This is a genomic window from Sphingomonas sp. CFBP 8765 (genome assembly GCF_014841445.1).
GTDB lineage: Bacteria > Pseudomonadota > Alphaproteobacteria > Sphingomonadales > Sphingomonadaceae > Sphingomonas > Sphingomonas aerolata.
In genome coordinates, this window is the sequence record NZ_JACYTY010000012.1 from 1 (window position 1) to 57671 (window position 57671).

General features: G+C 63.0%; 49 protein-coding genes (1 of these 49 running past the window's edge). 26 read left to right on the forward strand and 23 right to left on the reverse strand.

Features of this window, described 5'->3' with window-relative positions:
• Positions 1–466: 466 nt before the first annotated feature.
• From IFT87_RS18850 to IFT87_RS18860, 3 genes are read right to left on the reverse strand one after another with little or no spacing between them, the layout of a single operon-like run.
• Positions 467–1864: a Gfo/Idh/MocA family oxidoreductase gene (locus IFT87_RS18850; protein ID WP_206757239.1), complete on the reverse strand. Its 1398-nt coding sequence runs from the start codon at positions 1862–1864 to the stop codon at positions 467–469.
• A gap of 34 nt (positions 1865–1898) precedes the next feature.
• Positions 1899–3971 (reverse strand): glutaminase family protein, encoded by a 2073-nt coding sequence (locus tag IFT87_RS18855; protein ID WP_192191610.1) that lies wholly within the window; start codon positions 3969–3971, stop codon positions 1899–1901.
• A 53-nt stretch (positions 3972–4024) separates the two neighbouring features.
• Positions 4025–5434 carry a glycoside hydrolase family 125 protein gene (locus tag IFT87_RS18860; protein WP_244650434.1) on the reverse strand — a complete coding sequence of 470 codons (1410 nt, stop codon included), beginning with the start codon at positions 5432–5434 and terminating at the stop codon, positions 4025–4027.
• Between the two features lie 302 nt (positions 5435–5736).
• On the opposite strand from IFT87_RS18860, the gene IFT87_RS18865 reads away from it, so the two are divergent.
• Positions 5737–7170, forward strand: a complete 1434-nt coding sequence (locus IFT87_RS18865) for a glycoside hydrolase family 125 protein (RefSeq protein WP_192191611.1) — start codon at positions 5737–5739, stop codon at positions 7168–7170.
• Between the two features lie 8 nt (positions 7171–7178).
• On the opposite strand, the gene IFT87_RS18870 is transcribed toward IFT87_RS18865, so the two are convergent.
• On the reverse strand, positions 7179–8366 hold the full coding sequence (locus IFT87_RS18870; RefSeq protein WP_192191612.1) for an ROK family transcriptional regulator: 1188 nt from the start codon (positions 8364–8366) through the stop codon (positions 7179–7181).
• 303 nt (positions 8367–8669) lie between these two features.
• On the opposite strand from IFT87_RS18870, the gene IFT87_RS18875 reads away from it, so the two are divergent.
• From IFT87_RS18875 to IFT87_RS18895, 5 genes are read left to right on the forward strand one after another with little or no spacing between them, the layout of a single operon-like run.
• Complete coding sequence (locus tag IFT87_RS18875) at positions 8670–10016, forward strand: sugar porter family MFS transporter (RefSeq protein ID WP_249403460.1); 1347 nt, start codon at positions 8670–8672, stop codon at positions 10014–10016.
• Positions 10013–10942, forward strand: coding sequence for an ROK family protein (locus IFT87_RS18880; protein WP_192099590.1), 930 nt, complete (start codon positions 10013–10015; stop codon positions 10940–10942). The genes IFT87_RS18875 and IFT87_RS18880 overlap by 4 nt, the downstream gene beginning before the upstream one ends.
• Positions 10848–12674 (forward strand): class I mannose-6-phosphate isomerase, encoded by a 1827-nt coding sequence (locus IFT87_RS18885; protein WP_197975366.1) that lies wholly within the window; start codon positions 10848–10850, stop codon positions 12672–12674. The genes IFT87_RS18880 and IFT87_RS18885 overlap by 95 nt, the downstream gene beginning before the upstream one ends.
• Before the next feature lie 19 nt (positions 12675–12693).
• Positions 12694–15495, forward strand: a complete 2802-nt coding sequence (locus tag IFT87_RS18890; protein WP_192191613.1) for a TonB-dependent receptor — start codon at positions 12694–12696, stop codon at positions 15493–15495.
• Positions 15495–16673, forward strand: a complete 1179-nt coding sequence (locus IFT87_RS18895; protein WP_192191614.1) for a glycoside hydrolase family 76 protein — start codon at positions 15495–15497, stop codon at positions 16671–16673. The genes IFT87_RS18890 and IFT87_RS18895 overlap by 1 nt, the downstream gene beginning before the upstream one ends.
• A 267-nt stretch (positions 16674–16940) precedes the next feature.
• Here IFT87_RS18895 and IFT87_RS18900 read toward each other — a convergent pair whose 3' ends face one another.
• Entirely contained in the window at positions 16941–17357 is a 417-nt protein-coding gene (locus IFT87_RS18900) for an HNH endonuclease (protein WP_192191615.1), read from the reverse strand.
• Between the two features lie 476 nt (positions 17358–17833).
• Between IFT87_RS18900 and IFT87_RS18905 the strand changes: the two genes are divergently transcribed.
• Positions 17834–18205, forward strand: a complete 372-nt coding sequence (locus IFT87_RS18905) for a hypothetical protein (protein ID WP_192191616.1) — start codon at positions 17834–17836, stop codon at positions 18203–18205.
• Positions 18206–18406: 201 nt separating this feature from the next.
• On the opposite strand, the gene IFT87_RS18910 is transcribed toward IFT87_RS18905, so the two are convergent.
• The 5 genes from IFT87_RS18910 to IFT87_RS18930 all read right to left on the reverse strand — a co-directional run bounded on the left by IFT87_RS18910 (position 18407) and on the right by IFT87_RS18930 (position 24027).
• Complete coding sequence (locus tag IFT87_RS18910) at positions 18407–18766, reverse strand: DUF3325 domain-containing protein (RefSeq protein WP_051916716.1); 360 nt, start codon at positions 18764–18766, stop codon at positions 18407–18409.
• Positions 18763–20367 (reverse strand): PepSY-associated TM helix domain-containing protein, encoded by a 1605-nt coding sequence (locus IFT87_RS18915; protein WP_192191617.1) that lies wholly within the window; start codon positions 20365–20367, stop codon positions 18763–18765. Before IFT87_RS18915 ends, IFT87_RS18910 begins: the two co-directional genes overlap by 4 nt.
• Complete coding sequence (locus IFT87_RS18920) at positions 20364–20678, reverse strand: hypothetical protein (RefSeq protein WP_192191618.1); 315 nt, start codon at positions 20676–20678, stop codon at positions 20364–20366. Before IFT87_RS18920 ends, IFT87_RS18915 begins: the two co-directional genes overlap by 4 nt.
• Positions 20675–22831 (reverse strand): TonB-dependent siderophore receptor, encoded by a 2157-nt coding sequence (locus IFT87_RS18925; RefSeq protein ID WP_249403461.1) that lies wholly within the window; start codon positions 22829–22831, stop codon positions 20675–20677. The genes IFT87_RS18920 and IFT87_RS18925 overlap by 4 nt, the downstream gene beginning before the upstream one ends.
• 470 nt (positions 22832–23301) lie before the next feature.
• A complete protein-coding gene (locus IFT87_RS18930) occupies positions 23302–24027 on the reverse strand; it encodes an SDR family oxidoreductase (protein WP_192191619.1) in 726 nt (241 codons plus the stop codon).
• Positions 24028–24176: 149 nt separating this feature from the next.
• Here IFT87_RS18930 and IFT87_RS18935 point away from each other — a divergent pair, with 149 nt between their 5' ends.
• The gene (locus tag IFT87_RS18935) at positions 24177–25073 is read left to right on the forward strand and encodes an AraC family transcriptional regulator (RefSeq protein WP_192191620.1); all 897 of its coding nucleotides are present in this window, start codon (positions 24177–24179) and stop codon (positions 25071–25073) included.
• A gap of 294 nt (positions 25074–25367) precedes the next feature.
• Here the strand turns inward: IFT87_RS18935 and IFT87_RS18940 are convergent, their stop codons facing one another.
• Complete coding sequence (locus IFT87_RS18940) at positions 25368–25820, reverse strand: response regulator (RefSeq protein ID WP_056678011.1); 453 nt, start codon at positions 25818–25820, stop codon at positions 25368–25370.
• Complete coding sequence (locus tag IFT87_RS18945) at positions 25817–26923, reverse strand: histidine kinase dimerization/phosphoacceptor domain -containing protein (RefSeq protein WP_192191621.1); 1107 nt, start codon at positions 26921–26923, stop codon at positions 25817–25819. Before IFT87_RS18945 ends, IFT87_RS18940 begins: the two co-directional genes overlap by 4 nt.
• 125 nt (positions 26924–27048) lie before the next feature.
• Here IFT87_RS18945 and IFT87_RS18950 point away from each other — a divergent pair, with 125 nt between their 5' ends.
• Positions 27049–29151 (forward strand): PAS domain-containing protein, encoded by a 2103-nt coding sequence (locus IFT87_RS18950; RefSeq protein WP_197975368.1) that lies wholly within the window; start codon positions 27049–27051, stop codon positions 29149–29151.
• Positions 29152–29167: 16 nt separating this feature from the next.
• On the opposite strand, the gene IFT87_RS18955 is transcribed toward IFT87_RS18950, so the two are convergent.
• Positions 29168–29925 (reverse strand): IS5 family transposase gene (locus IFT87_RS18955; RefSeq protein ID WP_192191623.1). Its coding sequence is split into 2 segments (ribosomal slippage): positions 29168–29604 and positions 29604–29925, totalling 759 coding nucleotides; the frame shifts between segments, so codons are not numbered across the junction.
• Between the two features lie 114 nt (positions 29926–30039).
• Here IFT87_RS18955 and IFT87_RS18960 point away from each other — a divergent pair.
• The 3 genes from IFT87_RS18960 (at position 30040) to IFT87_RS18970 (ending at position 34565) form a co-directional block, all read left to right on the forward strand.
• Positions 30040–31317 (forward strand): sensor histidine kinase, encoded by a 1278-nt coding sequence (locus IFT87_RS18960; RefSeq protein ID WP_192191624.1) that lies wholly within the window; start codon positions 30040–30042, stop codon positions 31315–31317.
• Positions 31314–31994, forward strand: coding sequence for a response regulator transcription factor (locus IFT87_RS18965; RefSeq protein WP_031441036.1), 681 nt, complete (start codon positions 31314–31316; stop codon positions 31992–31994). Before IFT87_RS18960 ends, IFT87_RS18965 begins: the two co-directional genes overlap by 4 nt.
• Positions 31995–32084: 90 nt before the next feature.
• Positions 32085–34565 carry a TonB-dependent receptor gene (locus IFT87_RS18970; RefSeq protein ID WP_192191625.1) on the forward strand — a complete coding sequence of 827 codons (2481 nt, stop codon included), beginning with the start codon at positions 32085–32087 and terminating at the stop codon, positions 34563–34565.
• 134 nt (positions 34566–34699) lie between these two features.
• Here IFT87_RS18970 and IFT87_RS18975 read toward each other — a convergent pair whose 3' ends face one another.
• Together IFT87_RS18975 and IFT87_RS18980 are read right to left on the reverse strand one after the other, a co-directional pair.
• Entirely contained in the window at positions 34700–35599 is a 900-nt protein-coding gene (locus IFT87_RS18975) for a quinoprotein relay system zinc metallohydrolase 1 (protein ID WP_192191626.1), read from the reverse strand.
• A gap of 47 nt (positions 35600–35646) precedes the next feature.
• Positions 35647–36444: a quinoprotein dehydrogenase-associated SoxYZ-like carrier gene (locus tag IFT87_RS18980; protein WP_042467285.1), complete on the reverse strand. Its 798-nt coding sequence runs from the start codon at positions 36442–36444 to the stop codon at positions 35647–35649.
• 64 nt (positions 36445–36508) lie between these two features.
• Between IFT87_RS18980 and IFT87_RS18985 the strand changes: the two genes are divergently transcribed.
• Positions 36509–37051, forward strand: a complete 543-nt coding sequence (locus IFT87_RS18985; protein WP_082446289.1) for a hypothetical protein — start codon at positions 36509–36511, stop codon at positions 37049–37051.
• A 102-nt stretch (positions 37052–37153) separates the two neighbouring features.
• Here the strand turns inward: IFT87_RS18985 and IFT87_RS18990 are convergent, their stop codons facing one another.
• The gene (locus tag IFT87_RS18990) at positions 37154–37453 is read right to left on the reverse strand and encodes an EthD family reductase (protein WP_031441032.1); all 300 of its coding nucleotides are present in this window, start codon (positions 37451–37453) and stop codon (positions 37154–37156) included.
• A gap of 1 nt (position 37454) precedes the next feature.
• Entirely contained in the window at positions 37455–37892 is a 438-nt protein-coding gene (locus IFT87_RS18995) for a pseudoazurin (protein WP_031441031.1), read from the reverse strand.
• Positions 37893–38081: 189 nt separating this feature from the next.
• On the opposite strand from IFT87_RS18995, the gene adh reads away from it, so the two are divergent.
• From adh to IFT87_RS19015, 4 genes are all read left to right on the forward strand, one after another.
• Complete coding sequence (gene adh / locus IFT87_RS19000) at positions 38082–39602, forward strand: aldehyde dehydrogenase (protein ID WP_056025322.1); 1521 nt, start codon at positions 38082–38084, stop codon at positions 39600–39602.
• 112 nt (positions 39603–39714) lie between these two features.
• Entirely contained in the window at positions 39715–40131 is a 417-nt protein-coding gene (locus IFT87_RS19005) for a DUF779 domain-containing protein (protein ID WP_031441028.1), read from the forward strand.
• Positions 40132–40171: 40 nt separating this feature from the next.
• Positions 40172–41347: an FIST N-terminal domain-containing protein gene (locus IFT87_RS19010; RefSeq protein ID WP_151992476.1), complete on the forward strand. Its 1176-nt coding sequence runs from the start codon at positions 40172–40174 to the stop codon at positions 41345–41347.
• A complete protein-coding gene (locus IFT87_RS19015; protein WP_031441026.1) occupies positions 41344–43596 on the forward strand; it encodes a hybrid sensor histidine kinase/response regulator in 2253 nt (750 codons plus the stop codon). Before IFT87_RS19010 ends, IFT87_RS19015 begins: the two co-directional genes overlap by 4 nt.
• A 164-nt stretch (positions 43597–43760) precedes the next feature.
• Here IFT87_RS19015 and IFT87_RS19020 read toward each other — a convergent pair whose 3' ends face one another.
• From IFT87_RS19020 to pedF, 4 genes are all read right to left on the reverse strand, one after another.
• Positions 43761–44417 carry a response regulator gene (locus IFT87_RS19020; RefSeq protein ID WP_042467292.1) on the reverse strand — a complete coding sequence of 219 codons (657 nt, stop codon included), beginning with the start codon at positions 44415–44417 and terminating at the stop codon, positions 43761–43763.
• An 86-nt stretch (positions 44418–44503) separates the two neighbouring features.
• A complete protein-coding gene (locus tag IFT87_RS19025) occupies positions 44504–46177 on the reverse strand; it encodes a methanol/ethanol family PQQ-dependent dehydrogenase (RefSeq protein ID WP_234422911.1) in 1674 nt (557 codons plus the stop codon).
• Between the two features lie 256 nt (positions 46178–46433).
• Entirely contained in the window at positions 46434–47285 is an 852-nt protein-coding gene (locus IFT87_RS19030) for a substrate-binding periplasmic protein (RefSeq protein ID WP_056025361.1), read from the reverse strand.
• A gap of 2 nt (positions 47286–47287) precedes the next feature.
• Positions 47288–47680 (reverse strand): cytochrome c-550 PedF, encoded by a 393-nt coding sequence (gene pedF, locus IFT87_RS19035; protein WP_407818298.1) that lies wholly within the window; start codon positions 47678–47680, stop codon positions 47288–47290.
• A gap of 172 nt (positions 47681–47852) precedes the next feature.
• On the opposite strand from pedF, the gene IFT87_RS19040 reads away from it, so the two are divergent.
• The 8 genes from IFT87_RS19040 (at position 47853) to pqqE (ending at position 55513) form a co-directional block, all read left to right on the forward strand.
• Entirely contained in the window at positions 47853–48815 is a 963-nt protein-coding gene (locus IFT87_RS19040) for a PQQ-dependent catabolism-associated beta-propeller protein (RefSeq protein ID WP_192191627.1), read from the forward strand.
• Between the two features lie 104 nt (positions 48816–48919).
• A complete protein-coding gene (locus IFT87_RS19045) occupies positions 48920–50341 on the forward strand; it encodes a porin (RefSeq protein ID WP_056025310.1) in 1422 nt (473 codons plus the stop codon).
• Between the two features lie 57 nt (positions 50342–50398).
• Complete coding sequence (gene acs, locus IFT87_RS19050) at positions 50399–52336, forward strand: acetate--CoA ligase (protein ID WP_031439391.1); 1938 nt, start codon at positions 50399–50401, stop codon at positions 52334–52336.
• Positions 52337–52447: 111 nt separating this feature from the next.
• Positions 52448–52528, forward strand: coding sequence for a pyrroloquinoline quinone precursor peptide PqqA (pqqA, locus tag IFT87_RS19055; RefSeq protein ID WP_042466497.1), 81 nt, complete (start codon positions 52448–52450; stop codon positions 52526–52528).
• A 6-nt stretch (positions 52529–52534) separates the two neighbouring features.
• Positions 52535–53437, forward strand: coding sequence for a pyrroloquinoline quinone biosynthesis protein PqqB (pqqB, locus tag IFT87_RS19060; RefSeq protein WP_031439392.1), 903 nt, complete (start codon positions 52535–52537; stop codon positions 53435–53437).
• Entirely contained in the window at positions 53434–54171 is a 738-nt protein-coding gene (gene pqqC, locus IFT87_RS19065) for a pyrroloquinoline-quinone synthase PqqC (RefSeq protein ID WP_031439393.1), read from the forward strand. Before pqqB ends, pqqC begins: the two co-directional genes overlap by 4 nt.
• Complete coding sequence (pqqD, locus tag IFT87_RS19070) at positions 54168–54431, forward strand: pyrroloquinoline quinone biosynthesis peptide chaperone PqqD (protein ID WP_031439394.1); 264 nt, start codon at positions 54168–54170, stop codon at positions 54429–54431. The genes pqqC and pqqD overlap by 4 nt, the downstream gene beginning before the upstream one ends.
• 11 nt (positions 54432–54442) lie before the next feature.
• Complete coding sequence (pqqE, locus tag IFT87_RS19075) at positions 54443–55513, forward strand: pyrroloquinoline quinone biosynthesis protein PqqE (protein ID WP_031439395.1); 1071 nt, start codon at positions 54443–54445, stop codon at positions 55511–55513.
• Here the strand turns inward: pqqE and pip are convergent.
• Together pip and IFT87_RS19085 are read right to left on the reverse strand one after the other, a co-directional pair.
• Complete coding sequence (gene pip / locus IFT87_RS19080) at positions 55510–56454, reverse strand: prolyl aminopeptidase (protein ID WP_197975369.1); 945 nt, start codon at positions 56452–56454, stop codon at positions 55510–55512. The two genes, pqqE and pip, sit on opposite strands and share 4 nt — an antisense overlap.
• Before the next feature lie 433 nt (positions 56455–56887).
• Positions 56888–57469: a helix-turn-helix domain-containing protein gene (locus IFT87_RS19085; protein WP_192191628.1), complete on the reverse strand. Its 582-nt coding sequence runs from the start codon at positions 57467–57469 to the stop codon at positions 56888–56890.
• Positions 57470–57539: 70 nt separating this feature from the next.
• Between IFT87_RS19085 and IFT87_RS19090 the strand changes: the two genes are divergently transcribed.
• Positions 57540–57671, forward strand: partial view of a hypothetical protein gene (locus tag IFT87_RS19090; protein WP_192191629.1) — the 5' portion only. 15 nt of this gene lie beyond the right edge of the window; only the first 132 of its 147 coding nucleotides appear in the window; it begins with the start codon at positions 57540–57542; the stop codon falls past the right edge of the window.

The following is a 57671-nucleotide window of genomic DNA, read 5'->3' on the forward strand; positions in this document are numbered from 1 at the left end:
TTTGGAGGATATCGTACACCTGCCGGTGCCCAATTTCCTTCACATAAGTGGACATTAAAGGGCCCTTCCCCGCCTCCCACTTTCGGCCATTCGTTCATTTGGTTGGACGGCAGTTTGTCGGTCCGGCCTTCTCGAACCTCCATTCCCAACCGGCAATACTGCCTTGCTGTAGTGTTGGAAGTTTCTGGTGATCGCATCAGCACGAACGCAGTCTTCCACCTGGCGAGATCAGGCAATCGGTGCACGGTGTGCCGGTAATACGCAGCGAGGGACAGGCTCGAAAGTCAACGTAAGGTTCACTTTCGATGCCCCCCGGCGAAGCCGGTTCCCGACTTGAATATGTCATGGCCACGGTACTTGGCAGGCCAGACGTGTGACTCTCTATCCGTCTAATACCCTACCGCGCTAGTTTAGGCGTCCTGATCAGTCTGAATATAGGTACTTCCAAGACATAGAGTTCGCCTAATCATAGCGTCCAACCGTCCCGGTATTGGCGGTCAAGAAATTGATTAGCCTCGGGAAGGTTGGTTATCCGTCCCGTCTGTCCGTTGTAGCGGATAGGCTGGCCAGCACGCATCGCGACCATGCCAAGCAGCATTGTCTCATTCAGCGTTACTGCGTCGCCAAAGGGAGAGGACGGCTTCACCTCGCCCTGAATGGCAGCGATCCAGTTCATCTCGTGTCCGTCGCGGCCACCGGCGATACGCGGCAGCGATTGCGGGATTACTGCGGCGCGCTCGGCGGCACCGTCGCCAAACACGATGGGCTTCTCGCCGTAAGTTTCGTGCATCAGCATGCCCTTCTCACCGATGTACAGGACACCGCCCCCAGGGGTCATCGTGACGCCCGTTGGCAATCCCGGCGGCGTTGGAGGCATCAGCCCGCCGTCATACCAAGTCAAGCGAAGCGGCCCGCCGGGCGCATCCCCAAAATCGAAATAGGTCACCCCCGCCAGCGGATAGCTGCCAAGCTCGACCGGCGGCTTGTCGTCCCACAGATCGTTGTCGCCGCCCCAGATCGAATGCCGGCTTTCTACCGCCGTCGGCACGCCCAGCGAGAGCGCCCAGACCGGAAAGTCGAGGAGGTGCGCCCCCATGTCGCCCAGCGCACCGATGCCGAACGGCACCCAGCCACGCCAGTTAAAATGGGCATAGTCGGGGTTGTAGCCCCATCCGACGGTCGCTGGCCCTAACCAGACGTCCCAGTCGAGACTTGCCGGCTTTGCGACGGGCGCAGGGCGGGCGATGCCTTGCGGCCAGACGGGCCGATTGGTCCAGGCATGAACCTCGCGTACGCGCCCGATCGCCTGTCCGCGGATCAGCTCGACCACGCGGCGGCCGTCGTCGCTCGAATGACCCTGGTTGCCCATCTGCGTCACCAACTTGGGCTTGGACGCGGCGAGATCGCGCAACACGCGCCCCTCGCGAACGGTGTAGGTCAACGGCTTCTGCACGTAGACGTGCATGCCGCGCTCCATCGCCATCTTCGCGGCGACGGCATGATGATGGTCCGGGGTCGCGATGAGAACCGCGTCGATATCGCGCTGTCGATCGAACATTTGCCGGTAGTCGCTGTAATGGGTCGCCCGGTCATAGGCGGCGCGCAGTGGCACCATCGTCGGCTTGGTCGCGCCGGTCGCCGTCACAAACGAACGGGCGACGTAATCGAAATCGACGTCGGCAACCGCCACGATGTTCTGGCTGGTGAGCTGACGCATGTTGTTCGCGCCCATGCCGCCCCCGCCGATCACGGCGATGTTGACCCGGTCGCTCGGTTTCAGTCGTCTTGCCCCGGCAACCGCCGGAAGAGTGAGTGCCGCGGCAGCGCCCAACATCGTGCGCCTCGAGACCGTTGTGAGTTTCACATTGCGCTCCTGTTTTGAATTGGCGCGCGACCCGTCATCCGCCCCTCTGCGCCCGCGACGCCCATTTGGACCAGACCGCCGGTGTCGCGAGCATCTTCATGTACACGCCGCCCACGACCGCGCGCGCCTGGAATCCAACCTGCGCGCCATCGATCGTTGCGTACCAATCGCCCAACGGCACCCGGCTAGGGGTTTCGAGCATATAACGATGCACCGGCGCGATCAGCTGCTCAAACCCCGATTGGTCGTCGGACAACGTCGCGCTCCATGTTATCCAGTCAAGCTTGGTATATGTCTTGCGACTGTCGAGTGGCACGCCGTACTTTTGCTGATGCTTAAGATAGAAGGCGACTTCCTGGCGCAGCAGTCCCTTAGGGAATACGTTACGGCCAAGCACCTTGTCCCATACCAAATTATACTTCTGGCTCCACGTACCCGGCCGATCGAAGGCGAGCTTGGTATGGTCGCCGTCCTGCGCCATCGCGACCCACCTTACTGCCATTTGCCGCGACAACGTGCGATACTGGGTTGCTTCGTCCTTCTTCCCCAGCAGGCGGGCAAGTTCGGCATAGCTGTCTAACGCGCTGATCGCCTTAATCGAAAGGTTGGTGTTGTGCGCGAGATGGCCGGCGAAGTCGTCGGTGCTCAGCTGGTTCTCGGGGTCTAGCCCCTTTTCGCGCAAGTACGTCGCCCAGCGTGTCAAAAGCGGCCAATAGTGTGCTGCGAAATCGGCATTGCCCCGGATCTTCGCCAGTGCGCCGATCATCAGTAGCATGTTGCCGCTTTCCTCGACCGGCATCTGGTCGTCCTCAGTCCGCTCCCCGCCCCCGTAGACCTGGCCGTTCGCTTGCGGATACGTCCCGATGTCATGCGGCGCGAACGAAAACCTCCACCGGGGCATCGACGCATAGTCGAGGATTGGGCGAAGCTGCGCCTCCAGCAGCGTGGGGTTGAACAGCAGGAAGAACGGCGACGTGGGATAGGTGATGTCGACCGTGGCGATGCAGCCATTGCTGAAATTCTCCTTGGAGAAATACAGCGGGCGGCCATCAATGTCGGCGACCAGTTTGTGCGCGGCCAGCGTCTGGCGATAGGCGACCACCGCGATTTCGGCATAGGCGCGACCACCAACCCGTTCCAGATCGGCGATGAGATCGCGATCAAACGCCTCGCCGCGCTTGCGCAATGCAGGCTCCTCCGCCTCCGCCCTGAGCAAAAGGTCCGCCATCGTCATCCCGTTGCGACGCCAGTAGGCGGGCATCCGGCGCTTGAAAAACTCGATCGCGTCGATGTCGTCATAGGCGAGCATCGCCCGCCGCATGTCCGCCGCCGCTCCGACATCGCCGAAATCCGCCAACATCGCCATTGCGGGACGATCCTGATGCGCGAGGCGCGGCATCGCAATGTCGTCCGCGACCGGCATCTTGCCGGTCTTAAGCAAAATGTCCCGCGCCCGCTCGCCGAGCGTCGCGGTGGTGGTCCCGGCCTGGCGCGGCACAGCCAGTTGCGCCCAGCCCCAGTCGATGCGCAGATTGTCGCCGACCTTCTGCAACACCTGCTGCGTGTTCGTGCCGATGTGCTGCACGGTCATGTCGCCGACCCGGCTGCTGCCCCAAACGACACTTTGCTGGTCGTTGTCCACCGCCAGTTGCGCACCTGCGTCAAAGTACAACTGGACCGCGTGGCGGCCACCGTCGGTCGCGCGGACTGTCCAGCTCAGATAAGTGACCGGCCGCGACAGCACGTCGAGATCGTCGGGTAGCGCGGGGGTGAAGAACGTCGCGGTCAACCGCACGCCGCCGCCGTCATATTCATAGGTGGTCCGCGTCGGCGTCAGCGCGCGCGACGTCTGCCGCATCGCATCGTCAGCCCCACCCCGCCCCATGAAGCGGAGCGCCTTGCCATCGACGCGGAGCCAGCCGGTCATCGGCTGGTCGGTCCCCGTCCAGTGTCGGGTCGATTGTTCGGTCGTTGTGTCGGCGAAGCTCCAGATGCTGAAATAGGGGTCGTGCGCAATCAACGGCGTTGCGGGGGTACGGGTCGTGACGGGTTCCTGCGCGCCGAGCGGTAGCGTGAACACCGCGCCGCCCAGCAGGGAAACTGTCATAGCGCGGAGCGCGATCGACTGAACTACGGACGTTTTCGGTATGGCGACCTTCATCAGATCACGGCGCGGAGCAGATGGGGTTTCGTACTTGCCAGATGCACCATCAGTTCGCCGAACAAACCGTTCGCCCACGCAAACCAGGGTCGCGTGAATTTGCTCGGATCGTCCTTATGGAAGGTTTCATGGATGAACCCGGTCCCGGCATCGGTGTCGCGGATCACCTTCAAGCATGCGCGGATCTGGGTGTCGTCGTTGCTCGAGAAGGCGCGGACGATCGTCGCCATCGGCCAGATCAGGTCGAAGCCTGCATGCGGCCCGCCAAGCCCTTCGCCCGCCTTGCCGCGGACAAACCACGGATTGCGCTCGCTCCACGCAGCCGCCTCGGTCCGCCGCCAGAGCGGATCGTCCGCGGGGGCGCACCCCAGGAACGACAGGCCGGACAGCGAAAGCTCGCAGCAATCGTCGAGGAAGAGTGCGTTGCCGAAGCCGTCGACCTCGAACGCCCAGACTTCGCTCCCGTCCGCCAGCCGCATCCTGCCATGCGCCGCGAGCGCCGCCTCGATCTCGGCGGCCAGCGTTGCCGCTTCCCGGGCAAGCTCTGCGTCACCGCGCGCGCCCTGCGCCACTTCGGCGAGTTCGCGCAGGGTCTTGGCAGCAAAGATGTTGGCGGGGATCAGGAAGGGAAGGATCGTGGCATCGTCCGATGGGCGAAAGCTCGAATGGATCAGACCGACCTTGCGAGTGGGATTGCCGACGCCCCACAATTGCGTCTCGGTCGGCTGGATATCACGACGCTGGAAACGGTATGGCCCGGCATCGGTCGTGCGCTGCTGCTCGCGAAAGGTGCGGATGATCGCGCGGGCGGACTGCGCCCATTCGGCGGTGAAGGGCGTACGATCACCGGTCGCCCGCCAATAGCTCGAGGCAAGCCGGAGGACGTAACACAGCGAGTCCACCTCCCATTTCCGCTCCGCCACGCCTGGCTTCATCGTCGTCTGGTCGTTCGCCGACGACGGCAGGTCGGACCGGCCTGCCGGGTCCTGCAAGAACGCGTTCGCATATGGATCGATAAGCACGCATCGGGCCTGACGAGCGATCAGACCGCGAAACAGCGCGGTGAGCGGCACGTCGCGCTTTGCCAGGTGGAGGAACGGCCTGAGCTGGGCGGAGGAATCGCGCAGCCAGAGACACGGTATGTCCCCCGTGATGACGAAGGCATCGTCCGCAGTCACCGACAGCACGGTAGTGTCCAGCGTGTTGGGATAACAATTCTCGAACATCCAAGCGAGTTTGGGGTCCGCTATCATTCGTCTGACCCGGCTAATCTCGCGCTCGACTGCGGGGCTGTGATATTTCCGATCCGCAGGCTTGGGACGTTGGGAGACGTGCATCGGACCGGCCGCTGCGGCAGGTTGCACTGCCAGCGCGGCGGTGGCGAGCAGCATCGTTCTGCGATCGATCAGCACGTCAGATCGCCTTCCGACGCGATTGTCCGAAAGAATGCGCGCATATCCCCTCCATTTCCGGTCGACCAAGCCAACCGTCTCGTTCGAGGCTGCGACTGTTGTAGGCTGCAGCCAAAGACCAACCAATGCGACCAGATAGGCAGCATCTGACCATACTCTGTCGCCCCGGATCCCAACCGTCAAGCAATCTTACACTTACTTGTTTTTTAATTGCAGGTTCATGTCCCCGGTGTCACATGAGGTGCGTAGCGAGAAGACTATGGGCGGGCGGGAGCGCTTGCCGAAACAGGGAGAGTTCCATGCCCATCAACCGACGCGATGTGCTGGCCGCCGCTGGCGCCGTGACAATTTCGACGATAGCCCCGCGACCTGCGCTTGCGGCGACCTTCGTCAGCAAACGACCGCCCGTGCGGAATCGGAAGTTCCTCAGCCGAGCCGTGGAGAGCGAATTGTCCCGGATCAAGGCGCGCATCGCCGACCCGGAAATCGCTTGGATGTTCGAGAATTGTTATCCCAACACGCTCGACACGACGGTGTTCGCAGGGTCAATCGAGGGCAGGCCGGACACCTTCGTCATCACCGGAGACATCGACGCAATGTGGCTGCGCGACAGTTCGGTACAGGTCGAGCCGTATACGCATCTGATGCGCGATGACCCCGCACTCCGCACGATGGTGCATGGCCTGATCCAGCGGCAGGCACGCTGCATCCTGATAGACCCCTACGCCAATGCCTTCGTCCGTGACCCCAATGCCAAATCGAACCTGGATTCCGCGACACTTGACGCGACCGAGATGAAGCCTGGCGTTGCACAGCGCAAATGGGAAATCGACTCGCTCTGCTACCCGATGCGGCTCGCGCATGATTACTGGCAGGTCACGCGGGACAAGACACCGTTCGACGCCATCTGGGCTAAGTCCGCCAAGCTGATCGTCAGCACCTTTCGCGAGCAGCAACGCAAGACCGGACCTGGCCCGTACACCTATCAACGGCTGACCAAGATCCCGACCGACAGCCTAATGCTCGACGGATATGGCCCCCCTTCCCGCAAGGTCGGGCTGATCCATTCGATGTTCCGACCGTCTGACGACGCCTGCGTGTACCCGTTCCTCGTACCCGCCAACCTGTTCGCCGTATCAAGCCTCCGCCAAATCGCCCGCGTCCATCGCGAGGCGCGCGGCGACAGTGCGGCGGCGAGCGATGCAGAGGCGCTGGCGAACGAAGTCGAGGCTGCCCTGCGCGCACATGCGATCGTACCCGATGGACAGGGCGGAAAGGTCTGGGCGTATGAGGTGGATGGGTTCGGCAATTGGCTGTTCGCCGACGATGCCGGGATCCCCAGTCTGTACGGACTGCCGCTGATCGAGGCCGCTGATGCGCGGGATCCACTGTATCGGCGAACCGCTGCGCTCGCCTGGAGTCCGCGCAATCCGTTTTTCGTGCAAGGCAAGGCAGCTAGTGGCATTGGCAGTCCGCACATGGGATTGGACAAGGTCTGGCCAATGGCGATCATTGCGCGCGCAATGGTGTCGACGGATGAAGGCGTGATCCGCGCGTGCCTGCGCGACCTTAAAGCGACACATGCGGGTACGGGCTTCATGCACGAATCTTTCGACAAGGACGATCCGGCCAAATTTACCCGTCCCTGGTTCGCCTGGGTCAACGGCATGTTCGGGATGATGATCGCCGAACTAGCGAAGAAGCATCCGAAACTGCTGGAGGAGCAGTATTAGACCCGGGGTCACTCGGCCGGCGACTGAAAGACGAGATCGTTGAACGGCAGGATCGAAGCGCCGATCGCGGGAGCGTCGGCTGCGAGTTGCGCGGTCAAGACCGGAACCGACGGCACGATTTGATCGTCGATGCTGCTGACCCTCAGCGCAACCGCCTCCGCCAGCTCGTCGATGAGCGGCCGCGGCAGCCTGCCCCCGATCACAATCGCGCCGGGATCGATCAGGCAGTTTATAGTGCCGATCGGTTGCGCCAGCGCGTCGGCGGCCCGTTCGATCCACGCCCTTACAAGTTCAAGGACAACGGGCCCGCTAGTCATCAGGTCGGTTGGCGCGATGTTCGTGAAGTCCTGCGTGACGAGGTCCGCACGCAAGGCGGAGAGCGACGCGATCGACTGTAGCGAATTTCCATCGCCGTCGTTTAGAAAGCCGATGCGTCCGGCGCGGCCAGTCGCGCCCTGGTAATAGCTTCCATCCACCACCATCCCGCCGCCAAGGCCTGCGGAAAGCAGGATGTAGAAGAAGCTGCGGTGAATCAGGCCGCTGCCAAATCGCGCCTCGCCGATCGCAGCCGCCGCCGCATCGTTTTCGATCAGGATTGGCCACGGCCCCAGTCCGCCAAATAATGCGGTGAGATCCACCGTGTCCCATTGCGCATATTCCGCAGGGCGCCCGGGCAAGTCGACGCGGCCCAACCCGCCGGGAAGCGCCACGCCGAGCCCGATTATGCGATCTGGCAACACCAGTTTCTGCGCAAGCAGCTCGTCAACCCTGTCGCGGAGAAACGCTAGAACCTCTTGGGGAGACGCGTAGTCGATTTCCTGCGTGTAGCCAGCGCGTACCGCACCGGTCAGGTCCAGCGCGACGACGCTCACGTGATCACGATCGATGTTCACGCCCAAGCTGAAGCAGCCGTCCGGATCAACAGCCAGCCGGATCGCGGGCATTCCCCGAACGCCCGTACGCCGCCCCTTTTCGAAGATGAAGTTCCGGTCGAAGAGCCTCTGCGTGATGTTGGCGATCGCAGCGGCAGAGAGTCCAGTCTGCTTGGCGAGTTCCAGCCTTGTGCATTCGCCCGCGCGCTGGATCGCCTCCAGCACAACTCGTTCGTTTCTTGCACCCGCACGAGACGGATTGGTCCCGTGCAGCGCCGGTCCCTGCTGTCGAATGCCATCGTCAATCATCAGCGGGCGTCGCATGCCATGGTCTATCCTTCAATGCCGGCGGAAACGGCGAGAGCCTCGCTTGGTTACTCCACCTGTCTGTAATGGAGAAGCGCCAGCGGGCCGGCTGCTCAGCGTCTGGGGCGTACCAGACGCTAGTCCTCTTTAATTATCTACCTAGTTTCTTTTTAATTGACTGTGGCATCCGGTTGTTCGAAAGTTGCCTGCAATAGATGCCAACCGTCGCAACTCAGAGCGGTGACGGGATCGGTACGAGGACGCACGAGTAGGGAGGAGGTTCGTCGACGCAGACGCCCCCCCGTTTGAGAGGAGAGGCTGATGGGCACAGGACCAGTACGTACGACGTTGATGTCTGTCGTCGTCGCCGTTTCCCTTTCCGGCCTGCTGTTCGGCTTCGATACCGCGGTCATCTCGGGCGTGACGGATGCGCTTCGCCTCCATTATGATCTATCGGCCGCCGCGCTTGGCATAACGGTTTCCTCCGCGCTGGTGGGCACGATGCTCGGCGCAGCCACAGCCGGTATTCTAGGCGATCGGCGCGGCGCGCGGTCCGGCCTGCGTTGGGCCGCGGCCCTGTACCTGATCTCCGGGCTCGGCTGTGCGCTGGCATGGGGATGGTTTTCGCTGCTCGCCTTCCGGATTATGGCTGGTATCGCGATCGGAGTGTCATCGGTGCTCGCGCCGATCTATCTCGCCGAGATTGCGCCTGCCGCGCGTCGGGGTGCGATCGTCGGTGGCTTTCAAGTCAGCATCGTGATCGGCATCTTGCTCGCGTATGTCTGCAATGCCGCGGTCGATGCCTTAATTTCAAACCCCACGATAGCGTGGCGGTGGAAGCTGGGCTGCACCGCACTGCCGGCAGCGATCTTCCAGTTTCTGATGGTCCGGGTGCCGGACAGCCCGCGCTGGCTGACGATGCGCGGTCGTACGGACGAAGCCACGGCTGCTTCGCTGAGCCTCTATGGTCACGCGCCGATCCAAGAGGAGATCGTTTCCGCCGTTTCGCATGGCACGGTTTCGCTTGCCTCTCTGTGGACGGAAGCGCGCCGCCCCATGATCCTCGCGATCGTCATCGGCGCGCTCAATCAGCTGACCGGAATCAACGCTATCCTTTACTATCTGAACGACATCTTCGCCGCAGCCGGCTTCGCGCAAGTGTCTGCGAACCTGCAGGCGATTGCGGTCGGAGTGGCGAACCTGATCTTTACCATCGTCGGCATGACGCTGATCGACCGGGTCGGGCGCCGACCGCTGCTCCTTGTCGGCGGCGCTGCTATGGCAGTCCTGTTGACGGTCGCGACCGCGATCATGCTCGGGATGTTGCCGAAATTTTTGATGGTTGGTGTCCTTGTCTGCTTCATCGCGGCGTTTGCGACGTCGCAGGGTGCGGTGATCTGGGTCTATATGAGCGAAATCTTCCCCGCGCGCTTTCGTGCCGCAGGACAGGCGCTCGGTGCCGGAACGGTCTGGCTGTTCGATGCGCTGGTATCGGCGGTGTTCCCGGTCGCCGCCGCCATGTCACCCGCGATCCCATTCGCCCTCTTCGCGGTCTGCATGGTGGTGCAGTGCATCCTCGTCTTCCAGCTGTTCCCCGAGACCAAAAAAGCGTCGCTCGAAGAGATCGAACGTCGAATGCTGGGCGCGCGCCAAGGCCCGGCCCAATGAACCGCTATCTTGCGATCGACGTCGGCGGCTCGCACATTGCGTGTGCGCGAGTCCGTAGCGGCGTGGTGGAACGGCGGGCACAGCTGGCGGTCTCCGAAGCGCCCACCCTGCAGACGGTACTGCCCGAGCTCGAAACCATTCTCGTCGATCTGCGCCGCGGGGAAGACGTGACGGGCGTCACTGTAGCCTTCCCCGGTCTCATCGACCCTCGGTCGGGCGCGGTCGTCTCGACGCCAGCGGGAAAATATGAGGATGCGGTCGGCTTCGACTTCGTCGGCTGGGCGAAGGCAGCCCTTGGCCTGCCGATCATGCTGGACGTCGACGGTCGCATGGCGCTGCTCGGCGAGCGACGCTACGGCGCCCTGCTCGGTCGCGACGACGCGGTTCTGCTGGGTCTGGGGACCGGCATCGGATCCGCGGCGCTGATGGGGGGCGCGATCGTGCGGGGCCGGACTGGTCACGCATCGGTGCTTGCGGGGCATCTGACGATCGACACTAATGGACCGCTCTGTCGCTGCGGGAATATCGGCTGCGCCGAAGCGATCGCCTCGACTTGGACTCTTCCCCGCCTCATAGCCGCGCTGCCCACGCATGGTCGTCTCCATGAGCTTACGAAGCCGGACCTGAAGAACCTGTTCGACCTGGCGCGAGCGGGCGACCAGGACGCCTGTTCGATCCGCTCGACCTGCCTCACGGCCTGGGCGACCGTCGCGCTTAATCTCGTCACATCCTACGACGCTTCGTACGTTCTCATCACCGGCGGGGCGGCTGCGGCACCCGAAGTGGCGCCATTCATCCAGGAGCATCTCCGTCGCCACGTCTGGTGTCTGGGTGCGCCGCCGGTCGTGGTGCGGGGGGCGCTCGGGTCCGACGCAGCGCTGCTTGCCGCCACCCCCCTTTGGGAGGACCGCAATGGCCATCTATGACAAGCAGCCCGTCGTGCACATTGGCGGCGACCCGCAGGCATGCGCCGTTGGATGGCCAGACATCGTTTCACGCCTTCCCGATACCGGCGATCTGAGCGTCGAATGCTATCCCGGCGCGCCAGTGGACCAGATCGTCGCCGCGATGCGGGCGGCCTATCCCGACGCCCAGGTCGTCGATACCGCAACCCTGTTCAAGCCGACGGAGGTGATCGACGATTGGATCGCCGCACACCTCGGCGGCGATCCCGTCTTCGCGCGTTTTGAGACCGTCGGGATCGACGCTTTCCTCAGTGTCGCCGCGGTCGCGGCCTGGCGGTCCGCCCGAGTGACCGATGCGCGCACGATAGTGGTCGGCCCGGGTGCCGCGACGATCCTTCCGACCTCCAATGCGTCGATCTACGTCTCGATGGCACGGTGGGAATTGCAGCAGCGCCAGCGCCGTGGGCACATCGGCAATCTTGGCAGTTGCAACCGTGGAACACGGGCCGCCGATTTGTATCGCCGGGCCTTTTTCGTCGACTGGCGCGTCGGAGACGAGATCAAGTACGATCTGCTGCCCCTCACGCAGTTCGTGATCGAGATGAACGGTCCTGAGCCCAAGATGGTCAGTACCGCGACCTACCTCCTCGCACTTGATCTCGCGGTCCACCGTCCCATTCGCGTCGTGCCCTTCTTCGACGCAGGTCCGTGGGGTGGTCAATGGATGCGAAAGCAGTTCGATCTTCCAGACGGTCCGCCCAACTACGCCTGGTGCTTCGACTGCGTGCCGGAGGAGAACAGTCTGCTGCTTGGCTTCGGCGATCGTCGGTTCGAGATTCCGGCGCTCGATCTCGTCCGGCTTCGACCTGAGATGCTACTCGGGCCCACCATCATGTCGCGCTTCGGCGCAGAGTTCCCGATCCGTTTCGACATGCTGGACACGATGGGCGGCGGGAACCTGTCGCTACAGGTCCATCCTCAGCACGACTATGCGCGCGACGCCTTCAACCTGCGCTACACGCAGGACGAGAGCTATTATATGCTCGATGCAGGCGACGATGCGGTCGTTTATCTCGGATTGACGGACACCGCCGATCCTGCGGTGTTCGCCGAGACGTTCGCCGCAGGCCAGAATGGTGGCCCTGCCCCCGACGTGGACGCCTTCGTGAACCGGATCCCCGCGCGGAAGCACGATCATTTCCTTATCCCCGCGGGAACCGTACATTGCTCCGGCAGCAATGCGATGGTGCTGGAGATCAGCGCGACCCCGTACATCTTCACCTTCAAATTGTGGGACTGGGAGCGGCTAGGGCTCGACGGTCGACCGCGGCCGATACACCTGAAGCACGGTCTGGCGAACATCGACTGGTCGCGGCGCGAGGACTTCACGCGCGATGAGCTCGTCAACCAGATCACCACGGTTGCAGAAGGCCCAGACTGGACGCGGGAGCGGACCGGATTGCACCGGCTCGAATTCATCGAGACCGAGCGGATCTGGTTCGCGTCCGCCGTCGATCTCGACACCCAGCGGAACCTCAACGTCCTGAACCTTGTCGCGGGCACCGCCGCGGTCATCGAGTCCCCGACCGGATCCTTCGCGCCGTACGAAGTCCATTACGCCGAAACCTTCATCGTGCCGGCCGAAATCGGCGCTTATCGACTGCGGTCGCTCGATGGAGACGGCGGCCGTTGCGCCGTGATGCGGGCATACGTCCGAACCGACGACGAAATCACCGACAATACAAAACAATAACGACACAGGGAGAGAATAAATGACAGCACCCGACCGACTGGTCGTTTCTTCCATCGCGCTGGCCGCAGCGTCCTTATGGAGCACCGGAAGCGCCGCGCAGACGGCACCCGCATCCACTTCGCAACCCGCGGCGCAAGCCGACGCAACTCCTGCAGAAGCCGGCCCCCCAGCTGCGGCAGACGGCGCGGTAGCCGCGCAACCCGCATCCGCGGACATCGTCGTCACCGGCTTGCGACGCAGCCTCCAGTCGGCCCAGGCGCTGAAACGCGATTCCGACCAGATCGTCGATGCGGTCGTTGCCGAGGACATCGGCAAGCTTCCCGACAATAACGCATCCGAGGCGCTGGCGCGTATAACCGGCGTTCAGGTCAACCGCAGCAGTGACGAAGCCGGCGGCGTGCAGGTTCGCGGGCTTCCGAACCTCACAACGACCTTTAACGGGCGCGAGATGTTCACCGCCGAGCAACGCAACGTCGCGCTGCAGGACTTTCCGGCGGGCGCACTTGCGGGTCTCGAGGTCTACAAGACGACCAGCGCGGATCAGATCGAGGGCGGCATCGCCGGCCTGATCAACGTGCGGTCGCGGCGTCCATTCGATTTTGCCGGGTTCCAGATCGCGGGTGCGGTACGGGGCACTTATGGCGATCAGGCGAAGAAGTACGATCCCAATATCAACGTGCTGGTCACGGACCGCTGGAACACCGGCATCGGGCAGATCGGCGCACTGGTGAACGTATCGTATACGCAGCTCAATTATCTGACGTCTTCTCGCTACATCAACGGCAACGTCGTCTCGCCGAACGCCGCCCAGAGCGTTGCGGGTCCACGAGACTTCGTGCTGCCCGAGTCCGCCGGCGTCTATTACGACCGTGGCAAGCGCTGGCGGCCGTCCGTCAACGGTTCGCTGCAATGGCGTCCGAGCGACAACCTCGAATTCTACATCGATGGCCTGTTTCAGGGCGCCCGGACTGATGTCGCCAACGATTTCGCCGGCCTCAACCTAGTCAGCGACAACCCTGCGCTGAGCAACATCGTTCGCAACCCGGATGCTCCGGGCACTTTGAACAGTGTCACGGCAACGCCCGACTTCGCGAACGGCAAGAACATCGACTTCTCGCGCAGCACGCGTGCCGGCCGCACCAACGCGTACCAAGGCGCGATCGGCGGTTCGTGGAAGACCGAGCGCGCCACGATTACCACGGACTTTGCCTATACGGATTCGAAGGCGGAATATACCGACTATAACTTCGACTATGCCCCGGCGGCGGCTCAGGCAGCGTCGATCGTGTTCGACGTCGGCGGCAAGGACGGCGGACCCGCGCTTGGACTTCCCGGCTTTGATGCGAACAACGCGGGCAACTATATCCTGCGCGGCATTTACGATCGACGTTCGCTCGCGACCGGCAAGGGCATCCAGTGGCGTACCGACCTGAAGCTGCAGACCGAACTGCCGATCATCAAGCAGATCGACGTCGGTTTCCGCTATACCGATCGTGACGCCCGGCTTCGCAGCGGTGGACGATATGCAACACTCCGTCCGCTCGCACTGCCGCTTACCTCGGTCCCGGGCAGTGACAACGGTCAGCCGATCGATGTCGGCTTCCACGGCGGGCAGGCGCCAGCTTTAAACCAATGGTATGCGCCCACACGAAACGGCATCGTCGGCAACATCGAAGCGTTGCGTGATCTCGCCCGCTCCGGTCTCGCACAGATCGGGACGCCGGCCGCACTTGCCGAACTAGCGCAATGGGGATCGGCGATCCCGGCATTCGTCCAGAACGAGCAGCTCGACGCCGTCGAGCGGTCCTACGCCTTTTACGGCCAATTCCACTACGGCTTCAACGTGGGCAACGTTCCTATCGACGGCGTGATTGGCACGCGCTTGGTCAACACCAAAGCTAATTTGACCGGCAATGCGCTGGTCGGCGGCACCCTGGTTACCACAACCTCGCGCCAGAACTACCTGGACGTGCTGCCGAGCGCCTCGTTCCGCGCCAAGTTCTTGGACAATTTGCAATTGCGCCTGTCCGCGACGGAAACTCGGACGCGTCCGGAGTATGGCCAGCTCAATCCGGCGATCACGATCGGCAACCCCAACGGCACACCGCCGATTACCGGCAACAGCGGGAACATCAACCTTCAGCCAATTCAGTCAAAGAACTATGACGCTTCGCTGGAATGGTATTTTACCAAGACCGGCTCGCTAACCGGCGCGATCTTCCGGCGCGACGTGAAGGGGTTCATCACCAACCTCAACGTTCCAACGGTCGTCGACCCCTATGGCCAGATCGTCGTCAACCGGCCGGAAAACGGCGGTAGCGGCAGGCTCCAGGGCGTCGAGGTCGCGTTCCAGACCTTTTTCGATTTCCTGCCTGGCTGGCTCAGCGGATTCGGAACGCAGCTCAACGGCACTTATATCGACGCGTCGCAGGCGCTACCGGTGTCGCTCGGTGCCACAGGTCAAAACAGCGACATACCCGGCGTCTCAAAGTGGAGCTACAACGCGGTCGGCATTTACGAGAAGGGTCTGGTTTCCGCACGGCTAGCGTATAACTGGCGATCGCGGGTGACGAACTTCTTCGCCACCGACCAGCTAGGGCAGCTGATCGGCGCCGAGTTCAACCGCCCGATCGAACGGCTTGATTTCTCCTTGTCGGTTGCCGCAATCGAAGCCGTGACTTTGACGTTCGACGTCAGCAACATTACCGGTTCGCCCTATCGCGCCTTGCGTGCAGTTCCAGGGCTGGAGAATGCCAACTACCCACGCGATGTCCGGTACGAAAGCCGCGTCTTCGCCCTGGGCGCACGGTTCCGTTTCTGATGACGGAGCAACGCGTCTCGCGTCGGACTCTTCTTGGCATTACGGTGGGTTTATCGGCCACCGTCGTCGCCAATGCGGCTGCCGGTCAGCGTGGTCCCGGCAACGACGGGGCCACGTTCGACAGAGCCCTGGCGTGGCATGCCGCGCTTGAGCGCTGCTTCGCCGTGGCGGATGGAACCGGGCTGTACCGGGAATACCATCCGCCGGAGCCACAGGACGAGCCATATTCTACGGAATGGCCCTTCTCCCAAGCGCACATCGCCTTGCTCGATCTTGCGATGATCCACGGTACGACGGGACGGCGGTTCGCCCCCGCACTGGCGAAGGTCCGCGCCGCTCAAGGCCGTTACTGGTCGAAGACATCGACGACGGGGCGCGCTGGCCATCTGGCCAAGGTGCTACCGCCGCTCGGTCACGGAGACGATCTTTATTACGACGACAACGAATGGGTCGGCCTAGCCGAAATTCAGTACCATTTGTTCCGGCGTGACCCGGTTTCGCTACGCAACGCACGCGATATCTTCGAACTGATCCGGTCCGGTTGGTCCAACGACAAATCCCTAGCGTCGCCCGGCGGCGTGCGCTGGACGCAGAAAAAGGACAATGGCGATCGCAACACTGTGTCCAACATGCCGGCCGCAGAGATGGGCGTGCGGCTGTACATGATAACCGGCGATCGCAGTTATCTCGACGACGCTCTGCGTTTCTATCACTGGACCAACGCGACGCTGCAACAGCCAGACGGCCTGTACGCCGATCACCTCAAGACAAACGGTCTGGTCGAGAAACGCGTCTGGAGCTACAATCAGGGCGTGCCTGTCGGCGTCAACGTCCTGCTCTGGCGCGCGACGCACAAACCGGAATATCTCGCGGCGGCTAGACGGATAGCCGCGGTAAGTCATACTCATCTGGTCACGGGCAGCCGCATCGACAATCAGCCCCCGCCGTTTAACGCAATTTATTTTAAGAACCTCTTGTTGTTAGAGCACGAAATCGGCGGAAGGCGGTACCGCGAGGCAATGCGCGCATACGCAGACCGGATGTGGCACATCAACCGCAACAAAGAGGGTCTCGTTCATTTCCCCGGCCGTCGCTCCGAACTAATTGATACCGCTGCATTGGTACAAGTCGAGGCTGTGCTGCAGTGGAATCCACTAGATTTGTCTTTGCTCTATTAAGCTGTAAAACTCTCGCCACTTCGCGACCCGAAAACACTGCGCATATACCCCAACACAATTCCCTAATTGACCCACTTCCGGTCATTCGTGTGCCCCCTTGAGCTGCCCAATATCTGCCGCTCGTTCATGTGAACGGACCGACCGGTCAGCCGATCTCAGTCAGTTGAGAATGGCGAAAGCATCGAAGGGGGTAGCCTGATTGAATCTGATGCGGCGGTGGCGCCCGGGCGACCCTTTATTCGGAAATGAAGGCTGCGAAGGTACGAGTCATCTCTGATGAGCGCGCGCAACGCGAGATAAATGATCGTGCAGGACGTCGAGGTATTTAGTGGCCCCGTGCGCATCAAACGCTGCGATGGGCATGTTCGATTTTGCGCAGTTGTGTTTCGGGCAGGCGATGACGATGTTGTGTAGGTCGTTACCGCCCTTCGAGGCACGAGGCTTGACGTGGTCGCGATGGACGGAGCTGATTGGAATCCCGGTGTCGCAGTACCAGCACTTACCAGGATGTTCGCGGTGGGCTAACTGGATCGCCTTCAACGCACCGCCCTCCCCTAGATGCCGCCCATCTAAGGCGTATACGTCGTACAGGTGCACACCTTGAGCGTCAGTCCGCTTGTAGCGGAGGAGGTTGTAAGGAGGCTCGTCCAGCGGGTGGGCGAAGAGCAGTTGCAGGCGGTCCATCGGTGAAATCGACATCGTGCCTTACTGCAGCGGCTGGGGTAAATATCCTGTTAAGTAAGCCAACCCTTGAAGGCGCGAGCGAAGCCGACAAGAGTTATACCCATTCAAGTCATGTTGATGCTGGCTAATTTGAAGGCTGAGCGTGGGCCGAAGAGCAGTTTTGGCTTTGGTACGCTAGTGTGCCAAAGCTCTGTGCCGAGTTCCTGCCGACCCACAAGTGGAAATTCAGCCACCCCTTCCCGCTCCCCAACTTTGGACGTTCGTTCATCGTCGCGAATAATCAGCCTGATACCCCGGCCATCCACTGACGAATGTCGTGCTCTGGACAAAGTCGACCACTATGGCATCTTTGGTTCGCCGTATTGATCCGGTACGCGCAGTGCAAAGAAAACGGTTTCCGCCTCACTTCTGGTTAGGCGATGATGGTGGTTAGATTAACGTCATCATCAAAGACATTGGTTGGGCAGGAACGGAAAATGAGGCTTATTGGTCAACGCTGGGAATTCCAGATCGGTAACACCATGGTCGAGGTGGATAACGCGTACAGCTGGACACTGTGGGGACAAGAACGCCTGCTAGTGAACGGAGAGCAAGTTCACGCCAGCAACGGCAGGATGCGGTTTTCACAGAAATACCGCGAGCCGTGGCTCACGCCGTTCGGCGATGGTGAATTAAAGGTCTGGCTAAGAAGCACCGCCACCCAAATACGGTGCAGCGCGTCTCTAGACGGTGAGGAAGTACCGGTGACTGCCATGTATGCCACCAACTGGCAGGGACCGGCAGGTAGCTGGCCGACAGAAGACAAGTGGGAGAAGCCGCTGCCGGGGGTCGGTTTGGCAGCGAACTAAAGCGATCGGAATGAAAAGTCGCTTTTATGGAATGGCTTCGCAGTCGTACCTCTAACGTTCGGATGTGGGCGCGATCAGACGTCAATTTGAGCTGAGCTCGTGCTTTCGACTATCACATCTCCGGCATGACTGTGGCTCCCACGATCCACAAGCCGACATTCGTAGGCTCTTGTCGGCTACCCAATATCGGCCAATCATTCATCAGATCGATGCGCCGCACCTGCAGGCCAATCCGTTACACAGGCGGCTGGAAGCGCTCACCGATGGGCTAGGGATTTCCGGATCGCGCATCGCACGAGCGGGAACGAAGTTGAGCGCGAGGAAGGCGATCCCGGCGCCGGCCATGATCGCGCCTGCCCATAGGATCGGCCCGAAGATCCATCCTCGGGCAAGAAGCGCGGGCGCGACGCTTACAACCAGCGAAAGCCAGCCGCCGGTCCGCAACATTTTACACCGCGCTGCCTGCGGACATGCCCCGAACCGACGGCGATGATGCGCCTCGGTCGCCAGGCCAAGCAGGAAGAACGCGGCGCTGGCGAGCAGGAGTGACAGGATGCTCATTCGGCGGCCTCCGGAACCCTAGAGGCGGTGGCGGTTCTAGCCCTGCGAACGCGCTTTGCAACGGGGCGATGGTGCGCGACGCGGCGGGCAAGCAGCAGAAACGCTATTCCGAAGACCAAGATCGCCGCATCGATGCCGGCGATCATCAGGTCGCCTATCGCCAGCGACGCGAACAGCCCGCGATCGGTCGCGACGACGTCGTACATTGGCAACGCGACGAGCAGCACGCCGGTCACCGCGAATAGCGAAGGCCAAACGCACGCCGGCCTGACGACGAAGGCCATCAGTGCCGCGGCAGCCCAGGCGATGAACAGCATGTGCATCTCCCAATCGGCGCGTCCGCGAAGTGCTACCGGGAGTAGGCGGTTGGCCCAGAAGAAGCACGTGATCCCGAGCGGGAGACCGCCGATCACCGCGACGTTGAGCCGCTCGACGAGGCGGAACCCGAGATGCGGCCGGGTCGGATCGGGTAGGCGCTCGCGACGTTTGACGGTCCATAGCACGAGACCGCTCGCGACCATCAGCGTGCCCGCGATCCCGCACAGGAAATAAAGCCAGCGCCCTCCGTTACCCGCAAACCGTCCGGCATGAAGCCCGATCATCGCACCGGCAGTCTCGGCCGCCACACCCGGTGGCGGCGAGCGCCACACGAGGAGCCCGGTCACGCCGTCATAGGTCAGACGCGGTGTCCGCGACGACAGCATCGAACTGGCGCTCTGACTGACCGACACGCGCGCAGCGGCGTCGCCGGGATCACTGACTTCAATGAAGCTGGCGGGGGCAGCGAGGCGGCGCTCGGCATCGGCGGCAATCAGTCGCAGGTCGATCAGCGGTGCGGGACGACCGGTCCGCTCGACCACCGAAGCGGTCGGAAACAGCGTCGCGAACACGGTATTCTGATCGTTATAATTGGCGACGACCGCCCACGGTATCAGCAGCGTCATCAACGTGACCAGCCCGGTATAGGTGATCATCAGATGGAACGGCAGCGCCAGCACCGCGGTCGCGTTATGTCCGTCGAGCCAGGATCGCTGGCCCTTGGCACGTCGCAGCGTGAAGAAGTCTTTGAAGATCTTCTTGTGCGTGACGATCCCGCTGACGATCGCGACCAGCATCATCATAGTTGCGAATCCGACCAACCACCGTGCCCAGATCACCGGCATGTAATGGAGATCGAAGTGGAAGCGGTAAAAGAAATCCCCGCCCCGCGTCTCGCGCGCCTGCGCGACCTGTCCGTCGGCGCCGATCAGCGCCTGCGTGTCGCCGCGCCCTCGCCTGCCCCGCCTGCCCCGCCTGCCATGCTCTTCGCCGGGCTTCGGCTGCGGCACCCAGAAGACCTGCGCACCGGGCGATCGTTCCGTCGCTACCGGGATGATCCAGCTCTTCGCATCGGGCGCTTTGCGAGCAAGGAACGCTTGCGACCCTGCCAGCACGCGCATCGGCTGTTCGACGCGCGCGATCTTGGGCCGCATCCAGCGGTTGAGACCCTCGCGCCAGAACGCGATCGTGCCGGCGACAAAGACGAGGAACAGGATCCAGCCGAGCAGCAATCCGGACCAGGTGTGCAGGAACGCCTGCGACTGACGGAAGCCCTTGCTCATACCCGCCCCGTCGCGTCGATCGATATCCACGTGATTGTGGCCGCAACCGCCGCTGCGAGGCCGAGTGTCCAGATCGCGCGCCAGCCGCTACGGGCCGCGAACGCCCACATCGCCGCAAGCGCGCACAAGGCGAGCGCGATCAGCGAGGCGGTGACGGTCGCCTCGGCACGATCCCCCGGCAGCAGCCGCGCAAGCGCCATCGCCCACAGGCTCGCAGTTGCATAAGCGAGCGGCACGGAGGCGACGACGCGCAGCGCGATGTCGCCGCGCCGCGCCCAGCGCGCACGGGCATGCGCATCGCCCGCCGTCATTCGAAGCTGTACCGAAGCGTCGCGAACGCGGTGCGCGGGCTGCCGTAGTAGTTGCCGCGGCCGGTGGCGGCGATGCGCGCGTAATAGCTCTTGTCGAGTACGTTCGCGACGTTGACCGAGACACCCACCCGCTCGTTGAACTTATAGCCTGCGCGCAGGTCGAGCACCGCATAGCTTGGCTGGCGGACGATGGTGGACCGGGTGCGCAGCGTACCGTCGGCGTTGAACACCGCCGCATTGCCGCCATAGGTCGAACTGAACCACGTCACGCTGCCGCCAAGGCTCGCGCCTGCCAGTGGCCCATCGACCGGGGCGTAGTTGGTGAACGCCTTAACCATGTGCTTCGGCACGATCGGTACCAGTGGCAGCCCCTCGAACGCAGTGGTCTGGTCCTCCAGATACTCAGTCTTGGTGTAGGTATAGCCGCCATTGATCCGCCAGCCGGGCAGGATCTCGCCGGTCGCCTCGGCCTCGATACCGCGCGAGCGGACCTTGCCGGTCTGAAGCACGACGGTCTGAATGTCGGGATCGTTGAACAACCGGTTGGTCTGTGTGATCTGGTACGCCGCCGCGGACAGCAGCAGGCGATCGTTCATCAGCGAAAGCTTGGTGCCTGCCTCATATTGCGCTCCGACCAGCGGCTCGATCTGCTGCCCGTCGGGACGTGCCCGGCCGACCGGTGCCGCCTGCGGCGTGAAGCTGTCGGCATAGCTCGCATAGAGATTGAGATGCGACGTTACGGCCCAGACAATACCGGCATAGGGCGTGAAGCGGTTGTCGATCCCGTAGCGGGTCGACGGTGGCAAGACACCGCTTGGTGTCAGCAACGTGGTCGTCGTGGTATCCCACCATGTCACGCGCCCGCCACCGATGAGCGTCAGGCCGGCGAGCGGGCTCAGCCGCATCTGCCCGTAGATGCCGTACTGCTCGACGTCGGTCGAGGAACCGCCGTAGGCCTGCAGCACGCAATTGGCGGGCGCGGGTGTGATCGTGGTGCTGGAACTGGGACAGGTCGCTCCCGTCCCCTGCACCGGATAATAGGGCGAGGCGCCATACGGGTTCAGGGGCGGCTCGAACGGCGACACCGGGTTGTACACGTCGATCCGCGCATAATTGGACAACCGCGTGAAATACGACGTGCCCGAACTCGCCTGATAATCGGTGCCGAGGATCAGCGTCTGGTCGCGCCCGAACAGCGGGAAGCTGCCAATGCCGTTGAAATCGAACGAGCGCGTCTGCTGCTTGCTGTCGCCGCGATAGGCGATGTGGCTGGTCGAGCCATTGGTCGCGGTGACCGGCTGGTTGCCGATATAGCTGTAGATGTCGACGCGATCGACGTCGGTGAACAGGCCGGTCGCGCGCAACGTCCAGCGATCGCTGATCTTGTGCGCGAGTTCGGCGAACCCGGTCCAGGTCTCGGCGTTGAACCGGTTCCAGTCGGCACCGAGATAGGTCGATCGCTTCACGTCGAGCAACTTGCCGTCGCTGCCGTCCGCGCTGCCGATGATGCCCGGCAGGCCCGACTGCACCGCCGGGCGGAAGCGATCGTAATAGCCGCCGACGGTCAGCGTTGTGCGCTCGCCGATCTCGAGCGAAACGACCGCGAACCCGCCAATGCGGTTGCGGTGCGCGGTTGCGAAGAACTGATTCTGGTCCTGTGCCATCGCACCGAACCGCAACCCCGCCTTGGTGCCGATTGGCGTCGAGACGTCGAGCTCGAAGCGTAGATTGTCGTAGCTGCCGGCACCGGCGCTAGCCTGCATCTTGAACGCGTCGAGCGGTCGCTTTCGCACCATGTTAATGCTGCCCGCCGGATTGCCCGAACCGCTGAACAAACCTGCCGGGCCGCGCAGTACTTCCAGCCGGTCGTAGAAGAACAAGTCCGGCACGGCGGACGGGAAGTTGAACGCAAAACTCGGGACGCCGTCGATCAGGTAATTGGTGATCGCGAACCCGCGCGAGAAGAACGACGGATCCTCGCTGCCAACGCCATTGACGGTGATGCCATTGGTCGCGGTCAGAGCGTCTTCCAGCGTGAACAGGTTCTGCGCCTCGATCTGATCGCGATCGATCACGGTAACGGTGTTCGGCGTGTCCTTGAGCGGCGTCACGGTCTTGCCGACCGCACGACCATAGCTTTTGCCGATGACCATGATTTCGTCGGACTTCTGCGCGTCGTCCGATCCGGTGGACGTTTCTACGGTCGTTGGCTCCTCAGCTGGAGCTGGCAAAGGCGCCCCGACAAACGCTGCGCTTGCCAGCAATATACTCGAAAAACTCATACTGAACCCCCGTTATCGGAAGGGCTCTATGTCATATGCTGTTGCGAGTCACTAGCAATATAACGGTTTTGTCATGATCGTTGAGACGGGCGCGCGCAGGCGCACGTTTAACCTATTGGGATTCGCAAAAAATATCATGTCGTACGAGGCTTATGGTTCGCCGGCCGCGCTTGTTGATTTCAGCGCGTGATGGAAAGCAATTCGACCCAAAATCGGCCACTCAGGTCCATTTGGTAGCTTCCCGTAACCGGACATACGTTCATCGCGGTCCGACGAGCTGATCGTATCGGCGAACCCGTCGTTTGGGGCGTGCCCGCTACGGCACCGGCACGCCCAAGCACTCACATGTCCGCTGCGGTCAGGCGTACGATCACCTCATTGATGTCGACACCCTCCGGCTGCTCAATGGCATAGCGAACGGCTCGCGCGATCGCATCCGGCCTCAGCGACTTCTTCCGCCATCCGGTCAGTGCCGCCGCAACCTCAGGATCGGTGATGTCATGACCCAGCTCGGTGGCAACTACGCCCGGCGAGATTAACGTCGAACGGACGTCGTCATGCTCCTGCCGCAGGCCCTCGGTAATGGCGCGCACAGCATGCTTGGTGGCGCAATAAACCGCAGCGGTCGGCATCACCATGTGCGCCGCGACCGAGGCGACATTGACGACATGGCCGCTCCGCTGAACCACGAACCGCGGCAGGACCGCAGCGATGCCATTGAGGACGCCGTGGATGTTGACGTCGACCATCCGCTTCCACTCGTCGCGCTTCAGCGCAGCAAGCGGCGAGAGCGGCATCACGCCCGCATTGTTGACCAGCACGTCAACACGTCCGAAGCGCGCTTCAGCGGCCTCTGCGAACGCGTCGAAATCGATGCCGTCGGTGACGTCGAGTTCGCGCCAGGCGACGGTCTCGCCCAGTTCCTCCGCCAGTGCCTTCAGACGCTCTCCGCGACGCGCGCCGATGAACAGCCGGGCGCCGGCCGCAGCAAGTTCGCGCGCAGTTGCCTCGCCAATCCCACTCGACGCGCCGGTGATGAGGACGACCTTGTCAATATTCCCTGCCATGATGCAGCCCTTCCGTTGTGGTGATGGGACGCAGATGGGCCATCGCCCGTGTCGGGCGGTAGAGCGATCCCCCGAATGGCTTGCACGATCCTCCAGAGTTAACGTCGGGTGCTTGCCCACGACGCGCGAGTAGGAGAAGGACCGTCGACATGGACCGGATCGCTGAACTCTCCGCCCTCATCGACCGACACGTCGTGGGCACTGGCATTTGCAGCACGGCGATGCCGCATGTATCGCTGATCCGGGCCGATGCGCCGAGCACCCCCACGCCCGCTGTCTATGAGGCCTCCCTTTGCCTGACAGCCCAGGGGTCGAAGCGGGTATCGATTGGAGAGCACAGCGTCGTCTATGACGCGGCGCATTACCTCTTGGTCTCGGTAGACTTGCCACTGATCGGTCATGTACTCGATGCGAGCCCCGAACGACCTTATCTCTGCTGTAAGATCGATCTCGATGCCGCGATGCTGGCCGATCTCATGGCAAGCGAAGGCGGCGGGATGGCCCGTACGGATTTGCCGGTGCTCGGCGTCTACCCAGGCGATCCCGACCTGATTGACGCGGCATGCCGGCTGGTCGGGCTGCTCGACCGACCCGACACGATCCGCGCGCTCGCACCACTGATCGAGCGCGAGATCCTCTATCGTCTGCTCACCGGGCCGCACGGTCCGATGCTTCGTCACGTCGCAACCGCTGGCAGCCATCTCAATCAGGTCAGCCGTGCGATCGCCGCAATCCGCCGGCGTTTCGACGCGCCGATCCGCATCGATGATGTCGCAGCCGAGGCAGGCATGAGCTCCTCCTCGCTCCACGTGCACTTCAAGGCGATTACCCGCATGACGCCGCTGGAGTATCAAAAACAGCTGCGGTTGCAGGAGGCCAGACGCCTGATGCTGGCGGAGGGTGCCACGGCGAGCACGGCAGGCTTTGCCGTCGGCTATGAGAGCCCATCGCAATTCAGCCGCGAATACAGGCGACTGTTCGGAGCGCCTCCACGTGCCGACATCGAACGGCTCCACGCTGAGCCAGCAGCCGCCATGGCGCTGTGACAATGGCTTGGGTCGCGACCGGTTCTGCAAAATGCTGTGTCAGCTGATGCTGGGACGAAGACCCAGTTCCGGACGTTCGTGGCCTTTTTTCGGCTTCCCGCTTTCTGCCATCCATTCATATTAGCAGCGGAGAAGGTGCTGAGCCCAAGCTTCACTCGCTGTTCCGCCAACGTTCTCAAAAAGGTCGGTCAATCGGGGCTTTTATATCGCTTCGGGCGTCCGTCACGTCGTTAGAAACAGATGCTAAATTGCTAGGTCTCGACAGCGGTCAACTCGGGCGATGTCCTCATCGGGCTAGCCGGTTGCGGTAGACCATCGACGTTCAAGATGTGGTGAAGCGATCAAACTTGCCGGGCGCGGCATGCTGGGCGGTGGATCAAACACACCGTTGGCCAGGTAATTGATGGCGGTGACGACGCCTGCATGCGAAAAAGGTTTGGCTATCACGCCATGCGCGCCAGAAAAGTCTGGGGGTATCTTCGATACATTAGCAGTGACGAAAACAATCAGTGCGTCGGGCCAGTGCGCCCGTATGTAGTGGCACACATCTAGACCGTTCGAGTCGTCCGCCAGATGTATATCGACGAATGCAAGCTGAGGATTAAGGTCGTCGGGTAACGCTTCGACATCCTGAAGGCTCGCGGCTTCCGCCAGAACACGGTGGCCGCTGTCCTCGACCATGGCCTCGATGTCCATCGCAAGGAGCATCTCGTCTTCGACGATCAGGACGTCCAGCCGGTTGGTCATGATCCTACCCCGGTTTGCGGAAATGTGATCGTCACACACGTTCCGGGCGCATTGTCTTCCCAAGTCGCCTCGGCATGAGCCTGACGGGCGAGGCGGGTTATCAATGAAGTGCCGATGCTTCTGCCACGGGCGGCAGAGGGCATGCCGGGTCCGTCATCGCATATGCGAATGGTGCCGTGGTCATCACTTCCCTGGACCACAAGGCTCAAATGTCCCGACCGACCATCCGTGAAGGCGTGCTTGACTGCGTTGGTCAGGATTTCGTTGAGGATCAGACCGAGCGCCGACGCATTGGCGGCATCCACGAATAGCGGCTGCGCCCTGACATCCAGTGTGATGTCGCTGCGTCCACTTGACCCTACCACGTCCGAGACAAGGCTTTCTGCGAAACTGCCGATATCGAAGCGGGCAATATCAGAGGACTGGTATAGCTGACGATGCACCACGGCGAGGGCGTCAACGCGCTCCAGCATGGAATCGAGCTTCGCCGCTACCGAGGGATCATCGATCGTTCGCACCTGAAGCCGCAACAGCGACCCGATCATCGTCAGGTTGTTTTTTACCCGGTGATCGACCTCGTGGAGTAGGATGGTTTTGGCATCAAGCGCGGCGCGTAGATCAGCGGTGCGCCATTCCACCTCCCGCTCGACCAAAAGCTTCTGATCGTTGATGATCCTCTGGGCTTCGACCCGGTCGCTGACGTCGAGCTGGGATGCAAAAAAGAAGCGGATCACACCGTCCTTGTCTCTGACCGGGGACAGATACAGAGCGTTCCAAAAGGTGGTGCCGTCTTTGCGATAGTTCAGCAGGTCGACGTCGATATCATGCCCGGCCGCTATAGCTTCGCGCACCTTCGCAACCGATGCACGATCGGTGTCAGGGCCTTGAAGGAAGCGACAGTTACGCCCAACGATCTCGCCTCGCGTGTAACCGGTCAGCTCCTGAAACGCGACGTTACAAAAAACGATGGGATTATCGTCCTGTGCCGGGTCGGTAATTACCATCGGCATACGCGTAGCGCGTACAGCGGCTGCGAAGGGATCGCCTCGACCGTGTTCGTATTCAAGAGCGTCGGTTAGATGCCAGTCGTCGCGTTGCTTCAAGATTGCCTCCGGCGAAGGCCGGAAGGCTTCACGTCCCCGTGAAACGTAATCTGCCTGGGTTGGTTCCCTGGACTGTACCCTTCATTAAAAATGCGAGTTTTTTTTGCGAAGTTCATTAGGTAGGTATGATGCCAATGCCGCCCCCTTCCGCAGACTTCCCCAATGCCGCCAGCATTACCAGGAGGGAAATATTCGAACAGGATTGGTCGCTTACGTCGCTAGGTTCGATGAAGGGTTGGCCACCATCGTTGCGCTCAACCCTCGCACTGATGCTTGCATGCCCGACCCCTATGTTCCTCGCGTGGGGACCGGAGCTGCTATGCTTCTATAACGACGCATACCGGCCGTTCCTAGGTTACCGGCTTGATGCTGCCCTTGGCCGCCCGTTCAGGGAAGTCTGGGGAAGCATCTGGGACGACATCGGCCCCTTGGTCGCTGCTACCCTTGCCGGGGAGTCGCGGACCATGACCGACATGCCGCTCAATCTCAGCCGTAGGGGCGTCGACGAGGAGGGGTGGTGGACCTTTACCTATTCACCCGCCTTTGACGATGAGGGTACGATTGCGGGTTTGTTTTGCGTCACCAGCGAGACGACGGCGCAGGTTGTAGCCGAGCGGGGATTGCGTGACCTCGCAGAGACGCTGGAAGAGCAAGTGCGCGAGCGTACCGCCGCGCTTCTGCTCTATCAGAACATAGTTCAGTCCGATCAGGCACCGGTGTGCGCCTTCGACAGGGATTGCCGCCTCATCGCCTTCAACCGGGCGCACAGTGACGATTTTCACCGCATCTACGGCTACAGGGTCCAGATCGGTGATGACTTCCCCAGCCTGTTCCTGCCCGATCAGGGCGCTGTGATCCGTGGTTTTATGGAGCGCGCCCTGGCTGGCGAAAGCTTCACGATCGTCGAGGAGTTCGGCGACCCCGATCGCGCAAAACCCTATTGGGAAGTCGCCTACTCACCACTGCGCGATGAGGAGGGAAGGATCTTTGGTGCGTTCCATCATGCGCGGGACATCACTGATCGCGTCCGCGCCCAGGCTGAGCTTCAGGGCGCGCAGGAAGCCCTGCGTCAGTCGCAAAAGATGGAAGCGGTGGGTCAGCTTACCGGTGGTCTGGCTCATGACTTCAACAATCTGCTGACCGGCGTGATGGGCAATCTGGAGCTGCTGCATCTGCGCATCACACGGGGCAGGACGGACGATCTCGAGCGCTTCATCACCGCCGCACAAGGAGCTGGAAATCGAGCTGCATCGCTTACCCAGCGATTGCTGGCGTTCTCGCGACGCCAGACCCTTGATCCCAAGCCTACGGACGTCAACCGTTTGATCGCCGGGATCGAGGAACTGATCCGTCGCACGGTCGGACCGGAAGTCCAGATGGAGGTCGTCGGCGCGGCCGGACTATGGCCGGCGATGGTCGATGCCAGCCAGCTCGAAAACGCCCTGTTGAACCTGTGCATCAACGCTCGCGATGCCATGCCGGGGGGTGGCCGCCTGACGATCGAAACCGCCAACAAGTGGATGGACGGGCGAGCGGGACGGGAGCGCGATATCGCACCGGGGCAATATCTGTCGATCTGCGTGACGGACACCGGCACTGGCATGACACCTGAAACGATCGAGCGGGCCTTTGATCCGTTTTTCACGACCAAGCCGATCGGGCAGGGAACCGGTCTGGGGCTATCGATGATCTATGGCTTCGCCAAACAGTCCGGCGGGCAGGTGCGCATCTACTCGCAGATCGGCGAAGGTACGACCCTTTGCATCTATCTGCCCCGCCATCGCGGTGACGTCGATAGTGCTATCGATGCGGAAGGCGAGGATGGCACCGCCATATTGCGCGCGGAAGGTCGTGAAACTGTCCTAGTCGTTGATGACGAACCGACGATCCGACATCTGATTGACGAGGTTCTTGACGAAGCGGGTTATCACGTGATCGAAGCCGGTGATGGTGCCGCAGGCTTGACGATACTTGAATCGGGCACCCCAGTCGATTTGCTTATCACCGACGTAGGGCTGCCGAATGGTATGAATGGCCGCCAGGTCGCAGATGCGGCGCGAGTGTTGCGCCCCAACTTGAAGGTGCTTTTTATCACCGGCTATGCCGAGAATGCCGCAGTCGGCAATGGCCACATGGAACCCGGGATGGAACTGCTGACCAAGCCGTTTTCAATGACTGAGTTGGCACGGCGAGTGCACGACATGCTTGGTACCAACCGGACAGACTAGGGTCAGGACTCATTGGTCATAGCCAGAAGATGACGGTGGCCGCGAGCGCGACGGCAGAGAAGAAGACGGTTGGGCAGCGGTCGTAGCGAGTGGCGACGCGACGCCAATCCTTCAGACGGCCGAACATGATCTCGATGCGGCTGCGGCGCCGGTAGCGGCGCTTGTCGTATCTGACCGGCTCGTTGCGCGATCTGCGGCCCGGGATGCATGGCTGGATGCCCTTGGCTTCCAGGGCGTCCCTGAACCAATCGGCGTCATAACCACGGTCGCCAAGCAGCCACTGCGCTTTCGGCAGATCGTCGAGCAAGGCTGCCGCGCCGGTGTAGTCGCTGACCTGCCCGGCGGTCATGAAGAAGCTCAACGGCCGCCCATCCGCATCGCTGACGGCATGCAGTTTGGTGTTCATGCCGCCTTTCGTGCGGCCGATCAGGCGGCCGAGATCCCCTTTTTTACCCGCAGACTTGATGCCGTGCGGTGTGCCTTCAGGTAGGTCGCGTCGATCATGACCGTTTTCGGTACGGCTTGCGCTGCCGCGAGCCCCTCCATCATGCGCAAGAAGACTCCCCTCTCGCCCGACCGCTTCCAGCGATTGTAGAGCGTCTTGTGCGGCCCATAGTCCTTCGGCGCATCACACCAGCGTAGCCCGTTGCGATTGACGAAAACGATGCCGCTGAGCACCCGCCGATCATCGACCCGAGGCTTGCCATGGCTCTTGGGAAAGAACGGTTGCAGACGCACCATCTGCTCATCCGTCAGCCAGTACAGGTCGCTCATCCACGCTCTCCTCACGGAGCCTGAATCAGATCGCGCCTCTCACATCAATGGGTCCTGACCCTAGTTCAATATGCTCCTTCTTGTTCGGCGGCGCGCGACGACTAGGATCGGGCCATGTCGATTGAAACTCGCCTACGTCAGCCACTAACGCTCGCTGCGCTGTGTTCCATTGCGCTGTTGGTATCACTGGCAGCGTTGGTGACGGCGTTCATCCTAAGCCTTGCGAGTGCGGGACGGAACTTTGACCGCGCCGGAATCGCGCAGGCGCAGCTTGCGGCCGTGTCGCGGATCGAAACGCTGGCAAACACCGGGGACGCTGCGGCGCTGCGCCCGCATCTCCACGCCTATGCACGATTGATCCGCACCGAGACGGCGCTGTTACCTACCGCTTCCGCCGAACACGCAGCGCAGGTGCGTGAGGCGGTGGATGCGGACCATCTCGCTGTGCTGGCCGGCGATCCGAAGCGGCGCGGCGAACTCGCGGACCTGGTCTCCCGCATCGTCGCACGGGAACGCACAGAAGCCGCGCGGATCGGCGCGGACATGATCCGGCTGCGGGCGCGAACGACGATCCTGGCCGTGCTACTCGTGCTGGTGGCAGGCGGATCAGCGTTGCTGGGAGCGTTGGGGTTGATCGCAGCCAATCGCCAGCTCGCCAATGAAGTTTCGGAGAAGACGGCGGAACTTGCCATGATCGATCAATCGCGTCGGCTGTTCTTTGCAAAAGCCAGCCATGAAATGCGGACTCCGATCACCGTGATGCGGGGAGAAGCGGAAGTAGCGCTGGCCGATTTCGCTGCCGAGCCACGTGCACTGCGCGAGGCGCTCGGGCACGTCGTCGCTAATGCCGAGTTTCTCGAACACCGGATCGCTGAATTGCTAGCCTTGGCGCGCGCGGATGACGGTCAGCTTCAACTCGCGCGCGAGCTGATCGATCTGGCGACGCTGGTAGAGGGGGCGGGCGACGCCGCACGTGGTTATGCGCGCTCGGCCGAGGTAGCGCTGGCGGTCGAGACTATGGTGCCGCCGCTGACTGTGCGGGGCGACGCGCGGTGGCTGCAACAGGCGGTGCTTGCAATCGTCGATAACGCGGTAAAGTTTTCGCCATTCGGGGGAACCGTTACCGTACGGCTCACGACCAATGATGATGCGGCGCGGATCGATGTGGTGGATCAGGGATCGGGCGTGGCGGACGAGGCTTTGCCGCGGATCTTCGACGCCTATTACCAGGGGGATGCGGGGCGATCGCGGGGCGGCACCGGGCTCGGCCTGTCACTCGCGCGGTGGGTCGTCGAGCAGCATGACGGATCGATCCATGCCGCCAACGCGCTCGCCAATGGCCTGAGCGTCGGCTGTACCGTGACGATCGACCTTCCCTTGGTACCAGTATGAAGATCCTGTTGGTCGAGGACGATGCCGGCATCGGCCGTTTCGTCAGCCGCGGACTGACCGCGCGCGGGTATGAGGTTGCCTGGGAACGCGCGGCGCGGGAGGTGCCGACGATGCTGCGAACCGGCGGATTTGCCGCCGCACTGCTCGACGTGGGCCTTCCCGACCGTGACGGGATGGACCTTTGCCGGGCCCTGCGTGAAGACGGGATCCGGGTGCCGATCCTGATGTTGACGGCGCGAGGAACGTTACAGGACCGGCTCGACGGGTTCGACAGCGGGGCGGACGATTATCTCCCCAAGCCGTTCGCATTCGAAGAACTCGTCGCGCGACTGGCGGCGATCGTCCGTCGGGGAGCGGACGCCGCACCGCCGCCAATGCGCTACGCCAATCTCGCGCTCGACCCGATTTCGCGGCATGCGCTGGTCGACGACCGCCCGCTCGCGCTAAGCCGGCGTGAGTTCGACCTGCTGCAGCGGCTCGTCGCGGCCAATGGCGGCACTGCGACACGAGTGGCGCTGGCCGCTGCTGTCTGGGGCGCAGATGCCGGGATCAGCGACAACGCGCTCGACGTCTATATCGGCTATCTTCGCCGCCGACTGAGCGAACTTCGCGGAGCGCCGGCGATCGAGACACTGCGCGGTCGTGGCTTCCGGCTAGTGCCATCGACCAAGGTATGACGTAACCTGAGACCGATCTCAGGCAAGTGTCGATCAGCCAAGTTATCGTTTCCTCAGCGACGCAGATCGCAGGCGTTGGGGGGATGCAGCATGAAGACCCGTTTCCGTTGGCTGGCCGGTGTCGCCCTGATTGTCATGCCGGCCGCTGGCCACGCGCAGCCGCAAACGCAGACAGGCCTCTCCCCCGAAATCATCGTGACTGCGACCCCGCTGTCCGACGTCGGCGAAGGGACGCTGCCCTTCCCCGCACAGACCACCAGCGACGAGGAGATCGAGGCCGCGCACGCGACCGACATCACCGACTATCTGAAGCGGATGGCGGGCGGCGTGTTCGTCAACGACATCCAGAACAACCCGTTGCAGCCCGATATAAACTATCGCGGCTTCACCGCATCGCCGCTGCTCGGCACGCCGCAGGGGCTGTCGGTCTATGTCGACGGCGTCCGCGTCAACCAACCGTTCGGCGACGTCGTCAGTTGGGACCTTATCCCCAAATCCGCAATCCGTTCGATGACTCTGGTGCCAGGATCAAACCCGCTGTTCGGGCGTAATTCGCTGGGTGGTGCGATCTCTGTCCGGACCAAGGATGGCAAATCCGACCCCGGTGTCGAGATCGAGGCGAGCTATGGATCATTCGATCGCCGTACCGTCGAGGTGCAGGCCGGCGGCAATGCCGACAGCGGTTTCAACTGGTTCCTGAGTAGCGATTATTTTGCCGAGGACGGCTGGCGCGATGTCTCGCGGTCGGAGGCGGGGCAGGCATTCGGCAAGCTTGGCTGGTCTGATACGAAAACCAACGTCGCGCTGTCGGGAAGCTATGCGAAGACCGACCTCAACGGCAACGGGCTACAGGACCAGCGCCTGCTCGAACGTGATCGGTCCAGCGTCTACACCTATCCCGACACTACCCGGAACACCGCGTACCTGATCAACCTCACGGGCGACCACCGGTTTTCCGACGTTCTCTCCTTTGCCGGCAACGCATTTTTCCGCAGCATCAGGACGCGCACGTTCAACGGCGACATCAACGACGATGCACTCGGCGAGAACCTGTATCAACCCAGCGCCGCCGAGCGCGCCGCACTGACCGTGGCCGGATATAGCGGCTTCCCGGTCGCGGGCGAGACGCAGGCCAACACCCCCTTCCCCGGATGGCGCTGCATCGCCAACGTGCTGCTGAACAGCGAGCCGAACGAGAAGTGCAACGGGCTCGCCAACCGTTCGAACACACGACAGCGCGAGTTCGGCGCGACCGGTGAGCTGACGCTGAAGACGCCAGTCGGGGGCGGTTTCAACGCGCTGACGGTAGGCGCGAGCTACGTCAACGGTCGCTCGGTGTTCGTCCAATCGTCGCAATTCGGCTATCTCACGCCCGACCGCGGCATCGTCCCGGTTATCGGCGCGGGCGCGTTCGCAGATGGGACGCAGGACTCCGAACACGCATTCGATGCGCGCGTCGACCTGACCGGCCGCACGACCACGCTCAGCGCCTATGCGCTCGATGCGTTCGACGTCAGCCGGACGCTGCATGTCGACCTGTCCGCGCGCTATGACCACACCGTCGTCCATAACCGCGATGGGCTTCAACCCGGTGGCGGTACCGGATCGCTCGACGGCGACCACAAGTTCGACCGCGTGAACCCGGCGATCGCGCTGCGCTGGAGTCCGACCGAGACCTTCGCGATCGATGCGGCGCTCGCCCAGACCAGCCGTGCGCCATCGGCGATCGAACTTGGCTGCGCGGACCCCGAGAGCCCCTGCCGCCTGCCCAACGCCTTGGCGGGCGATCCGCCGCTCGACCAGGTCGTTGCGCGCACCGTCGAGACGGGCATCAACGCCGACCTCCACGGTATCGCGCTGCGTCTCGGCGCATTCCGCACTGTCAGTCGGAACGACATCCTGTTCGTTGCCGACGATACCGCGGGCTTCGGCTATTTTCGCAATTTCGGGAAAACTCGCCGCCAGGGTATCGACGTCGATCTCGCCGGCGATGTCGGCCCGGTTCACCTGACCGGCCACTACACGCTGCTCGACGCGACCTATCGCAATGGCGAGACCGTCGACGGCTCGGGCAACAGTTCGAGCGAGCACGTCGCGCCCGGATTCGAAGGCGAGATCGACATCGAGAAGGGTGATCGCGTCCCACTGATCCCGCGACACATCTTGAAGGCCGGCGCACGCTGGAAACCGGTAGAGATGCTATCGCTCAGTGCCGACATGATTGCGATTTCGGGCGTGTATGCGCGCGGCAACGAGAACAACGAGCATGAGCCCGACGGGGTGTACTACCTCGGCGAGGGCAAGACCGACGCGTATGCGGTCGTCAATTTTGGCGCGGAGATCCGCCCGGCCCGCCAGTTGACGATCTTCGCACAGCTCAACAACGCGTTCGACAAGCGCTATGCGACCGCCGCGCAACTGGGCGCGACCGGGTTCGATGCGAGCGGCAACTTCGTCGCGCGACCGTTTGCCGGGCCGGTGATCGACGGCGAACGGCCATTAGCGTCGTCGACCTTCTATGCACCGGGTGCCCCACGCTCGATCCAGGTCGGCGCCAAAGTGCGGTTCTGAGGTCTTGGTCGGCGCTCGTCTTGTGCGAGAAAACAGCATGTCTCCCCGCGAAAGCGAGGCTCCAGACTGGGCTCTCGCCTTCGCGGCACAACAAAGCCGTGCAAGCTGTATCTCGACCGGACGAGGGCAGAACGCTAGGCTCGCTTGCCCACCAGTGGCAGCGATCGTTCCTCAAGACCCGGATAGAAGTGCGACACCGACCGCTGTAGCTCATAGCGCGCGGCCTTCATCGCAGCGAAGCGTGGCGGGATCGCGATCTCGCCGGCTTCGACTGGATCTAATCCAGCCTGGATCGCGTCGGTCAACGCCATATCGATCCAGTCTATCCAGTCGCGGGTCTGGTCGATCGCGGCGTGCGGCGTAGAATCGATCGGCCCATGGCCGGGAATCACCCGGAGCTGTCCCAACACCTTCAGCGTATCGAGCGACGTACGCCAGTGCGGCAGGTCGGCATGCGGCGTCGATGGCGCACGATCGTGGAACACCAGATCGCCGGCAATCAGCGTCCTCGTCGCTTCGTCATAGATCGCAAGGTCTGCGCCGCTGTGCCCGGCCAACGCCAGGAGCCGGAGCGTGCGGCCGCCGATCGTCTCGCTGGGCGTAGCGATCACATGACCGGGGATGTGCAGCTCGGTCCCGCGCATCCAGTCGCCCAGCAGGCGGTACATGCCATCCGAAAAGCCCGGCCCTTCGCTTTTGAGCTCGGCGATCAGCGCGGGTGTCCCGGCGATCTGCGGAGGCTGGAACGCGGCATCACCGTAGGTGTGATCGGGGTGAAGATGGGTCAGATAGACGCGCGCGACAGGCTTGCCGGTCAGCTTTTTTGCAAGCGCGGTCAGCTCGGTACCATAGCGCAGCGACGGACCCGCATCGACCAGCACTGCGCCGTCCGCGGTATCAAGGATCGTGACGTTGGCGATCGCGCCGCCATTGCCCATCAGGATCGCGTCGTCGGCGCCGCGCACCACCCAGATGCCATCGGCGACGACCTCCGGTTTCAGGCCATATTGAAACGCGGCTGCCACGACCGGCATTGCTGCAACGCTCGCCAGGCAGCCGCCGACGAATGCTCGTCGGTGAATCAGCGACCTGCTCCCTGCACTGCTGCATTCACCGTTGCTGCGGTCAAGGTGCCGGCGTATTCGATGCCGTTGGTGTCGCGGCCGTCGAACGAGACCGACTCGCCTGGCTTGATCTTGGGCATGAGCGTAAGGACCGGATCCTCGGCAACCGACGCCTGCATATGAACCGTGCCGATCGCGCTGCCGCCCGAGGACGTGACCTTTATCTGTTCGAGATAATAGGCCGGGATATTGTCGACGAAGCCGGTGTCCATCGGATGCCGGAACGACAGCATGATACGCGCAGCACCGGCACTTTCCCAAAGCCGCCCGCGGGACTCGCCGAGATGCTGCGCCCAGTCGCCCTTGACGCGGCTGACCGGTGGTGCCGAACAGCCGCCGCCCGCCGCGTCGATCCAGCCACCCGAGACGAGCCAGCTGCCGTCCTTCAGCTGTACCGCTCCGCGCACCGGCGTGCGCTGATCGAGCTTGATCCGGGTCGCGATGAACGGCTCGGCATTCGCCAGAGTGAAATCGATCGATTGCTGGATCGGGTTCATATCGGCGAAGATCACGATCCGCATGACGTCGGGTATACCGCGCGCATCGACCTGGACCGGAAAGGAGCGCTGATTTTCCGCGATCTTCGGAAAGTCGACCTTCACTCGCGGATCGAACCGGACGACCGCGTTTTCGCCGAACACCTGCTTGCCGACATAACCGAACATCGGCGAGCCGAGCTGGTCCTTCGGCAGCGCCGCACCGGCGGTGGCAGAAAAGGCCGAAAGGCCGGCGAGCAAGATGCTAAGTGTCTTCATACCTTGGTAGAAAGGTACGCACGAGAGGGATGCGCTACAATCCGACTTTGGGAGGAGAGCCGCGGTGATTCGTATCTTGGTTTTCGCGGTCGCAGTCGCTGCGCAAACGGTCGCTCCTCGCTCCGATATCGACGCCACGACCGGATACCGCACCGCGCATTACCGCGCGATCGTTCCGACCGCCCCCGAGCGCGTACCAAGGATCGATACGACGACCGTGGCGCGGCTGCGCACGAAGAAGCGCGCCATCCTGATCGACGTGATGCCGGCCGAGGGTGGCGTACGCGATGCGGCGACGGGCGTCTGGCGGCTGGCCAAGCCGCGTCCGAGCATCGCTGGGGCGCACTGGTTTCCCGAAGCGGGGCGCGGGGTGGTTGATCCCGGCATCGCGGCATGGTTCGAAACGGGCGTCGCATCGCTTCGCGGCAAGCGCGATCCGCGTCCGCTGATCGTGTTCTGCCTCGCCGACTGCTGGATGAGCTGGAACGCCTCGCGCCGGTTGGCGAAGGCGGGGTACGGGCATGTCTATTGGTATGCGGACGGTACCGATGGTTGGAGCGAAAGCGGGCGACCGCTGGTCGATGCGGTGCCGTTCGGACGTGAATAGCGCATCCTCGAGGGGTGGGATGGGTAGGTATGGGGCAGGCGCAATCCCGTCACGAACCTACCCATCCCGGGCCCCTCCCTTCGCTGGGGAGGGGTAAAGACGTCACCCGGTAAGGCGTTGCGCCGCGGGGCTTATCGTCGTGAAGTTCGGAACATCGCCGAACACCTCTGCTGCTACCGGCGCTGACATCGCCGCATCGCGCACGGCCCCATCGGTGAAGGTCAGTACCGCCACCGCGACGGCAGCCGGCGCATCGTCGTCGGGAAACAACGCCAACGCATCGGTCAGGCCTAGCGGTCCCCATTTCTCCTTCACGAGCGGCATGTGCGTGTCCGTGTAATAGGCGCGATCGAAGCGTGCGCCTTCAGTGACGGGATAGCTGACGAGCAGGATACCGGCCATCCTACTTCGCCTGTGCGAGTGCGGCGGCCATGCGCTTGCCGGCCAATCCAGGGACCTTCACCGCCTTGGCCGCGGCAAGGTTCGCGGAGGGGCCGTTGCCGACCTGGACGACCGCGACCATGCCCATCGCGTAATGGGGCTTGCACTTGATGCCGTAGATGCCCGGCTTGGTGACGGGGAGAACGAACTCCTTGTTCATCAGCCCCGAACTCGGTGCGACCCCGTCAGGCAGCATCGTCGGGATCGTCTCGGCGTTGTGGCTCGGGTTGGTCGGGACGAAGTGGATCACGTCGCCCGGCTGCGCCTTGATGAAAGATGGCTCGAACACCATCATGCCCCCCTGCCCGCTGGTCTTCATATGGACGGTGACGTCCTTGGCGGATGCGGGTGCCGCCGCGAAAACGACGGTTGCCGCCAGTGATGCGATGATAAGCTTCATGCGATACTCTCCTGAAACGCGCGCGGCTCGACCCGCGATTGCCGTCCCCTCACGCACGCTGCGGCACGATCCCGCAATTGCCCTTTGGTGCAATGGCGCGTGCGCCGCAGCAGGTCGATGGTCGCTGCAAGCCACAGATACGTCCGCCACCACTGACGCGCGGGCGAATTGTACCGAGGAGGGATTATCATGCTGCAGCAGGCACTCGACCAGTTGAAGGGCCAGATCGCGATCCGATCGAAATACGACAATTACATCGGTGGCGAGTGGGTCGCGCCGACCAAGGGGCAGTATTTCGACAACCCTTCCCCCGTCACCGGCAAGACGGTGTGCCAGGTCGCGCGCGGCACCGCCGAGGACATCGAGCTGGCGCTCGACGCCGCGCACGCCGCTAAAGACGCCTGGGGCAAGAGCAGCCCGGCCGAGAGGGCCAACATCCTCAACAAGATCGCCGACCGGATGGAGGAAAAGCTCGATCTGCTCGCAATGGTCGAGACGATCGACAACGGCAAGCCGATCCGCGAGACGACCAACGCCGATATCCCGCTCGCAATCGACCATTTCCGCTATTTTGCCGGCTGCGTCCGCGCGCAGGAAGGCGGCATTTCCGAGATCGACCACGATACGATCGCCTATCATTTTCACGAGCCGCTGGGCGTCGTCGGCCAGATCATCCCGTGGAACTTCCCGATCCTGATGGCGGTGTGGAAGCTCGCACCTGCGCTGGGTGCCGGCAACTGCGTCGTGCTGAAACCCGCCGAGCAGACGCCGATGTCGATCATGGTGCTGATGGACGTGATCGGCGACCTGCTGCCACCGGGCGTGCTGAATGTCGTCAACGGCTTCGGCGTCGAGGCGGGCAAGCCGCTCGCGCAGAACAAGCGCATCGCAAAGATCGCGTTCACCGGCGAGACGACCACCGGCCGCCTGATCATGCAATATGCGACGGAGAACCTGATCCCCGTTACGCTCGAACTCGGCGGCAAGTCGCCCAACATCTTCTTCGCCGACGTGATGGACGCCGACGACGATTATTTCGACAAGTGTCTCGAAGGCTTCGCGATGTTCGCGCTCAATCAGGGCGAGGTCTGCACCTGCCCGAGCCGCGTGCTGATCCAGGAATCGATCTACGAAAAGTTCATCGCGCGCGCGATCGAGCGGGTGAAGGCGATCAAAATGGGCTCGCCGCTCGATCCCTCGACGATGATCGGCGCGCAGGCGTCGAACGACCAGCTCGAGAAGATCCTGTCGTACATCGATATCGGCAAGGCGGAAGGTGCCAAGATTCTGACTGGCGGCGAACGCGCGCAGCACGACGGCGAGTTCTCCGACGGGTATTACATGGAGCCCACGATCATCGAGGGTAACAACAGGATGCGCGTCTTCCAGGAAGAGATCTTCGGACCCGTCGTCGCGGTGACGACCTTCAAGGACGAAGCCGACGCGCTCGCGATCGCCAACGACACGCTCTACGGCCTCGGCGCCGGCGTCTGGTCGCGCAACGGCACGACCGCCTACCGGATGGGCCGCGGTATCCAGGCCGGGCGCGTATGGACCAACTGCTACCACCTCTACCCTGCGCATGCCGCATTCGGTGGCTACAAGCAGTCGGGCATCGGCCGCGAGAACCACAAGATGATGCTCGATCACTATCAGCAGACCAAGTGCCTGCTGGTCAGCTATTCGGCCAAGGCGCTTGGCTTCTTCTGATACAGCTTCTGGTACGCACGCGAGATCGGATCCCCTTTCTCCCATGATCTCGCGACCGCACTGCGGCGGGCCTCAGGGTCCGCCGCATTTTTCCGTTTTCAAGGCTGGCTCCATGACCTTTGCTACGCTCGCCCCGCCCCGGATCCTGTCCACCGCCGCTGCCGATGCGCTGATAGCGAAGCTTGCCGCGCAGCACGGCCCACTGATGTTTCACCAGTCCGGCGGCTGCTGCGATGGGTCGGCGCCGATGTGCTATCCGGCAGAAGAATTCCGCGTCGGAACGCAGGACATCCTGCTCGGGCGGATCGCGCCCGGCACGGCGGAAGGTGGCGTCCCCGTCTGGATCGGCGCCGCGCAATTCGACTATTGGCGGCATACCCAGGTGACGATCGACGTCGTCCCGGGGCGCGGCGCGGGGTTCTCGCTCGAAGGACCCGAGGGACTGCGCTTCATGATCCGCAGCCGCGTCTTTACCGACGCCGAAGTCGATGCGCTCGACGCGGCCGGCCCGCCCGAGCGTGGCGCCTGACCCGGTCGATCGGCGGATGACGGGACTGCCCAAGCATGACATGATCGCGGCGATGTTCGTTCCGCCTCACCCGTCGCGTGCACCGTCCTCACCGATCCGTGTCGCCGCGACCCGCGTGACCGATCCCGAACTGGCGATCCGCGATCTGTTCGGTCGGCTCGATCTGCCCGAACTCGCTGGCATCGTCCTGTTCTGTTCGAGCCGATACCCGCTCGACGCATTGGCCGAAGCGATCGGCAGCCGTGCCGAGGGTCTGACGATCGTCGGTTGTACGTCGTCCGGCGAGATCACGCCGGACGGATTGGACGAGGGCACGATCACCGCGATCGGCTTTCCCGCGAGCGATTTCCGATTGAGCGCGACCTGTTTCGAGAATCTCGACACGTTCGATGCGCGCGTCGCACAGCAGACGGTGCGCTCGATGGTCGCCACCGCGGCGCTGCCAGGACCGCAACTGGGCGACACGCCAAGCCACGCCGCGATCTTCCTGGTCGACGGGCTTTCGCATCGCGAAGAGATGCTGACGCTGACGTTGCAGGATGCGCTGGGCGAGGTGCCGCTGATCGGCGGCTCGTCGGGCGATGGCCTCGATTTCCGCGAGACGTTCGTGTTCTACGAAGGGCAGTTTCGCCGCGACGCCGCGATCGTCGCAATCCTGTCGTCGTCGCGACGCATGAAGGTGTTTCGTGCGCAGCATTACGGCCCGGGCGGCGTCAAGATGGTCATCACCGTCGCCGACCCGGTGACGCGCATCGTCCATGAGATCAATGCCGAGCCCGCGGTCGAGGAATATGCGCGGCTGATCGGCACGACCGTGGCGGAACTCAGCCCCAACCACTTCGCGGCACACCCGCCGATGGTCCGCGCAGGCGGCGAATATTTCGTGCGATCGATCCAGACCGCGAACCCCGATGGTAGCCTCACCTTCTACTGCGCGATCGACGAGGGTATCGTCCTGACGTTGGGCGAAGCGACCGACATCATGCAGAATCTCCACGACCTGTTCGAAAATCTCGATCTTTCGGTCGGCGGGATCGACCGTATCCTCGGCTTCGACTGTGTCCTGAATAACGTCGAGGTTGAGCAGCGCCAATTGCGCAGCGCGGTATCGGCGCTGTTCGCAGATCGAGGTGTCGTTGGGTTCAATACGTACGGCGAGCAATATCACGCGCTGCACGTCAACCAGACTTTCAGCGGGCTGGCGATCGGGCGATGATCGCGGATACTGATGGGCATCGCGACGACCGGGTCGCCTCGCTCGAAATCCAGCTGGGGAAACTCGCGCGGATCAACGCGTCGCTGATGGGCCGGGTCGAGCGATCGACCGATCTGCGCGGCAACGCTTTTTCGGTGTTTGAGACCGCGATCTCGCTGGAGGGGAAGGTCCGTGAACGGACGGCGGACCTGGAACGCGCGCTCGGCGAACTCGCCTCGACCAACGCCGAACTCGCTCAGGCGACCGACGCCGCAGACAGTGCACGCCGCCGTTTGGGCGACGCGATCGAAACGATCAACGAGGGATTCGCGATCTTCGACGCGGACGATCGGCTGGTGCTATGCAACCAGACCTATTTGTCGCTTTGGCCCAAGGTCGCCGACCAGATCGTACCAGGTGTGCGCTTCGACGAGATTCTAGGCAAGATCGGCGAAACCAGCGGGATGCTCGGAGCGATGGTCGCACCCGATCGCTGGATATCGGAGCGTGGCGCGGCGCATGAGCTCGCTGAGGGTGGCCAGGTTATCGCGCTTGCCGACGGCCGCTGGATCCAGGTCAACGAGCGGCGCACAACCGAAGGCGGCGTCGTCGGCGTCTATACCGACATCACCGACATCAAGGCCGAGGATGCCCGATTGCGCGCGCGCGAGCTCGCCGAGCGCGCGGTCGTGTTGCAGGCGACGCTCGATGCGATGCCGCAGGGCGTGTGCGTGTTCGATCGTGAACGCGCGCTGCTTGCGTGGAACGATCCGCTGCTCGCGTTTCTCAAGCTGCAGCCGACGCGGGCAAGGCTGGAAATAGCGGAGCACGCCGCATTGATCCAGTGGTGCCGCACCGCGTTACCGCGTGCCGACGCTGCCGACACGCTTGGCTGGCTCGGCGAAGGAGAACCGGAAATCGTAGCAGTTCGCGCGCTGGAGGATGGCCGCAGCGTCGAGGTGCGACGATTGCCGATGCCGGGAGGCGGCATGGTGATGAGCTTCGACGACGTCACCGACCGGCTGCGTGCGGCGGCGGCGTTGCGCGAGACGAACGAGACGCTCGAACGCCGGGTGCAGGAACGCACTGCCGCGGTCGTCGCGGTCAATATGGAGCTTCAGCAGCAGGTCGCTGAACGCGTCGCCGCCGAGGCCGCGATGCGCGAGGCGAAGACCGCCGCGGAACAGGCGAACCTGTCGAAGACACGGTTCCTCGCCGCCGCGAGCCACGATCTCTTGCAGCCGTTGAACGCCGCGCGATTGTTTGTCTCGGCCTTGGCAACACGCCGATTGGCGCCGGCGAATCGGACGTTGGTCGAACAGACCGGCTCGGCGCTAGACTCGATTGAGGACTTGCTCGAAGCACTGCTGGAAATCTCGAAGCTCGACGCAGGCGCGGTAACGCCCGAGATCACTGACGTGCCGCTCGGCGAATTGATGCGCGCGCTGCACGCCGAGTTCGCGCTGGCGGCAAGCACGCGCGGGTTGACGCTGACTGTCGAGCCGACCACCGCCTGGGTCCGCACGGACGCGCGCCTGCTGCGACGAATCCTGCAGAACTTCTTGTCGAACGCGCTGCGCTACACCCGGCAGGGTGGCGTTGTGATGGCCGCACGGCACGAAGGAGCGCATGTCCAGATCGCGGTCACCGATACTGGTGCGGGGATCGATCCCACGCACCATGGTGAGATCTTCGAAGAGTTTCGCCGGCTGAACTCGGGGCATGAGCGTGGCATGGGTCTAGGCCTCGCGATCGTGCAGCGTGCCGGGCGAATGCTAGACCACCCGATCGGCGTGCGATCGGCGATCGGTCAAGGGTCGACCTTCTGCGTGACGGTGCCGCTGACAGTCGAGGGTACGCGTCAGATTTGCGCCGCCACCCCCGCCGCCCGCCGCGGGATCGCCGCGCGCACCGTGCTAGTAATCGACAACGAGGAAATAATCCTCGAAGGCATGCGGGCCGTACTGGAGGGCTGGGGTTGCGACGTCTTGACCGCGGTCGGTGGGTCCGAGGCGAGGGAAGCGATCGCCGCGTCTAGCGCACCGGTAGAGGTGATCCTGGCGGACTATCATCTGGGTAACGGCATGACCGGGGAAGTCGTCGTGGCCCAGTTGCGTACGTTGCTCGACCGGCCGACACCGGCGGTGATCATCACCGCGGACCGCGAACCGGACCTGCGCGACCGGTTGCTGGGTGCCGGTCTGCATGTATTGCAGAAGCCGGTGAAGCCGGCGCAGTTGCGGGCGTTGCTGGCGCGGCTGACAGGGTAGAACACGCAAAAGGCGATTGTCATCCCCCGGGGGGGGCGCCCGAAGGAGGGGGTGGCAAACGACCATCTCCGTTCCGTAACCTCCCCCTCAGTCGCGTTCGCGACACCCCCTCCTGGCAAGGGAAGGTTAAAAGCTCGAATGTCGGTAAACTTTAATCGGTCTCCTCAGTGCCGGGCCGCCAACGGTGCCGGCACGAAATTGATCTTGTTTGCCAGGATCACGGCTTGGGTCCTGCTATAAACGTTCAGTTTCGCCAGGATCGCCGAGACGTGCGCCTTCACCGTCGTCATCGAGACATCAAGTTCAAACGCGATCTGCTTGTTGAGCTTGCCGCCGACGACCAGCCCCAACACGACGCGCTGTTGCGGCGTCAACGTTTCGACGCGGCGGCGGATGTCGTCGAGTGCGACATTGTCCGCGCCGATAGTCCGGAATTCTTCCGGCATGAAGACGTCGCCCGCCAGGATTGACTGGATCGCCTCGACGATCGCGCTGCGCTTGAGCGACTTCGGGATGAACCCGGCCGCGCCGTTGGCAATCGACGCGCTGATCAAACCGCCCTCGCACGCACCCGATACGATCACGACGGGTACCGACGGGAACCGGTCGCGCATCTGGGCAAGTCCCGAAAACCCTTCGGCATCGGGCATGTTGAGATCGAGCAGGACGAGGTCGAAATCGCCTTCACGCTCGACGATTGCGATGGCCTCGGCGATCGACGACGCCTCGAACAATTCGCACTGATCGAACGCGACCGAGATGACGGTGCGGAGTCCGTCCCGTACGAGCGGATGATCGTCCGCGATTAGCACCCGTTCCACGTCATGCCCCCCTGCCCGCGGCTGGTGTACTGGCTCAGCGCGCGACAAGGAATGGGATGCCGCCTGCGACATCCCATTCTCGATCATCACGATTTTGGCAGCTTGAACACCCAGAGCGCACCGCCCTGGTTGATATGCTGCACCGCCTTGGCGACCTCACCACCCCATAGCGGCACCGCGCCACCCCAGCCCGACATGACCGCGACGAACTGCTCGCCGTCCTGGGTCCAAGTGACCGGCGAACCGACCACGCCCGATCCGGTGTTGAACTTCCAGAGTTCCTTGCCGGTCTTCGCGTCGAATGCCTTCAGATAGCCCTCGGGCGTGCCGGTGAAGACCAAATTCCCCGCGGTCGCGAGCACCCCGCCCCACAGTGGCGCCTTGTTGTTGTATTCCCACGCGATCTTGCCGGTGGCGGGATCGATCGCGCGCAGCACGCCGATATGATCGGGGTACAGCGGCTTGATCGTGAAGCCCGCGCCCAGATAGGCTGCGCCCTTCTTGTACGCGATCGGCTCGTTCCAGATATCCATGCCCCATTCGTTGGAAGGCACGTAGAACATCCCCGTCTGGCCGCTATACGCCATCGGCATCCAGTTCTTGGCGCCGAGGAACGCAGGCGCGGAGAACACCGTCGTACCCTTTTCGGTCGAAGGCGGACCCGGACGGTTGGTATCGTCGAAGATGGGCCGGCCGGCCTTGGTATAGCCCTTTGCCCAGGTCGTCTTGGACACGAACGGATTGGCCGAGATGAACTTGCCGGTCGTCCGGTCTAGCACGAAGAAATAGCCGTTGCGATTAGCTTGCGCGCCAAGCTTCATCATCTTGCCGCCGATCTTGGCATCGAACGGGATGAACTCGTTCACGCCGTCGAAATCCCAGCCGTCGTGCGGCGTATACTGGTAATGCCATTTGATTTCGCCGGTGTCGGCATCGATCGCCAGCGTCGACGAGGTGTAGAGATTGTCGCCCGGCCGCAGATGGCTGTTCCAAGGTGCCGGGTTGCCGGTACCGAAAAAGAGCAGATTGGTGTCGGGATCGTAGGTGCCGCCCAGCCATGGCGCGCCGCCGCCAGTCTTGTACTGATCGCCCTGCCAACTCGCGTTGGTCTTGCCGGTGATCGTTGAGTCCTTGCCGTTGAGCGAGCCCATATTGCCTTCGATCGTCGGCCGCGACCAGACCAGCTCGCCGGTGTTGACGTCGCGCGCCTCGACTTTGCCGATGACGCCGAACTCACCGCCCGAATTGCCATAGATCACCTTGCCCTTGACGATGATCGGTGCCGCGGTGTTCGAGTAACCCGCCGCGTAATCCTGCAGCGTCTTGTTCCAGATCACCTTGCCGGTGTTGCGGTTGAGCGCGACCATGTGCGCGTCGAGCGTCGCGAAGATGATCTTGTCGCCGTAGATCGCCGCACCGCGGTTGACCACGTCGCAGCAGGGCATAATGCCGTCGGGCAGACGCGCGTCGTATTGCCACTTCTCTTCGCCGGTCTTCGCATCGAACGCGAACAGTCGCGAATAGGAGCCGGTCACGTAGATCGTGCCGTCATAGACGATCGGCTGCGATTCCTGGCCGCGCTGCTTTTCACCACCGAGCGAGGCGGAGAAGGCCGGGACCAGCTTGGCGACATTGGTATCGTTGATCTGGGTGATCGTGCTGTAGCGCTGAGCCTTGGGCCCCATGCCGTAGGTCAGAATGTCGCCAGGGGTGTTCGCGTCGCTCATCAGGTCGGCGTCGGTCGGGCCGGCCCCGGCCATCGGCGGCGCGGCAGGTGCCGCCGGCGTCGCAGCCGGGGCGGCAGCATCCTTGACCGCCGCTGCGAGCGGCGTCGTCGCCATCATGGCGGCCCCCGCCAGCAGTGCGGCCGCGCGCGTCATGCGAAACGTCATCGTCTTCTCCCCTCCTGTTCGTCCATTCATTGGATCGACCCGTTCTTTGAACCGTCTTGGAATTTTCTCAGGATAATCTCAGACTCGCCACCGCCACATAGGACCTTCGGTCGCTGCGACCACGCTAGATCGAGATTGGCGTTTTCGGCGAGACACCGTACCGTGCGAAAATGGCGTCCAGCGTTCCGTCGGTGCGAAATCCGGCGATCATCGTATCGAGTGCGTCCGCCAGATCGCGGCTGTCGTCCTTGACCGCCATGCCGATGTCCCAACCCGGACTCGGCAGTGCTGGCAGGGGGCCTTTACGGACCTTCACCGTCTTACTGCCGCCATGAAGCGCATGTTCGATCTGCGCGCGGCTCGCCATCGCGACGTCGGCGTCGCCGGTCTTGACTGCGTCGATCGCCGCCTGACCGCTGGTGAGATGCTTGACGTCGGGGCGCAGCACGCCGCCGAACGAGCCAGACAGATAGAAGTCAGGGATGCTGTCGAGCTCGGCAACCAGGCGCATGCCCTTGAACGCCGCGGGCGCGACCTCGCAGTCGGTGTCGAGGCCGCAGGCCATCTGGAAACCTTCGCGGTAGTAAGGCGCGCCGATCACCGCACGGTCGTTGGCGAGCGCGAACGCCCGATCGACCGGCACGTGCATCATCACGTCGCAGACCGTCCCGCCGACCAGCGAGCCGCGCCACACCATGTTTCGGAGATCGTCCGACACCCCCTCGTCCGCGAGGAAGTCGATCGGTTCGGCACGGACCCCGAGTTTCTTCGCGATGGCTTCGGCGATCTCGACGTCGATCCCGACGATCTTGCCGTCCCGCTTCCACGACCATGGCTCGAAATCGCGGTATACCGCGACGCGCAGCACGCCGTTCGCCTTGATCTTGTCGATCGGTGCCGCTGCCGCCGTTCCGAACGGCACCAGCGCGGCGCTGGCCAATGCGCCGCCGAGAAACGCCCGCCGCGATGGTCTCACGATCACTCCTCCGAATGCTTCGTGTCGAGCCAGGAACGGATCGCCCAGCCGGCCTTCTGCCCCAGCACGTCGCCCATCGGCGGCATGTACACCTTGCCATCGCGGACCGAGCCATGCTGGAATCGCTGGATGTACCATTCGTCACCCGCCTCGCCGACGTCGAGATAGCGCAGGTCCGGCGCGATCCCGCCGGAGATGGCCTCCAAGCCGTGGCAGCGCGCGCAATTCTGGCCATACGCGCTCTCGCCGATTTTGATCGCGGTCGCGTCGCTGCGATACGGGTTCACCTTCAGCCATGTAGTGCCAATGTCCTTCAGCGCGGTCGTGTCGACGGCTTGGGGCGTTACATTGCCATGCGCATACACATTGATGCCGATCGATCCGGCCGCGACCATTGCCGAAGCCGCGAAGACGAACCGCGATACTCTTCCAGCCATTCCAAACACCTCACCATTGCCGTCGGCCGATCTGACGCGGCATGGCAGAACCCTATGGACGGCCCACGCGCTAGTCCTATTGCACTTTGGTATCAGGGTGTTGCGCGCTCATCGGAGTTAGTGTCGGCAAATGCGAACCCTGACCCTGCTTCCCCTGCTGGCGTTGACCGCCGCCGCTCCTGCACTTGCGGAGACGATCTACGTTTCCAACGAGAAGGGAAACTCGATCACCGTCATAGACGGCGCGACGCTGAAACCGATCGCGACGTGGCCAGTTGGCCGTCGCCCGCGCGGCATCATCCTGTCGCGTGACGGTACTCAGCTCTACGTCTGCGCCAGCGACGAGAATGCCGTGCAGGTGATTGACAGCAAGACCGGCAAGCTCATCGCCGACCTGCCTTCGGGCGAGGATCCGGAGACGTTCGCGCTCTCCCCCGACGGCACGCTGCTGTTCGCCTCCAACGAGCGGGACGCCGCGGTCACCGCGATCGACGTGCCGGGGCGGAAAGTCGCGTTCCAAGTCGTGGTCGGCGTCGAGCCCGAGGGGATGGCGGTCAGTCCCGACGGCAAGACCGCGGTATCGACCGCGGAGACCGACAATTCGCTCCACTGGATCGATATCGCCAGCCACCAGCCGACCGGCGTCACCGCGGTCGAGCAACGTCCGCGTCATGCCGAATATACGCGCGACGGCAAACAGTTATGGGTTTCGGCCGAGATCGGCGGGACGGTTCAGATCGTCGACACCGCAGCTCGGACGGTAACCGACACGATCCGCTTCGCAATCCCCGGCACCAACCCCGAGAAGATCATGCCGGTCGGCATCCGGTTTACCCCCGATCACAAGACCGCGTTGGTTGCCTTGGGCCGCGGCAACGCCGTCGCGTTCATCGACGTTGCCAGCCACAAGGTGACGCGGATCGTTCCCGTCGGCCTCCGCGTCTGGCACCTCGCGATCAGCCCCGACGGCAGGCGCGCCTTCGCCGCCAATGGCCTCAGCGACACCGTGTCGGTGATCGACATCGCGACCGCCAAGGTGACCGCGACGATCCCCACCGGCCGCGCACCCTGGGGAGTCGCGATCGCACCCTGACGTCATTCGCACGCCAGACCCAAAGTCTAATTTTCGCGACCGCCTGTATCCGCCAGCCTTTGCAACAAGGCGCAGATCACATCGCGTCGCAAAGGGAGGTTTGGATGATCGGACTAGGCAATCTGCTGGCAACGGCGGCAGGCGGGACTTTACTGTGCTGTGCGGCAACGCCCGCTTTCGCACAGGCCGATGACACGACCAGTCAGTTGCTCTTGCGCTTGAAGGAAAAGGGCATCCTCACCAATGACGAATACAACGCGCTCGTTGCCCGCAAGACCGCCGAAGTCGCACCGTCTCAGCCTACCGCCGTCGCCACCAGTGCGCCCCAGGCGCCGCAACAGGCCGCGCAGGCTCAGCTTGACGACAAGCGCTCCGTCCGCATGACCGAAGCCGGCGTCGGCATGGAGTTCGGCGGCGTGACCGTGAAATTCTCCGGATCGGTCAACGGCTTCTACGTCCACGACAATGGCGACCGCGCGATTGCCAGCAATACCGTCGTCGGCGGCCTCGCCGCCGTTGGCAAAAGCAGCTCGTCGATCCGCAACGGCCTGTTGCCCGGCATCTTCGGCATCGACGTATCGACCAACCAGGGCGGTTGGGACGTCGCCGCGCATATTGGCCTGTATCCCGGCATCAACAGCGTCTCCAACGTGGGCGGGGCCAATTCAGCCGGTACGCCGCAAGCGCTCGCCACATCGGGCATCGACGCCCGCCAGACCTACCTTACCTTCGGAAAGCCCAATTTCGGCACGATCAAGGTCGGTCGCGACATCGGCCTGTTCGGCTCGGACGCGATCCTCAACGATATTACACTGCTCGGCGTCGGCTCGACCGGCGGCAACGTCGCGCCGTCGAACACCTCGCTCGGGCGGATCGGCATCGGCTATATCTACACCGACTTCCAGCCCCAGATCACCTATTCCAGCCCCAAATTCGGTGGGCTCCAGGTAAGCGCCGGCATCTTCCAGCCGCTCCAGACGATCGGCAATTCGGAGGTCAATGGTTCGCCCGGCTTCCAAGCTAAAGTCACCTATGACTTCAAGTCGGATCAGCTCGGTGGACACTTTTGGGCTGGCGGCATCACCCAGAAGCATGACGGGGTCGATGGATCTCCCAGCTACACCGGCAGCGGCTTCGATGTCGGCGCGAAGCTGACCTATGCCGGCTTTGGTTTGCTTGGTTACTATTACAATGGCTCGGGCATCGGTACGACCGGCTTGTTCATCCTCTCCACAGACGCCGCCGGGCGCAAGCGCGACAGTAGCGGCTATTATGCCCAGGGCACGTACACGATCGGCAAGCTCACGCTCGGCGGAAGCTACGGCGCGAGCTTCCTCGATCTTGCCCGCAACGAGGTCAACCCGACGCTGCTTGACAAGAACAGCAGTTGGGTCGGTCAGGCGCGCTACGGCCTGACCAGCTGGGTCACGCTGATCGGCGAATACACGCGGACCAAGGCCGAGGCCCATAACGGCAACGATGCCAAGTCCGATACTTTGGCAGCGGGTGCGATCCTGTTCTTCTGATCCGACGCCCGGCCGCGGGACATCATCGCCCCGCGGCCTCTTCTTTCCGGGACACCTATGACCGAACAGACCATCTTCCCCGTAACCAGTGGCTGGGCCGACCACGCCCGCATCGACGGGGACGGCTACGACACGCTGTATGAAGCGGCGTCGAGCAATCCGGGCGCGTTCTGGCTGGAACAGGCGAAGCGGCTGGACTGGACGAAGGTACCCGAGATCGCAGGCGACTGGTCGTTCGCGAAAGATGATTTCCACATCAAATGGTTCGAGGACGGCGAACTGAACGTCGCCGCGAACTGTCTAGACCGGCATCTCGATACACGCGGCGATCAGGTCGCGATCATCTGGGAGCCGGACTGCCCCACCGATGCGCCTCGTCACATCACCTACCGCGAACTCCATGCCGGAGTGTGCCGCTTCGCCAACGTGCTGACCGCGCAGGGCGTTGCGAAGGGCGATCGCGTCACGATCTACCTGCCGATGATCCCCGAAGCGGCATTCGCGGTACTCGCCTGCGCGCGGCTCGGTGCGGTGCATTCGGTGGTGTTCGGCGGCTTCTCCCCCGAGGCGATTGCCGGGCGGATCGAGGATTGTGGATCGACGATCGTCGTCACCGCCGACGAAGGCTGTCGTGGCGGCAAGCGCATTCCATTGAAGGCCAATGTCGATGCCGCCGCCGAAAAGGCTCCAGGCCTCAAGCGCGTCATCGTCGTCAAGGCGACCGGCGGCGACGTGACGATGCACACCCGCGACGTCTGGTATCACGAAGCAGCCGAGGGAGTCGGCACCGACTGCCCCGCGGTGCCGGTCGCCGCCGAAGATCCGCTGTTCGTGCTCTACACCAGCGGATCGACCGGCAAGCCCAAGGGCGTGCTGCACACTAGTGGCGGCTATCTGCTCTGGGCGGCCTACACCCATGAGATGGCGTTCGATTACCAGCCCGGCGACATCTACTGGTGTGCCGCCGATATCGGTTGGGTCACCGGCCACACGTACATCCTCTACGGCCCGCTAGCCAATGGTGCGACGACCTTGATGTACGAGGGGCTTCCGAACTGGCCGAACGCCAGCCGGATCTGGGAGATCGTCGATCGCCACAAGGTCCACACACTGTTTACCGCACCGACCGTGCTGCGCGCGCTGATGAAAGAAGGCGACGATTTCGTCACGCGCACCGATCGCTCGTCGCTCAAGCTGCTCGGCAGTGTCGGCGAACCGATCAATCCCGAGGCATGGCGCTGGTATCACGATGTCGTCGGCGGCGGACGAGCGCCGATCATCGACGCGTGGTGGCAGACCGAGACCGGCGGTATCATGATCTGCCCACTGCCCGGCGCGACCGCATTGAAGCCGGGTTCGGCAACCAAGCCCCTGCCCGGCGTGACGCTGGAACTGGTCGACGAGAAGGGCAACGTGCTGGTCGGTCCGGCGGAAGGCAACCTCGTCATCACGCAGAGCTGGCCAGGCCAGATGCGGACCGTCTGGGGCGATCACGAACGCTTCTTTCAGACCTATTTCTCGACCTACCAGGGCAAGTATTTCACCGGCGATGGATGTCGCCGCGATGAGGACGGTTATTACTGGATCACCGGCCGCGTCGACGACGTGATCAACGTTAGCGGGCACCGGATGGGCACGGCCGAAGTCGAAAGCGCGCTGGTGCTGCACAAACACGTCGCCGAGGCGGCAGTGGTCGGCATGCCGCACGACGTGAAGGGCCAGGGCATCTACGCCTATGTCACACTCAACGACGGCATCGACCATAGCCACGACCTGCGCGACGAGCTGTGCCGCTGGGTACGCACCGAGATCGGCCCGATCGCAACCCCCGACAAACTCCAATTCGCTCCGGCTTTGCCCAAGACGCGCTCGGGAAAGATCATGCGCCGCATCCTGCGCAAGATCGCGGAAGGCGACACCTCGAGCCTCGGCGACACCAGCACGCTGGGCGATCCAAGCGTCGTCGATCACCTGATCGCCAACCGGGTCGGATGATCAAGCAGCTAGTCCGGCGCGATTTGGCCAAGTCGTACTTAAGGCCAATTCCCTCGCATCGACCGATCGCTAGGGTCCAGCAGGCGCATATCCGCGCACAGGAGACAGTGAATGGCCTGGAAGAAGCCCCGGATCGTCGAGATCGCCCTCGGTGCCGAAATCAACTGCTATGCGTGCGCCGAACTCGTCTGATAGCAGATGGACGTCATCGTCCTGGGGGCGGCGGCCGGCGGCGGCTTCCCCCAATGGAACTGCCATTCGCCCGCCTCCCGCCGCGCCCGCGCCGGTGACACTGCAGCACGTCCGCGGACGCAAGCCAGCATCGTGGTCAGCGGCGATGGTCAGCGCTGGCACCTTTTCAACGCCTCGCCCGACCTACGTCGCCAGCTTGAACTCACGTCGGCGCTGCATCCCACCCATGGCCGACGCTCGACCCCGATTGCTAGCGTCGTGCTCACCGGCGGCGACGTCGACGTGATTGCCGGACTGTTGACCTTGCGCGAACGCGAGCCCTTCGCACTGCATGCGACCACAGCCGTGCACGCCATCCTCACCGCCAATCCGATCTTCGACGTGCTGGCGGATGGCATCGTCGACCGTCACACGGTCATGCTCGGCCAGCCCATAGCGCTGGACGACACGCTAACCGCGACGCTCTTCGCGGTGCCGGGCAAGGTCCCGCTTTACATGGAGGATGGCGACCGCATGCAGCCGATCCTGGTCGACGACACCACGGTCGGCGCAGAGATTTCCGACGGCACGCACCGCGTCCTCTTCATTCCCGGCTGCGCGGCGATGACGGACGACCTGCGTGCGCGGATCGACGGCGCCGACCTGCTCTTCTTCGATGCGACTTTGTGGGACGACGACGAGATGATCCATGCCGGGCTCGGCGCCAAGACGGGCCGCCGTATGGGCCATATGAGCATGGCCGGTGCAGGAGGCTCGATAGCATCGCTTGCCGACCTGACGATCGGACGACGCATCGCGCTCCACATCAACAATTCCAACCCCGTGCTGCTAGACGACAGCCCCGAGCGCACCGAGGCCGAAGCCGCGAAGTGGATCATCGCCGAGGACGGTTTGCGGTTCACATTATGACCGAATTGATGGACGACGATGGCTTGGAAACAGCGCTTCGCGCGATCGGCGCCGAGCGTTATCATATCCTCCATCCGTTCCACCGCCTCCTCCACGACGGTAAGCTCACCCGCGGCCAGGTTCAGGCCTGGGCACTGAACCGTTATTACTACCAGAATCAGATCCCGGTGAAGGACGCGCATCTGCTCGCGCGCCTGCCGACTTCGGAGCTGCGCCGCGAGTGGCGCCGAAGGATCGAGGATCACGACGGCGATGGCAGCAAGCCCGGCGGTATCGAACGCTGGATCAAGCTGGCCGAGGGCGTCGGCCTGGACCGTGCGCTGGTCAAGAGTACCGACGCGATCCTGCCGACCACCCGTTTCGCGGTCGACGCCTACGTCCATTTCGTCCGCGACCGCACGTTGCTGGAGGCGGTGGCATCGTCGCTGACCGAACTCTTCTCGCCGACCATCATCGCCGAGCGCGTGTCCGGCATGCTCGCGCATTACGACTTCATAACGCCCGATACGCTGTCCTACTTCACCCCGCGCCTCACCCAGGCGCCGCAGGACAGCGACTTCGCGCTCGCCTATGTGAAGGCGCATGCCGATACGGCGGAGAAGCAGCAGGCGGTGCTGTCGGCGTTGCGCTTCAAGTGCGACGTGCTCTGGTCGCAGCTCGATGGGCTGTACCTCGCCTATGTCGCGCCCGGACTGATCCCGCCCGGCGCGTTCGTGCCGCAGGACGTACGATGACTGCAGTGCCTCGTTTCAAGCGCGGCGTGAAGTTCCGCTTCGACACCGTCCGCAACGTCTGGATCATCCTCGCGCCCGAAAAGCTGTTCATGCCCGACGACATTGCGGTGGAAATCCTGAGGCTCGTCGACGGAGCGCGCACGACCGACCATATCGTCGACGACCTTGCCCGCCGGTTCGATGCCCCGCGCGAGACGATCGCGGACGACGTCGTGGCGGCCCTCGACGACCTTTCCCTCCGCGGAGCGATACAGCTATGACCCCACCCCCGATGGGACTCATCATTGAACTCACCCACCGCTGCCCCCTCCAATGCGCCTATTGCTCGAATCCGCTGAAGCTCGATCCGCCGTCCAGCGAACTGGCGACCGACGAATGGCTCCGCGTGCTCGACGAGGCGGCCGCGCTCGGCGTGCTGCAGGTTCATTTCTCGGGTGGCGAACCGATGGCGCGGCGCGATCTGGAACAGCTCGTAGCCCATGCGAACGCCGCTGGGCTTTATACCAACATCATCACCTCCGGGGTGCTGCTCGACGCCGAGCGGATGCGCGCGCTGATCACGGCGGGGGTGGATCATGTACAGCTGAGCTTCCAGGACAGCGAGGCGCTGCGCGCGGACGTCGCGGGCGGTTATCGTGGCGGCCATGCGAAGAAACTGCTCGCCGCTGCGCTGATCCGCAACTCTGGCCTGCCTCTGACGAGCAACTTCGTCGTTCACCGCCAGAATATCGATCGGGTCGAGGAGATGATCGCGCTTGGCGAAGCGCTCGGTTCCGAACGCATGGAGATCGCTCACGTCCAGTATTACGGGTGGGCGCTGCGCAATCGCAACGCGCTGCTGCCGACGATCGACCAGCTTGAGAGCACCACCGCGATCGTCGAGGCTGCGCGCGCTCGACTGCACGGCCGGATCGCGATCGATTACGTCGTCCCCGATTATTATGCGGCGCGGCCCAAGGCCTGTATGGGCGGCTGGGGCCAGCGTTTCATCAACATCTCGCCCTCCGGCAAGGCACTGCCCTGCCATGCCGCCGAGACGATCCCCGACATGGAATTCCCCTCGGTCCGCGAATGGTCGCTCTTCGATCTTTGGCATGACGCCGAAGCATTTGCGCGGTTCCGCGGCACCGACTGGATGCCGGCACCATGCCAAGGCTGCGACCGCCGCGAGATCGATTGGGGCGGATGTCGCTGCCAGGCGCTAGCACTTGCCGGCAACGCCGCCGCGACCGATCCCGCCTGCACGCGCGCGCCGATGCACCACGTGATGGCAACCGCGATCTCAGAGGCTGGCGAAACCGACTTCACCATTCCTCGCCGACTGGCCCGCGCGCCCGCCTAATCGGCGGCGTAGCGGTCCGTCGCGCGGATCAATTGGTTGAGGATACCCGGCTCGTTCCAGGCATGACCGGCGCCCTCCACCAGATGAAAGTCCGCTTCGGGCCAGGCGTGATGCAGATCGTACGCGGTGCGTGCCGGGCAGACCATGTCGTAACGGCCCTGGACGATCGTGCCGGGAATGCCCGCGAGCATGCCCGCATTGCGGATCAACTGTCCCTCGTCGAGCCAGCCGTTATTGACGAAATAATGGTTCTCGATCCGTGCGAACGCCAGCGCGAAATGCGCGTCCTCGAACCCCGCGCTGGTCGCCGGATCGGGCAGCAAGGTGATCGTCTCGCCCTCCCACAACGCCCAGGCCTTGGCCGCCTCGATCTGTGCCGCGGGATCGTAGCCGGTCAGACGCTTGCGGTACGCGCCGCGCATGTCGTCACGCTCAGTAATCGGGATCGGCGCCTCGAATGCTGCCCATTTGTCGGGGAACACCTCCGACGCGCCAAACTGATAATACCAGTCGAGCTCCGACGTCCGCAAGGTGAAGATGCCGCGCAGGACCAGCTCGCTGACTCGTTCGGGATGCGTCTGTGCATAAGCTAGCGCCAGCGTCGATCCCCAGGATCCACCGAACACTAGCCAGCGTTCGACACCGATCATCGTGCGCAGTTGCTCCATGTCAGCGACCAGATCCCAGGTGGTGTTCGCGTCGAGCCCGGCATGCGGCGTCGACCGCCCACATCCTCGCTGATCGAACAGCAGCACATCGTATCTCGCAGGATCGAACAGCTGGCGATGTTTTGCCGAGATGCCCCCGCCTGGCCCGCCATGGAGGAACACTGCGGGCTTGCCCCCAGGCGTGCCGCAGCGCTCGAAATACACCGAATGCCCGTCACCGACGTCGAGCATGCCGGAATGATAGGGCTCGATCGTTTCGTATAGCGTGTGCAAATCCAAGTCCTCTTACAGTTCACCGACGCTATCAGCCTGGGTCTAGGTTTGCCTGCTCGGTATTTTAAGGCGTACTCATGGTTATCACTACCCACGGGGATTTAACGCCCTTGTCCCGCTGCATCAACGATAGTCAGGTTACGGCACATCGTCACCCGTAACAGGCCGAGCTGCTAAACGGGCGACCAGCGGCTTACCCCGTGACAGATCAAGTGAACTAACGAATGCTTGATGCAACTGCACGCCGAAAGCGGCCCGTCCGGTCTACCAGAACCCGGCCAATTAGGCCCCTGCCCTATCAAATGAACGAACGGCTGCTTACAGCGACCGCTGCCCGAAAGCGGCCGGGCCGCTTTCCACCAGAAATGCAGACGTTCCGCATCGCCGGATGATGTCAGCCGCGCGCCGTTACGAACCTACGCCTTCACTCGCCTCAGCTTTCTTCGTCAGGCCCGTAATCGAATCTGCCAGCGGCTAGATCGTCAAGTATGGGATTGCCGAAGACGACACGGCGGTCTTCGGGTACTTCGCCGAGATCATCCGGATGCCATGTGAGGACGCCCGACCTGCCACCCTGCGCACGCTCGATTCGGGAAAGCTGAGCTGGGGACACACCAGATCGCCGCGAAAGCTCGGCTAACGACCAGCCGAGCGCTTTACGTTCTACGCGCAGGCGCTGACAAAGCTGATAGATACGCGTGCCTTGACGGCTACCGTCAAACAAGAGCGGTGGACGGCCACTGTCACCGACCATTGCCACCTGCGGCCACTCAAGTTCCAGCTGCTCCATGATCCGGTCGAGCGTGGAGCCCTGCGGCCAAGTGTGTCCGTTTTCGATGCGCGACAGGGCTACGCGGGTTATCCCGACGCTCATGGCAAGTGCGTCCTGGCTAATCGGCCCCACAACGCCCTTAACGCCCATACGATGATCCTTGAGGATCTGCCCCAGGTCGGCGCGCAGGTGGCTGAAGCCTTCTGGCAGTCGCATCCGGGCGGGGGGACGTACCGTCTTCATGAAAGACCAATGATGGCGAATGTATGTAGATTTCGTGCACGCGCGGTGACGGCCGTCCCAAAACGTCGCCATGGCCGTCGCCCGGATCATATTGGCACAAACTGTCGATGCGCAAGACGCACTAACCGAGCTTGTACGCCTGCTGGCACGACAGGCAGCGGCCGAACATCATGCGCGCATGCAGGATTCCCGTGCGGCAAAA

Excerpts from the sequence above, each read along its gene's own strand:
- IFT87_RS18970 (WP_192191625.1), top strand. The coding sequence starts at position 32,085 with ATGAAGACCCGTTTCCGTTGGCTGGCCGGTGTCGCCCTGATTGTCATG.
- IFT87_RS18950 (WP_197975368.1), top strand. The coding sequence starts at position 27,049 with ATGATGCCAATGCCGCCCCCTTCCGCAGACTTCCCCAATGCCGCCAGC.
- IFT87_RS19010 (WP_151992476.1), top strand. The coding sequence starts at position 40,172 with ATGATCGCGGCGATGTTCGTTCCGCCTCACCCGTCGCGTGCACCGTCC.
- IFT87_RS18900 (WP_192191615.1), bottom strand. The coding sequence starts at position 17,357 with ATGGACCGCCTGCAACTGCTCTTCGCCCACCCGCTGGACGAGCCTCCT.
- IFT87_RS18920 (WP_192191618.1), bottom strand. The coding sequence starts at position 20,678 with ATGACGGCGGGCGATGCGCATGCCCGTGCGCGCTGGGCGCGGCGCGGC.
- IFT87_RS18905 (WP_192191616.1), top strand. The coding sequence starts at position 17,834 with ATGAGGCTTATTGGTCAACGCTGGGAATTCCAGATCGGTAACACCATG.
- IFT87_RS18855 (WP_192191610.1), bottom strand. The coding sequence starts at position 3,971 with ATGACAGTTTCCCTGCTGGGCGGCGCGGTGTTCACGCTACCGCTCGGC.
- pqqD (WP_031439394.1), top strand. The coding sequence starts at position 54,168 with ATGACTGCAGTGCCTCGTTTCAAGCGCGGCGTGAAGTTCCGCTTCGAC.
- IFT87_RS18990 (WP_031441032.1), bottom strand. The coding sequence starts at position 37,453 with ATGGCCGGTATCCTGCTCGTCAGCTATCCCGTCACTGAAGGCGCACGC.
- IFT87_RS18890 (WP_192191613.1), top strand. The coding sequence starts at position 12,694 with ATGACAGCACCCGACCGACTGGTCGTTTCTTCCATCGCGCTGGCCGCA.
- IFT87_RS18895 (WP_192191614.1), top strand. The coding sequence starts at position 15,495 with ATGACGGAGCAACGCGTCTCGCGTCGGACTCTTCTTGGCATTACGGTG.
- IFT87_RS19045 (WP_056025310.1), top strand. The coding sequence starts at position 48,920 with ATGATCGGACTAGGCAATCTGCTGGCAACGGCGGCAGGCGGGACTTTA.
- IFT87_RS18865 (WP_192191611.1), top strand. The coding sequence starts at position 5,737 with ATGCCCATCAACCGACGCGATGTGCTGGCCGCCGCTGGCGCCGTGACA.
- IFT87_RS19085 (WP_192191628.1), bottom strand. The coding sequence starts at position 57,469 with ATGAAGACGGTACGTCCCCCCGCCCGGATGCGACTGCCAGAAGGCTTC.
- IFT87_RS18875 (WP_249403460.1), top strand. The coding sequence starts at position 8,670 with ATGGGCACAGGACCAGTACGTACGACGTTGATGTCTGTCGTCGTCGCC.
- pqqE (WP_031439395.1), top strand. The coding sequence starts at position 54,443 with ATGGGACTCATCATTGAACTCACCCACCGCTGCCCCCTCCAATGCGCC.
- IFT87_RS18915 (WP_192191617.1), bottom strand. The coding sequence starts at position 20,367 with ATGAGCAAGGGCTTCCGTCAGTCGCAGGCGTTCCTGCACACCTGGTCC.
- IFT87_RS18925 (WP_249403461.1), bottom strand. The coding sequence starts at position 22,831 with ATGGTCATCGGCAAAAGCTATGGTCGTGCGGTCGGCAAGACCGTGACG.
- IFT87_RS18965 (WP_031441036.1), top strand. The coding sequence starts at position 31,314 with ATGAAGATCCTGTTGGTCGAGGACGATGCCGGCATCGGCCGTTTCGTC.
- IFT87_RS18880 (WP_192099590.1), top strand. The coding sequence starts at position 10,013 with ATGAACCGCTATCTTGCGATCGACGTCGGCGGCTCGCACATTGCGTGT.
- IFT87_RS18930 (WP_192191619.1), bottom strand. The coding sequence starts at position 24,027 with ATGGCAGGGAATATTGACAAGGTCGTCCTCATCACCGGCGCGTCGAGT.
- pqqB (WP_031439392.1), top strand. The coding sequence starts at position 52,535 with ATGGACGTCATCGTCCTGGGGGCGGCGGCCGGCGGCGGCTTCCCCCAA.
- IFT87_RS19015 (WP_031441026.1), top strand. The coding sequence starts at position 41,344 with ATGATCGCGGATACTGATGGGCATCGCGACGACCGGGTCGCCTCGCTC.
- pqqA (WP_042466497.1), top strand. The coding sequence starts at position 52,448 with ATGGCCTGGAAGAAGCCCCGGATCGTCGAGATCGCCCTCGGTGCCGAA.
- IFT87_RS18980 (WP_042467285.1), bottom strand. The coding sequence starts at position 36,444 with ATGAAGACACTTAGCATCTTGCTCGCCGGCCTTTCGGCCTTTTCTGCC.
- adh (WP_056025322.1), top strand. The coding sequence starts at position 38,082 with ATGCTGCAGCAGGCACTCGACCAGTTGAAGGGCCAGATCGCGATCCGA.
- pqqC (WP_031439393.1), top strand. The coding sequence starts at position 53,434 with ATGACCGAATTGATGGACGACGATGGCTTGGAAACAGCGCTTCGCGCG.
- IFT87_RS19025 (WP_234422911.1), bottom strand. The coding sequence starts at position 46,177 with ATGGCCGGGGCCGGCCCGACCGACGCCGACCTGATGAGCGACGCGAAC.
- acs (WP_031439391.1), top strand. The coding sequence starts at position 50,399 with ATGACCGAACAGACCATCTTCCCCGTAACCAGTGGCTGGGCCGACCAC.
- IFT87_RS18935 (WP_192191620.1), top strand. The coding sequence starts at position 24,177 with ATGGACCGGATCGCTGAACTCTCCGCCCTCATCGACCGACACGTCGTG.
- IFT87_RS19005 (WP_031441028.1), top strand. The coding sequence starts at position 39,715 with ATGACCTTTGCTACGCTCGCCCCGCCCCGGATCCTGTCCACCGCCGCT.
- IFT87_RS18995 (WP_031441031.1), bottom strand. The coding sequence starts at position 37,892 with ATGAAGCTTATCATCGCATCACTGGCGGCAACCGTCGTTTTCGCGGCG.
- IFT87_RS18910 (WP_051916716.1), bottom strand. The coding sequence starts at position 18,766 with ATGAGCATCCTGTCACTCCTGCTCGCCAGCGCCGCGTTCTTCCTGCTT.
- IFT87_RS19040 (WP_192191627.1), top strand. The coding sequence starts at position 47,853 with ATGCGAACCCTGACCCTGCTTCCCCTGCTGGCGTTGACCGCCGCCGCT.
- IFT87_RS18975 (WP_192191626.1), bottom strand. The coding sequence starts at position 35,599 with ATGCCGGTCGTGGCAGCCGCGTTTCAATATGGCCTGAAACCGGAGGTC.
- IFT87_RS18960 (WP_192191624.1), top strand. The coding sequence starts at position 30,040 with ATGTCGATTGAAACTCGCCTACGTCAGCCACTAACGCTCGCTGCGCTG.
- pedF (WP_407818298.1), bottom strand. The coding sequence starts at position 47,680 with ATGGTCGCGGCCGGATCGATCGGCATCAATGTGTATGCGCATGGCAAT.
- IFT87_RS18940 (WP_056678011.1), bottom strand. The coding sequence starts at position 25,820 with ATGACCAACCGGCTGGACGTCCTGATCGTCGAAGACGAGATGCTCCTT.
- IFT87_RS18870 (WP_192191612.1), bottom strand. The coding sequence starts at position 8,366 with ATGCGACGCCCGCTGATGATTGACGATGGCATTCGACAGCAGGGACCG.